Below are 56272 nucleotides of genomic sequence, written 5' to 3'. Positions count from 1 at the left end.
AAAAATTCTAAATCGTTTAATGCTCCTCAATTTATGAACAAATGGGCATTGAAGTTAGCAACTGCTAATTCATTAGAACGTTATTTAATTGGTAATGGTCTGTTTGAAAATACGGAGAGCATTCCGAAACATTATATCGCAAAAGTACGCAGCAGCTTTACTTCGCCTAGAATTTTAAATACAACTCTTCAGCTCAACCGTTTTCTATCGAAAGACTATCCGGGTGATTTCACCAAAGTACCAAGGTATAATCTTCATATTATTTGGGGAGATCAAGATAGACGCTATTCTGCTCCATTACATCTTGGTAAGGTTGATGTTGTTCCATATGGTCATCATTTTCCTCTTAACCATCCAAGGGAAACGGCTTCCTATATACTATGAAATTAATATGATATTTTCAAAATGGACCGGTCGGCATTTAAATTAGAGGAGTTGTCTAGTATGCTCATTTCAGTTCAACATATTCGGCACGCTACATCAATTCTAACCATAATTTTGTCAGCCCAGAGACCAAGCTTCCGTGCAATCTGCTGGGTTCTTGAGAGTAATACCCGTCAATAATTCTTTTGAGTGGGAAGGTATTCAGATGAAAAGAATTGCGGGGCAGTATGCTCCGGGGCTTTCTGGCAAGTTACTCGGGCCGGTTTCCGGTTTTATCTTGAATACAATGGAAGAAGGTTCTATTTATATCATTGGTGACTGTATTTATACGCCTGCTATTGAAGCGGTTTTTCGTAAGTACAGTCCGGATATTGCTATTTTGAATACAGGCGAGGCGGAGATGATATGGGGAACCGTTATCACCATGGCACGTGAAGATATCGCTCGCATAGCCCGATTGTCACCGAGGACCAAGCTTCTGGCTGTACATCTGAATACCATCAACCACTGTAAATTGAGCCGAAACCAGCTTACCAAGTTTCTGAAGGAACAACACCTGGAGGGTTCCGTTTGGGTTCCTGAATACGGCGAGGTCGTTTCTTTTTGAATCTCCTTTCCTTTTTGAGCATATACGCCGCGAGGTGAGAAGGTCAACGATATGTATAAGGGTAAGGATCATGTAGATGTAATACTAAAGATTAAGACGGAAGAAAAGCAAGATCCACAACCTCTCGCGGTTGTGGATTTACATGGTGGGGGCGAGGGGTGGACATGCAGAGCCACAATTCGGCGGGGGTTGCTGTTTTCATCTTGGTCCTCTGATACCCACATATCGTTCTCGTGCCACAACCTCAGGACGGGAAGTGTCAAAAAAACAATACTCGCGATGTGGATCTTCCTTGTGCAGTTCACTGTACCGCATCAACGCTTTGGTAGAATCCTCGTAGGAATCGATCACGGACATCTCTTCAATAAAACGATGGCCTTCCTTAGAATAAGCCTTGGTCGCCTCAAGAACGACACATTCATTAGGAAAACGCTCCTGAACTTCATCCCATCGCATCTTGGACACCTCCGGTTAAAGAATTACTGTGTAAGCGTTCAATTGCATAAGATGACTCTTCGCTAGCTTTTCTGATATGAGGATTGTTAGAACGCATTCCCCATATTTCAAGATGTCTTCGAATGGAGACCTGTTGTCAATTACATGCACAAATCGTCACTCCCCTATAGGCTTCTGCATATGATGGAGAAAATGAAGAATCTATAATGGAGGTCACGACGATGAGCTTGCAAATGCAGGGGCAACAAGAGCAAACACTGTTTCGAATGGATCCGACTACTAGGCATAACTTAAATTCCTTTCAAGACCATGTAACAAATATATGTAAAAGCCATGTTAATGCACTTGTTCGGGTGGAGACAGCAGATGGCGATGTTTTTGAAGGGATACTTATCCAATGCGAAAGGGGAATTGTATACTTAAGACTATCAAGCAATGTGACTAGTCGAGGCTTTTTTCCTGGTTTCCAGAATGATGTAGTTCTACCCCTAGTGCTGTTCAATTTACTCGCCATTTCATTAATATAGGCCTGATCAAGCCTAATCCTCTAATTAAGGAGTGAAATCTTATGGCATTTACACCGCCTCAAGGACCACAAGGAATACAGCAGCCACCATCCTCCCCTCCTCCACAATTTACACCACAGCAACCCGCTGCTACAGCGTTCGCCATCGACCCCGGAGCTATTGCCGGTTGTTTATTCCGCAACACATATGTGTGGCTGAGAAACGGGAACGCGTTCTGGTTCTTCCCAACCTTTGTAGGGCGTACATCCGTTGCAGGTTTTAGATGGACCGGCCGAATGTGGGTGTTTACTGGAGTCGATCTAAGAAGCATTGTGTCATTTACATGTTTTTAGAGAAGAAAATAGCAGCCCAACACCTTACCGGTGCTGGGCTCTTGTTTTCTAAAAAAAGAAAAGCGGGTTTAAGGCTTTGTCAAGCTTCCAACTTCCGACTTCCAGCCAAGCTGATCTTATTCAGCATAAGCGACATCCTCTCATGGTACATGTTTTGGCTATATCGTATCGTAAACACGTGTTCACCAATATATCATCACAAGCTCTATATCCACCCTTAACAAATATTAGGTTCCAGATTAGTGAAAACTATATTATTATTAAATTGGGGTGGGATACTTCATCTTTTTGTGAACGCGCGTCTATTGTCCTGCCCTCATCCACTTTCTAGGAGGAATGGTCATGCAATACGGCTACTTTGACGAGAAGAACAAGGAGTATCTCATTACGAAGCCGAACACGCCTGCCCCTTGGGCCAACTACCTCGGCTCGCCGGAGTACGGCGCCATCATCTCGGGCAACGCAGGAGGGTACAGCTTTGTAAAGTCTGGCGCGAACGGACGGCATATCCGCTATCATTTCAATTCCAAAGATGAGCCGGGGCGCTATATTTATGTGCGGGACTTGGAGAACGGGGATTATTGGTCAGGCTCCTGGCAGCCGGTAGGCAAGGACTTGGATCAATACAAATCCGTATGCCATCATGGAACCGGATACACGAATATCGTTGCGGATTATGACAGTATTCGGACGGAAACCTTGTATTATGTGCCGCTGAACAAAACCTATGAGGTATGGCGCCTGAAGGTCCGCAATGATGGCTCCAAGGCCCGGAAGCTGGCACTCTTCGGATTTGTCGAATTCACCAACGATAACAATTACGAACAGGATACCGTTAACCTTCAATACACTTTGTTCATTTCGCGGACCTATTACAACAACAATAAGATTCTGCAAGTGATCAACGAAAACACACCTGAGGAGCAAAGCTGGAGATTCTTCGGCGCTGCAGGTGCGGAGGTAACCGCCTACGATGGCGACCGGGATACATTTCTCGGCGATTACCGCAGTTACGGCAATCCGTCCTCCGTGGAAAAGGGCCAATGTGCCAATTCGCTGAACTATAACACCAATGCCTGCGGTGCCCTGCAGATCAACGTGGATTTGCAGCCGGGAGAAGAGAAGGAAATTGTATATCTCCTCGGACAGTATGACGAGAAAGGTGCCTCCGAAATTCTTAGCCATTATAAAGATTTGTCCGTTGTGGACAAGGAGCTTGAAGAGCTGAAGACATTCTGGCACAGCAAGCTCAACCGTTTTCAGGTCCAGACGCCAAGCGAAAATCTCAACAACATGATCAACACCTGGAACGCATACCAATGCTTCATTACCTTCATCTGGTCCCGTGCCGCCTCCTTTCAATACTGCGGCCTGCGTAATGGACTAGGCTATCGGGATACCGTACAGGATATTCAAGGCATCATTCATCTTGATCATGAGATGGCACTTGAGCGTCTGCGGCTGATGATTTCGGCTCAGGTCTCCAACGGCGGCGGTCTGCCACTCGTAAAATTCAACCATAACCCCGGACATGAGGGTACGCCCGACGATCCAGATTACGTGCGTGAGACCGGTCATCCTCATTATCGTGCCGACGATGCCTTATGGCTATTCCCGACCGTCATCAAGTATTTGAATGAAAGCGGTAACTGGGACTTCACGGATGAAGTGATTCCCTATTCAGATCAAGGCGAAGCCACGGTTTACGAGCATTTGCGCCAAGCCCTTCAATTCAGCCTGGATCGAATGGGTGCCCACGGTATGCCTGTTGGTCTTCATGCTGACTGGAACGATTGTCTGCGTCTTGGAGCTAAGGGAGAGTCGCTATTCGTCGCCTTCCAGCTCTACATGGCCTTTAAAGTATTCATTGAAATCGCACAGAACAAGAACAAGCCTGGCGATGTAGAGTGGGCGCAAGGTCTTCTTGATGAGTTGGACGGAAACATTCAGAAGCATGCTTGGGAGAATGACCAATTTGTCCGCGGCTTTACAGAGGATAACTATACGATCGGCTCCTGGGAGAACGATGAGGCAAAAATCTGGCTGAACCCGCAAAGCTGGTCCGTACTAAGCGGTGCCGCCCGCCCGGATCAGGCGAAGCTCGCCATGGACAAAGTGTACGAGAATCTGCGGACCGATTACGGCACCATGTTATTTTATCCACCGTTCCGGAAGTACGGTTTACCTGTAGCGCTAATGGCCTTGTTCAATGCCTCCACCAAAGAGAACGCCGGCATCTTCAGCCAGCCGCAGGGATGGCTTATTCTGGCGGAGGCCACAATAGGCAACGGTAACCGCGCGTTCGAATACTTCCTGAATTGCAGCCCGGCCAGCATGAACGATAAGGCAGAAATCCGCAAGCTAGAGCCTTACGTGCACGGCCAGTTCGTTGAGTCCAAGGACAGCCCGTATCAAGGCCGTGCACATGTCCACTGGCTCACCGGCACCGCCTCGACGGTGATGGTCTCCTTAGTGGAAGGCATCATGGGTGTTCAGCCGCAAATCGACGGACTTCGTATCAACCCGTGCGTTCCTTCTGACTGGAAGGAGTTCTCCATGACGCGCGAATTCCGCGGCAAGAAGCTGAATATCCAGGTGGACAATAAGCACGGCGTAGAAAAAGGAGTCTCCCATATCATCATTAACGGCAAAGAAATTCAAGGCAATCTGATCCCCGTTGGCATAATGGGAGAAGAGAATGATGTGCGGGTTATAATGGGGTAAGTATATTAATACAATCTTCTTGATAAACCACCACAGAAAAGAGCACCCCTTCCTGTTCCTAGGGTGCTTTTTTCTGATTCCTCGCTTCGCCTCGTCTTCGATTGGGGTATATATCCAACCCATTGGTGGAATGGGCCGATTTTAACCTCAGAGACCTAAATATTATCTTTCTTCAGAATGTTCTTTCAAAATATGAGCGATCAGCTCTAATGAATGCAATCCTTTTGCAATATCCACTATAAATTCCACTGCATATTCACGTTTCATTCGTAGATGGTACCCGCTCAACATTAAGAATGACTTTGTAACCAGATAGGCTGTGCGCTTATTGCCATTGTGAAAGCAATGGTTCTTTACCAAAGATTCTAGTAGAGCTGCGGCCTTATCAAATAAATTTGGATAAGCATCCTCTCCAAAAACACTTTGCTGTGGCCTATGTACCGCAGATTCCAGCAGACCGTGATCTTTAACACCCGCTTGATCTGCGTCGTTCATTCTTTTCATCAAGAAATAGTGTGCTGAAATTACCTCTTCTTTGGTAAGAAAATTAATCATATCATCGATCCCTTAAGTCCTCAAGAATACCCGAATCTTCTACAAATACATCAAAGAACACTTCAAGAACTTCTGGTCTTACATGATCGGGAAGTTGGACCTGCCGGGCTTTTTTTATCACCACTTCACCGCGATCATTTTCAACAAATTCGATTTCATCCCCTTGCGAAACATTCAGCTTAGCAGCCAAGTTTTTTGGCAAGCTTACTCCCAAGCTATTGCCCATTCGTCCTATTTTACGGATATAACGGTTCACATTCGATTTATCATTCATCACTTTGACCACACCATTCATTTGATCTCTTCCTCCTATAGTATGATCTATACACAAGAAGTTATAACATAACAACAATTATAACGTATGTACATTTTATCAACTTTCTCTACAAATTTAAAGCTAGTACAAGACCAAAGATTATAGTTGAGCCCCTTCCCCATTCATTAAACACATGCATACTTTGTTGGAAAATTTATCTCCCATATATTTAGCTAAGATGATTCTCTCTTCGATCGTTATCTGGTTATGATCCAAAAATTCCAGAAACATTATATATTCCTTCATTTCAATTTTGGGGAGTGGGTATCCCTTTTGTAATCTGAATAGTTTCTGGAGTTTATTCCAAATTTTTTGTGCACCTTTCTGTTCAAAACTTATTTTTTCCTCTTCTTCCATCCGCCTTGCCAATTGTTGGTGATATTTTTTTATGGCTTCATTTTTACCACGAGCAATCATCATTTTGAGACTAAGCGGCTTCACACGCTCAATAATTTCGTAATGATACCAGAATGGCTCATCAAAAAGTTCATAATCCGTGACCGTTTGTATGATGTCATTCTTTTCTACTCCTCCGATATCATATCCATTCTCCAACAACTGCTGAAAAAGCAGGTCGTCATCTATTTCAGACAGAACCTCAATATAACATTCAAAAACAAATTCTCTGATCATATCTTCGTACTTTTCCTCAAAACTATTATGTAAAAAACCGATACCACTTGTATAGCTAGCTGTAGATTGACCTGTGCACTCATCAAAAAAGTCTTCAACACTATAATAATCATCAATTGAAAATGATTCATTTGTCCGAATCAGCATGCCCGAACAATCCCATGGAGGATCGTATCTGTGAGTGATTGTATATTTAGGTGCAAACATGAAGTCATATGCCAACTCTTCTGCTAAATTAGTCAATAATACTGTAAACTTTGCATCAACCCTGTTCCTTATTTGTTCCGAGATACTTTCCACTGAATGTTTCAATACTCTATCCCCCCCCAACAAAAAAAACCATGCTTAATAAAAAGTTAGGCACGGTTCTTCCGTAGAAAAAGTATATCAATTTGTTAAATGGTACCATATTCACAATGTTAAATCTAGTTCCTCACTTTCGCGACATCTAGGGTTCAGGAGTCGATGTGTTTGATTTAACAGAAATTGCACATGAGCAAACCTTCCCGGCTCCATTAGTGCCGGCAAAAACCGTTATTACAGATTCAGGTTTAGTCATGACTTATAAGCTCAGTGCGATTTCCGGCTAGATCATAAGTAATCTCAAATTTTTGCCCAGTAGCATCTTCACGTATCCGCTTGCCATCTTTTATATAATAAATGGAGGCTCCAGCCTTTTTGGCCTCCGCGACTGCATGCTGATTGGCCTTTTTTAATAACCGTTGCAATTCTTCCCTTTGGGGCAGCAGTTGTAATTCTTACGGTTAAATAATTCGTCTGTATAAGCTACTCGAGGTCTTCTTCATCCATGTGTCCTAAATAGTCACCATACAAATCCATCATATCAAATGCAAAACCCCAGCCAATACCCTGACTGCTCCGCACCAATTGGTTGCATCGGTCTACAAACTTGTCTTCTAATTGATTGTCTACAATATGCTCTAAAGCTTGTTCATATATGCTCGCTATAGTATGGTAGAATTTTTGATCAATGTCTCCATATGAAAGTGTGAAGTCCACTCCACATTCCACTGTAAAAACCATTAATTCTGCAATTTGCTCATTGTTGTTCGAAACATTGCTAAAGTCCTTTATTGCTTTCTTCATAATCGGATAGCGTAAAATCTCCCCCTTATGGCCGAATTCCTTCTCTATAATTTTCTTGTATTTGCCTAATACCTCCTCTTGATCAGGAAATAACACTGAAAAATAATGCTCCTGAATGATCGGGTATGTCTTCGTCAAATTTAAGATTTCAACCTCAAGTTCTTCCCTTGTAAGATTCTTCAAATGCTTTTTAATGGTTGAGTTTTTTAATTTCAGCATTATGATCTCCTTAATCCGGTTATAATTCCCAATATTATTACTCTGTAGCTTACAAGGTATAATATAAATAAAACGCGAGGACCAATCAATGGACAATATAGAGGACAAATATAATGCGGCTTTGGCGCATATTGAAGAACTCAAGCAGGAAATCACCCGATTGAGAAGTCTTCTGGGACTTTTTGATGACGAGAATATAACAAGTACGAATGATCAAATAACGTCTTATTCCAACCCGTTGGTAAGAGTCAGTAAAGTGACAGTCATTGGGCAAACCAATATTCATCAGTACTCAACTGTAGAGGACAAGCTCGCTCTGTATAAAAGTTATTTTCGCGGCAGAGAAGATGTTTACCCGATACGTTGGAGCAATAAGCAAGGCAAATCCGGATACTCACCCGCTTGCGCCAATGAGTGGACATCCATCTGTGAGAAACCCAAAGTGAAATGCTCGGTATGCAAACATCAGAGCTTCTTGCCTCTCACAAATGAAGTGCTCTCAGCCCATTTGGATGCTCGGCAGGACAGAACCATTGGCATATACCCGATGCTGCCAGATGAAACCTGCTGGTTTCTGGCAATGGATTTTGACAAACATGATTGGAAGCAGGACGTTGCTGCCGTAATGCAGCTATGTAAAAGCCATGAAATACCTGCACTGTTAGAGCGCTCACGCTCCGGCAATGGGGGGCACATCTGGATTTTCTTCAGTCAAAATATCGAGGCGATTACAGCCAGAAGATTTGGAATGACTTTGCTGAGTTTGACCATGAACAAGAGATATCAGATCGGCATGGAATCCTATGACCGTCTGTTTCCCAATCAGGACACGCTGCCCAAAGGCGGATTCGGCAACCTTATTGCTCTACCACTTCAAGGCGGGCCACGTAAACAGGGAAACAGTCTCTTTATTGATGAACACTTCGAGCCCTATTCTGACCAATGGAGTATTTTATCAGGACTTGGCAAGATGACCGAAGACGAGGTACAGAAATTCATATACAAGCACGGGGAATATAGACTGTTCAACAATGATGCACTGATAGCAGCATCTGGCGATGAGGAGGTCGGATTAGCAGAGTCACAGGAGAACCACATTCAGGAGGAGCCATTATTGATGGAACCTTTACCTGCTGAAATACAGATTCTACATTCAGGTTGTCTTTATATTCCTAAGTCTGAACTTCCTTCAAGTGCAGTTTATGCTCTGATTAAATTGGCGTCGTTCTCCAATCCCGATTTTTAAAAGGCACAAGCTATGCGGCTCTCCACCTACGGTAAACCCCGGGTCATCTCATGTGCAGAGGATCTGGAGAGTTGCGTAGTTCTTCCAAGGGGATGCTTGCAAGAGTTGTTATCCTTTTTCGAGCATAATCATGTAAAAGTATCACTTGATGACCAACGTTCGCCTGGAACTTCAATAGAGGCAGAGTTCACTGGTACACTGACCACTCTTCAGGATACAGCAGCCAGAGCGGTTCTAAACCGGGACATAGGCGTACTCTCGGCGGCAACCGCATTCGGTAAAACCGTCGTAGCCGCCAGCATTATCGCTTCAAGAAAGACAAATACCCTTATTCTGGTGCACCGCCGGGAGCTTATGGAACAATGGCAGGAACGCTTGCAAACCTTTCTCGAAGTTCCTAAACATTCGATCGGTATGATCGGCGGCGGAAAAAACAAAAGAACCGGTATCATCGATATTGCTGTCATCCAGAGCCTCAACTATAAAGGGAATGTCAAACCTTTTGTAAGTGAATACGGCCAAGTCATTGTGGATGAATGTCATCACGTATCAGCCTACAGCTTTGAACAGGTTCTTCGTGAAGTCAAAGCTAAGTATGTATTTGGCTTAACTGCCACACCCAAACGACAGGACGGACAAGAAGCAATTGTACGATTCCAGCTTGGACCAGTGCTATTAAAGGTGGATGCCAAAGCTTTAAGCAGCTCCAGAGGATTTTCACTAAGGGTTGTTCCCCGTTATACCCATTTTCAGATCAAGCCAGGAGAACAGGTTTCCGGTATTCAGGAAATATACCAGCAACTTGTGGACAACGAAGAGCGTAACACACTTATTTTTGACGATTTGCTTGCCTGCCTGGATGAAGGTCGCTCTCCGCTGTTGTTGGTTGAACGAACCGCCCATGCCGAATATTTTGCAGAGAGATTACATTCATTTGCCAAAAACGTGATTGTGCTCAGCGGCAGAATGGGAAAAAAACAGAGAGAGGCTCTACGCACGCAAATCGCATCTATTCCGGATGATCAAGAACGGGTAGTTATCGCTACTGGAAAGCTGATAGGCGAAGGCTTCGACGACGCTAGACTGGATACCTTATTCCTTGTTCATCCCATCTCCTGGTCAGGCACCTTGCAGCAATACGCAGGCAGATTGCACCGAAGTCATGCGAACAAAGAAGAGGTGAAAATATATGATTATATCGACCTTCAGGTCCCTATGTTGATGGCGATGTATAAGAAGAGAGTGAAGGGTTATCGGAAGATGGGGTATAAGGGGGCGGAGTTGTAGTAAAGCGTATGTAAATTGCTATGGATGTGTTGAACCCCTTTCCCTAAAAGGGTTTTAAATATTGCTGGGAAAGAGATTTAAGAAACTAAGGCATGGACTTGCAGAGTCACAATAGGGGTCAAGTATCAGCTTGACCCCACAATAGCATCCAGCAGTTCCCTGATCTTCCGCTCCTCCGCGCTTTCGTGGGTTGCGAATCTTTTTAGCTTCATTCCGTATTTTTCAAAAATACCGTCTTTCATCTCATCCCGCTTAAGTTGCTCCGGTTTATTCTCGTGAAACTGAAACCCGTCCACTTCAATGGCAAGCGCCGCTGTCTTATCCAGCTTATGATAAATGACAAAATCCACAGAAGCACTATTCTGGAGATATCTCCGCTCATGGTCCTCTAACTTATCTGTATTCGCAAACAGGTTCTTAAGCAGGACCTGATTACCGAGCGTAAATCCGCTATAAGCCGATTCCTGCAAAAGTTCCGTAAGTAAGGCCTGCATGATATTTTCCGATTTGTATTTAGATACGTTAAATCCCCTAACCCTCTCTCTAAATGCATGAAGCCTATCCGAATATTCCTTGTACAACAAATCAAATATAGATACAATTTCACTCTCCACCACATTGTCATCCAATGTGCTGTACTCCATGTAACGCGCGAGGTCGCCAATTTCATTGCCATATTTCCGGAATAAGGCATGATCCGTTACCAGAATGAACTTCTTCTGTGCACGGGAGACCGCCACATTAACCTTGCAGGGATCATTCACAAATTTCATGCCTATTTTGCCGGAACGGGTCTGGTCCAGCACTGTAGTCATAATCATAATGGGCTTCTCCCGGCCTTGATATTTATGTATCGTATCACTCTCAATATCGTCATTAAACTGTCCTGCCGCTTTCTCCACCTGCTTGCGGTAAGGCGTAACGATGCCAATATCCGATTGACCCGCTGCCGCTTCTTCCCAGCCTGCAAGAATCTCCCCTTCAATGACATCCAGCTCCCGCTGATTGAACTTCCCTTTCTTTTCTCCCTTAGTCACTTCCCGCAGGTGATTGCCCGGCGCAGTTCTGTAGATCAGCAGTGGCACATCCGTATCCTCTTCAGCTGTAAAAGAGATTAAATCCCCGTCATAATACTTCTGATTGCAGAACCGAATGATTTGGGGATGACAGCGGTAGTGCTCTTTAAGCATCACCTTGGGAATATCATCACCGTAGAGGGCAAGCATGGACGACAGCAAATTATGCTGAAAATAATTATAAGCTTCGTCGATGCCAATTGATGCAGCACTTCCAACCACCTGCTCAATCTGCATACTCACAATTTGCGGCAGCTGCTTGGTGTCGCCAACAATAATCGCCCGCTTACAGCAGGATAGCGCAAGTGCACCTGTCACCAGATCCACTTGTGAAGACTCGTCAATAATGACATAGTCAAACAGAACATTGGCCGGGACACAGTTGCGCAAAGAATGAGTTGTGCTCAGTACTATTGGATAATAATCAATGAACGATTTGAAGTTTTTGCTCTGCTTATAATCTTTCGCATTACATTCCACCCGGGGAAGGTCACCATACTTCTCATACAACCTATGCCGGAAAAGCTGCTCCGAACACTGCTGGTGCTCCTTCAGTAAAGGCTGATACGACGCAGACTGCAGCTCTTGTTCAATCTGGTCAATACGACCCGATAGCCCTTCAATCCGCAGAATATAGAACCTCCGCTGAACATTCAGAATTACATCTGCCCCCTGTTCCTTCAAGTATTTAAGCTCAGTGAACCCATGTTTGACAAAAAGCTTGAACTTGTACAAAAGGCTATTCTCTTTACCTTTCCTCACCGCAAGGTGGCTGTCCTTCATGAATTCCAGCATCCGCTCAGGTGTCTCACGATAGAACGACAGCTTCTCCAAAGGCTCAACATTCTGCTTGGCGTAATAGTTCTCAAAATGCTTTTGCTCCAGCACATAGGCCGACAGCTGTTGCTTCAAGCGCGCCTTCTCCACGTCCAGCTCCATCAGCCGGGTAATACGGCCATCCAGCTCCTGTACCTTGGACAGCAGCTCCACTTCAGGCAGCTCACTCTCCCAGCCGGAGACCTCGGCAACAGGCAAGTTCGCAAAAAAGCTTTCCTTATTCTCTTTATTCCCAAGCGCCGCAACCAAAAAAGGATAACCCTCTGCCTCCAGCTTGTCGCGCACATTCTGCACCGCAGCATTGTTGCCTGAGACCACAGCCACCTTCTTCTGCTGCATCACAGCCAGGTTGGCCAATATATTGAGAATGGTCTGGGTTTTGCCTGTACCTGGTGGCCCTTCAATGATACTGATCTTACTGCGCAAAGCTTGATCCAGCGCCGTCTTCTGGCTCAGGTTGTACCTGAACGGGAAAATAGGTTTGGATTCGGCAGAAATATCTGCACTCACCGGGGAGCCATTCACATAATGGCTCAATACACTTTCCGGGTGTACAAAGCTGAGCTTAGCGAACTCCCGCTTCAGAAAAGCCTCCATCTCCGGCTGCTCTTCTCCGCTCTCAATAAGCCCGGAAATGGCACGCCAATACTCCATGACCTTCAGCGCATCAGAGGTCTTCACTCCGCTGCTCTCGATTCGGACATGCTCCGCTCCATACACCCGATTGGTTCCATCCTTAAAATACACACGAATTCGAGGCCCGAAATCCAGCACTCGCTTAACATTGCTCAGAGGGTTATCCCGATGGAAGACCGCTTGTTCTTTAGTGATTACTGTAATAACAGGGTTGTTGAGGATCATTACATCACTTGCATAGTAATGGTAGGGATTAGAAGAACTGCGATAAGTCACCTGTATATTTGCGCCCAACTGTTCATATGATGTGATTTCCGAGGTGCGGTCTTTGTTTTTAACAACAATCAGATATCTCTCTTCGTCCATGGCTATTCCTTTTGCGTTTAAGTATTTGGAATTAATATGTAGGGAATTCGGTGGATTGTAAGGATATTCCTGCATTGGGAGTGTAATTGGTTGGATAGACAGGCGAAAAAGACACCTTGATTGGTGTCTTGAGGGGAAAGCTTATGTAAAAATGCTATTTCGGAAACCCTTAAAGATCTGAGCTTCGCTACTCTTAATCATCGACTAGAACTTCAATCATCATCGCCGCCCCGGCCTTGAACCCACATACAAACGCAGCCGTCATCTCCATTCCCTGAGCCTGAGAATACAGCTCCAATAATGACTCCAGTTCCTCAAACTCCCCAACGGACAGTTTCCGCTTCCAAGTTTCTAGGGACTCAGTGATTTGCCTGTTTATCGGGCGATAATTAGGGTCCTTGGAGATAATGTCCTCATTAGGGAACAAGTCCCCGTGGTAGAGGGATTCAAGAATGCTTGGCATGGGGGGCCTCCTTTATTAGCTACATAAATATAAATGATATAAGCCAGCGTAGCATATTTGCAAAATATATGTGGTACGCTAAGGCGTAATGGTTGACTTAAAAAAGACACCTTATAAGGTGTCTTTAATTCTCCATATGGAGCTGAGGGGAGTCGAACCCTTGTCCGAAGATAGTGGCACAAAAGTTTCTATGAGAGGAGTTACAGTTTTGATGTCACCCGAGTATCGCCCCGTAACCGGCTATACGTTGGGTCAGCCTGATTATCTTCTTCTGCTGACCCCAGGCGGAGACCAGACAGCGGAGACCTTACGTGTAGCCCCCCCACTATAGTTGAGTCCCTTGCTCGTTCCTTAAGCACATGCATACTTTGTTGGAAAATTTATCTCCCATATATTTAGCTAAGATGATCCTTTCTTCGATCGTTATCCGGTTATGATCCAAAAATTCCAGAAACATTCTATAGTCCTTCATTTCAATTTTCGGGAGTGGATATCCCTCTTGCAATCTGAATAGTTTCTGGAGTTTATTCCAAAGTTTTTGTGCACCTTTCTGTTCATAACTTATTTTTTCCTCTTCTTCCAACCTCCTTAGCAATTGACGGTGATGTTTTTTTATGGCTTCATTTTTACCACGAGCAATCATCATTTTGAGACTAAGCGGCTTCACACGCTCAATAATTTCGAAATGATACCAGAATGGTTCTTCAAAAAGTTCATAATCCCTGATCGTTTGTATGATGTTATTCTTTTCTACTCCCGCGACATCATACCCATTTTCCAACAACTGCTGAAAAAGCAGGTCGTCATCTATTTCAGACAGCACCTCAATTTAACATTCAAAAACAAATTCTCTGATTATATCCTCGTACTTTTCCTCAAAACTATTATGTAAAAAACCAATACCACTTGTATAGCTAGCTGTAGATTGACCTGTACACTCATCAAAAAAGTCTTCAACACTATAATAATCATCAATTGAAATTGATTCATTTGCCCGAATCAGCATGCCCTAACAATCCCATGGAGGATCGTAGCTGTGAGTGATTTTATATTTAGGTGCAAACATGAAGTCATATGCCAACTCTTCTGCTAAATTAGCCAATAATACTGGAAACTTTGCATCAACCCTGTTCCTTATTTGTTCCGAGATACTTTCCACTGAATGTTTCAATACTCTATCCCCCTAACAAAAAAACCATGCTTGATAAAAAGTTAGGCACGGTTCTTCCGTAGAAAAAAATATATTCATTTAATAGATAATACCATGTTTACTACCATATTCACACTGTAAAATCCAGTTCCTGCACTTACATGATACCTTAAGTAGATTAGTATGACTGTCGATAAAATTAATCATGCCCCCTTAACAGCCGCTTCCAACCTTACTTAGTAAGAATCACATTTAAACATCATAGAAACCACCTCAAAGAATTGCCAAAAACAAAAAATAAGGACCTGGATAAGCCATCCAGAATCCTTGTTTTTTATTGTGAACTTTCAAAACTAAACCACACGACATATTAAAGTACTATAGATTTGATTTCACTTTGACTAAGACCCGTTGCCTTAGCGATAGCTGCATAATCCATCCCCATTTCCAGCAAATTCCGAGCAACTTGTAGCTTACCCTCAATAATCCCGGCAGACTTTGCCCCTTCAACCATAGATGCCTCATCATGCAGGTACTTCTGTCTAGCTTCATACAATCGTCTAGCGTCTGAATCCTGACTCAAAAATTGCAGGGTATCCATCGCCTTCTCCAAACCTGGCTCATTCATTTTCAGCACCTCCCATTGTGATGTATCGGCACCCTTTAGAAACAAAAGCCAATTGATCAATCCGCCTTCTAACGGCACGTTGCGTTCGTCCAGCTTGGGTAGCTCTAAGAAATGCACCTCAATATCATCAATTAAAGATATTCCTGTCCGGTCTTCCCGCAGGTGAAACACATTATGATATTGCTCATTCTTCAAGAACGCATAGTTCAAAATGTTGATCGTTACGCATTTCTTCAACTCTGGATACTTGTCGCCTTCGCTTAGTTGACTCGCATATCGTTTGCTCCAATAAAAGAGTGTTCTCTTCTCTATGTCGTACTTATTGAAAAGCTGCATCTCAATATCAATCAGCTTGCCTTCAGAAGTCTTGGCATACACATCAAAGATGGATTGTTTGTCGAGCGGATCATCTTTATCCGTATAAGGATTCATCAGGATGATCTCGGTCAGCGGCGGCTCGCCAGCTTCGGTGAAAATGCGGTTAAGAAATGCCAACAGCACATCCTTATTGTTCTCGCTGCCAAATATCCGTTTGAATACAAAATCTACACGTGGGTCCAGCAAATCCATCGACATCAGCTCCATTCATTATTATTATATCATTTATCAAGGGTTCTGAACCTTGCAAAGATACATAAAACCGCTCAGATTGAATCTAGTTGTCGTTTGAAATACTGCAGTGAAACTCACTGTATTCATTAACAGTAAGCCCCAGAAACCGCGTCATAGCAAGCTTATTTACCGCCATGAATAGTCCAAAACATCCGCTGAAATGAAAAAAGACACCGGATAAGGTGTCTTCTACTTTACTCCATATGGAGCCGAAGTTACACTGTTGAAAACCCTGCAAGCTACATATAGAAGATAAAAGAGCCGCCCAGGTCATTCCTGTGGCGGTCCTTCAATGTTTTGCTCAAATGTCGAATAATCATGACTTAATCTGTGCCTTAAGATCATCAACTACTCCGCTAGACAGAGTGTTTTCAAATTCTACGATATTAATCAACAACTCCTTCAATTCAGCTCCCAAATCTTTTCCTTCATATAAGTTCCGATCCACTTTCCACACAATAAACATGCAGGCGGATTTGATATCTGCCGCCTGAGATAGATCCCCTAGATCAATAACTCGCACCTGCCGGCACCTCCGATGTTATGAATTACGTAGCAGTATTATAGCATAGATTTATAAACGGGAACATACGTTTGTCTTTTTAAAGAGTTTCCGCTTCGCCACAAGGTAAAATTTTCCTGCACCTCCTTAATAGAATGCAAAAAGGCCGTTACATTTCAAGGGAATCATGATCACATAAAACCAAGCATGCCGTTCACTTCCTAACGACATACAAAGATTTTTTTTTAATTGTGATTATGGATTCAACCTTGAACTGTAACGGCCATGACTCTTACGAGAAATAATACCGTCTTCAATTGCTACACAGTTCCTTGTTGCTTAGAATGCCTCTTTCGGCGCATGCCCAGAGGTAAAATGAATAATTAAAGGTATGCTGTTATTCTATGTGAGAAGTGGACTTGCTGTCAAGGATGAATGAAATTTTCCTGAGCAGCAAAAGAGCCGTCCAGGTTATCCCTGCGGCGGCTCTTCTACATACTCAATCAATTCAGATATATCTTTCAAACCCAAAGCAATCATAATCTTGTTGAGATTTTCAGGAGACCATGCTTTTGATTTGTTGTCAGCCATATCTGTGATGGTAGGATATCGAATCCCTGTCATTTTAGAAAGTTGGTTTGCATTTAGCCTTTTTTCATAAAGTAGCCTGTCCAGTTTGAGCTTTAGCATATACTCACCTCACCTATAATATACCCAATTTTCGTAAGACAATCAACGAAATTCGAATAATTTATATACGAAAATCGTTGACAATTGTACGATTTTCGTATATAATAATAAATGTAGAGAGGAGGTGAACACATTGGATAAATCGAGACACGAAAGGCGGAAAGAGGAACGAGCTGAAACAGTCAAGACGGTGACGGCAATCATCGGCTTGATAAACTCAATCCTCACCCTCATCTACTTGCTGAGTAGGTAAGTTATCCCGAAACCTTGGCCCCGAAAGGGGCTAAGGCGTAGGGGGATGAAATACAAGGGCCGCCTTTCCTCTCAATTATATCATACTGACAAGGAGCGATGAAACGTGACCGTTAAACAAAAAATCACCTCGGTTATGACCTATGCCGCCCTAACAATAAGCATTGCGAACATTATTATACTTCTGGTGAAGTGGTAATGCTGCCCGTACACGTAAGGCTGGCTGAGCTGTACCATCTGCACAAAGCAGGCAAGCTCACAATCGAGCACGGCCCGGAGTTGCTCCAATGCCTGCAGGTTAATGCCCGGTACTGCTGGGACACCCTAAAGCTGCGGCAGCTCTCCAACATGGCCACAGTGACACAAGACACGGAGTGGTTGAATGACCTACGTATTCGCGAAGAAGCCCTTCGCCTGACAGGGAGGGCGCCAACATTATGAAATGGGAAAAGTTGCGGCCGGGGAAACCGGTAATGATAATGAAGGGCTATCATGCAGGAAAGACTGGCAAGGTGTTGGCCGTTGGTACGTTTGAAGGTGGACCGGAACGGATTGGGGCGCTGGTGGATATCGGAGAACCACTGCTAGTAATCGTTGAGCCTGAATCCTTAGAACCAGCACCGGAGGAGCCGCTGCCGCCAGGATGGGAAGAGTTTGAAATATGATTTTAATTTGGCCCCCGCTGGCATAATTAGTGGGGGCTTTATCCATTCTACTAATATCTGCAAAATTTTATAGTAAATATTACCTATATTTGATAAACTATCTCCATCAAACAAATATGGAGGTACATATGAATAAAAAGAGGTTGATTACCGCCGCAATTGCCAGTTTGGTCCTAGTATCTACGTTTTCCGCCGGCGCATACGCTGCGACAAAAATCAAATTGATTGTAAATGGAAAAGCTACGTCCGCTGATATTCAAGAGATTAAAGGCGCTCCTTACGTATCATTGAAAGACGTGGGTAATCTATTAGGGGCAAATGTAAAATATGACAGCAAAACAAAAACAGCCACTATTACCAGCAAAGGAAACGCAAGTACTGATACCGTACAATCAAGCCGTACCAAACCGGCTGCAATCGGATCAACACTTCCCTTTAAGGTTGATAGCGCCTTAGAAAAATATACAGGGCAAGTTTCTATCACTCAAATAATCCGGGGAGATGAAGCTTGGAAGTTAATTACTGAAGCAAATACTTTTAATCGTCCGGCAAAGGATGGGTATGAGTATTTACTTGCAAAAGCATCTGTTCAAATCACAGCCAACAATAAAAATGCAGACGCAGCTATAGATATCTACAGCGGCAGCTTCACTCTTGTTTCCAGCTCTGGAACAGATTATGACCGATTCACTGTAGTTACTCCCGATCCATCTATTGATGCAAAAATTTATGCAGGCTCATCTGCTGAGGGATGGGTGGCGTTCCAGGTCAAAAAGGATGATCCTTCACCTGTCATAAGTTTTGCTCGAAAATATGACGGTTCTGGTGGTGTCTGGTTCAAAACAAACTAAAAAAACAGCCCTGCTGACCATTAACGGCCGGCAGGGCTTTTATATTCCCAAACGTTTGGAAATTTACTTATTTCCTTTGGAAAGAGCTGTCAGCCCCAGCCGGTGCAGCACCGTGAATATCCGGGCCTCTGTTTTTGTGGCCTTGTCTGGCGTGTCAATTACCGGGTGCCCATTAATCACAGACGACGTGTCGTGCAGCGCCTGAATGGCATCCAAGGACCAGGCTGGCGGTGTGGTGTCCGTCAACTCCAGCACTGCGGTTCTCAGCTCATTGATCTCTGTGGCTTGCTGTAATGCCTGATCCTTTAGTGTATCCCTGCTGTTCGTCAATGCTTTAACTGCGGCCTCTAATGTATCAATCCGTTTCTTATCCTCTGCAGACAATTCGTCCGCCTCCTCTTGAAATTTATTAATAACGGCATATGCCGCTTGTACCTGATCTGCTGTTGGCTGCTGGCCTGCTCGCAGATCGGCCGTGCTCAGTCCAAACGTCATATCCAAGTGCGGATAATCCTTAAAACTGGACCAATCTCCGCCCCAGCCAAAGCCCAGGGCCTTGGCCTCCTGGACAACCTCCACCCAGTCCGCCACCCTATCGCCGTCACCGTCCCGCTTCATATCCCAAGAAACGCTGGAGCCGTCTGGCAGCAGCAGTGCGAAATCAATCGCCAGGCCGAAATTGTGATAACTGTATCCGCCCTTGGCATTGGTGACTTTGGCCCCCGGCTTGCTCCGGCCCTGCTCATACAGTGCGTTCTGTTCAGCGAAAGTTCGTAGCCCCTGGGTAATGACAATCAGAACTCCCCGAGCGTAACAGCGCTCAATCAGCGCCGTGGCCGCTGCTCGTACAACTGGATGCATACCGGGGAGGCGCGCGGCGGATTTAGCTTTTACTTGCTCCAATGTGAGCGCCATTATTCGTCACCGCTCTTTTTGATCGCCTGTTTGACCAGTTGATTACCGTAGACCGCTACAGCACCGCACAGAACGCCCTGCAGGATGCTATCTGCCGTAAAGCCCTGCATAATGCATACAACGATGATTGCGACCACTGTAACAGCGTAAATGATCGTCCAGTCCGGTACTCGCGGCGTCTGCTTCAAAACGTATCCGATTACCCAACATACGGCCACCACGATCAGCAGCTCTGACCGGATGAAATTAGCAATTGTATTCCATTCCACTACACATCACTCCTTCTATTTTCTTCAAAGCGATCAAGCCGCTTGTGATATTGTTTTGATGATTCTTCGAGACGTGTCACTCGCTCCGACAGTGCATCAAATCGCCGCGCTTGGTCTTTAAGCTCGAACCGCACATCATCAATACCATGTTTGATGTACTCGACATCCGTTCGCAGTGCGGCGCCGCTGCCGGCATCTCGTGCGATATCCTGCTTGAACGCCCTTGTGCCGCCTACCCAACCCAGCACTATCCCGCTAATTGCTGCCAATATTGTTATCATCGTCTTAACGTCCATTCGCTTCCCCCGTTCCCCTCAATGTAAATAGCCCCGAAGGAGTCCCCCGGGCAAAATAAAAACGCCTCTATGGGCGCCAACAGTTTAAGTCAAGAATGAAGCTGATTAAATATAAAGCCCTGTTCCAGAAAAGATAAAACTTCCTGCCTGTGTACCACTACCCAGCAAAAATAAATAAGCTTCAAGTATAATGGGGCCGGATACATCAAAGGAACCTCCCAAGGAGACTGTCTCTCCTCCTCCATACGGAGCACTTATTTGGGCCGTTCTATTTGCAACATCTATCCTAACTCCGCCTATAAATCTGTTTGAGTTTCCAGGATAGTTAAAAATATCAAATAACTGTACTCTTAGGCCATTTCTATCCTTGACATAAATATACCCTCTAGAACCATCATACGTGGTAAACGCACCGTCTCCCAGTAATATCCCGTAGGTAACCCCAGCTGGAAACCTGAACCATTCAACATAGTACCCAGACAGGAAACTGGTAGCTATGTTAGCTGTGAACACATTATCCATAGTACCTACCATGTCCGCGATCTGTACATTTCTACGTATGTTATTAGGCTTAAGGTTAGGCACTGCTGCCGTAACCCACGTTGACCCGTTATAATATCCTGCGGGCGGCTGAATAAAAAACCTATCTCCGGCCCATATAGTCGCAGCCGTACCCGGCATGTGAGTGTTTCTTGCTGAGTTGTTAGGTATTGCACCCGGCACACCAAAGATATTATTGTTTTCAAGAATGCGGTCCGAACGAAATTCCGGGTCCGCTGCCTGTAGTTGTGCCGTTGTCACCCTTAACTCACCAGCACCCGCGCCTCCTTTGCGGTAGCCCTCTCTTGGATAGACAGCAAGGTCTCCGTTAGACCATTGAGCCGCGCCTAGCGCGGGATCACTGCTTGAAGTGATATGGGGCATCGTTCCTGTAAACTCTCCGTTATCGTTAGTAAAGGTTTGGGGCGCTAGTACATGCGCTGGCTGTGCTGATCCGTTACCTCCAGCGCTATCGGCTAAAAAATCCGTACCAACCTTGCGGAAAGAGTAAGGTTTGCCCGCCAGCAGTCTACCCGCAGCATAAGCGTTACCCCTCTGATCTTTCAGAGGCACAGTACCCAACCCATTAACATTGAGCGTTGGATTTGCAAGATTGGTATTCTGAGGAACTATAGTAACCCAAAAACCCTCATAGTAACCTGTAGGCGGAGGTGACAACGCCATAGTATAATCTTTGTTACCTACGGCAGGGCCAAATCCCGGCTGCCGGATGTAATTCTGATTCACTTCAGTTAACGATGCTTCCAAAGCGAGAATGCCCTCTTCAATATTATTCATTACCGCCGCCGATATCGGAGTACCTGCCTTGATAATGGTTCCTTCTTTGGGAACAAGGGTCACACTACCGTCAGCGTTCGTTTGTAACGTATACGTCCTTGGGGTCTCTACCTCGCGGTTTTCCCACGTTGTCCGTTCATAGGCCATGCTTTGCCCTCCTTAACTATAATGCAGCCACAAGAGATTCAGATTGTTTTCCCACCTATTAGCATCCTTGGCGGCGAATGGCGAGTCAGCAGTCCATGGAAGGGTGCGAGACACCCATCCTGTCGGTGTATAGTTTTGACGTAAGGCCTCCAGATTGCTTTCCACTCTCAAAAAATCTCCCTTGGTGGGGATTGACTCTTTTGTCCGGTCTGTCACCACGGACTGGATTGTTACCGATATGCCTTGAGATACCATCAAATCCCTCACGGCTTTACAGTTATTTTCCACTCGATTTAGATCGGCGAAATTGTAATAGCTCGCTGTGGTCCAATCTAGCTTAGGTGTAATCCAAGCCAATTCTCCCATCCTCCTTCCCTAATATTTTTGCAAGATAACTTTTGCAGAAACATAATCAGAGGTTCCCAATCCCCCGTACATGCCATAGGGAGTCATGGTGACGTTTACCCCTAATTGCCGCCTGTTACCATCGGCTAGAGTACCAATAACCGCTACAACCATCGTGTTCTCTTTTGTCCAGGAGGAATCGGGAAAATTCAAGTTGAAGTCAGTCGTTCCTGCTATCAAATCGACATCAACCACAACTTTCTCTGTCAAGGGAGCGTCATTGATAGTGATGCCAGATGATGGATTGATCTTCAGCCTATTTTTCTTAACCTTTTGAATGCTGGTTCTGACACTTGTGTAATATCCGAACTCCAGATTGATCTGCAGCCCCGCTGAAGTCCAGGTATGGGTTTTGTTACGGAGCATTTCATCATAGTACACCGTAACTCCTACCAGGTCGGTTATGATCATGTTATCTTTATTCCAAGAAGAATCAGGAAATGGAATCAGCAGTGTCGTTGCCCCAGCAGGGGAATACGTGTGTGTTACGGTATCCAGTACATCCCAAGATGTTAACTCCATAATGCCATCCTGATCTACGGAGAACAGATCATGCCAGTTTTCAACATAGGGCCGCATATACCCACCTAGCTTCTTAACCACGAATTTCATAGGATCCATCATGGCTCTATTTGAACCCAAATTAACAGTTTCACCCTGGTCATAAAAATTGACTGGAGAAACAAGCCCATAATAGTATCCGTCCAGTTGATCCTCATCTTTGTTCCATAGTCCGTGCTGCGTGTTCCAAAGGGTCCCGTTGTAAGCAAATTTGTATTCTGTTACTGGCCGATTTGGAACACTACTGCCGCCACTGAATAGGCCAAGGGACACCCGTTTAAAAGGAGATGTACCGGACCCATCAATTTCGAAACCAGCTCCACCAATGGTCATACCGCCGTAAGCATCAAGCATAAAGTGGTTATTCCAACCCAACATGATACCGAATTCACGCCATGAACCGTCAGGCTGTAACGCCCCTATATCCTCTCCGGTTTGATCTCTTGCGGGATCACCTTCCGCATAGGCCTTTTTTCCATTCGCCTTCCAGAGGTTAACGCCCTGGTTGATAAAGTCTCCGATGTTCTCCTCCCCCGGATAAGTACCGCCACCTTGCCACTGCCAACCAAAGCTAAAATTATTCACGTCTGTACGCTTAAACCGTTTAGTATCATAATCATACCAAGCGTTAACCAGTAGCCAGACTTCCGTGTATGGCACGCCACCCCTTACCCCTTCAATAACAGTGAAGTTATAGGGGGTTTTTTGATGAGTAGAATTCTTCGGGAACAGGGATAGTACTCCTTCTGCTGCTACCCCCTTCCGCGTTGTCGCATTGGTGGACGATTGCGACACGCTCCAATTCAAATTGCTCATCATACCCCGCCTTTCGTCTCTGACTTGCCTCCCAAATACCCGCTGAAGACATACTCTTGCTTCGTAATACGTGACTGCTTTTTATTGCCGAAACTATCCTCCACCAGAACAATATCCCCGCACTCCAGCGCAGGATTTTGTCTCCAAGAGATAGAGTAAACGGCCCGCGCCCTGAACTCAGTTGCCAGCCAGTTCCCTACCTCCAAAGCTTGCTCTGCTGTATTGATCAAAGGATTATCTACCGTTAATGTTGAGCCTGTTTTAAGGGACGGATCAGATAAGTTGTATACCGTATTGTGGGTCGCTAATGTTATTCCTGACACCGCTACGGCGACATCTCCAGCAGCTATCAGCGATATCTCAATGCCTAAATCATAACTATTCAGGACGCTGAAGGACGTTGCTCCGATTACGGTCAGCTCCGCCGTGCTCGCCTTAATAGGTTTCTGATACGCAAAAAATACCGTTTCAGCGGAGCTGATCTTGACCGTAGTGGATAATACCTGCTCATGGGTATCTGAGATGTACGTAGAAACAGTTACGGCCAGAGTCTTTACCGGATCATCCAGTTTGATTTGAGGCTGGTTATACGCATTGTCAAAATTAATACTCTTCATCAGATAATCGCCATCAATCAAAATATAAGTGCCGGTTCCGGTAACCATATCCGGCTCCCCGGCGTAGCTCAGAAAAGTGGTCCGTTCATCCAATTCAGCAAACCGTTTTATCATGGGAATGCCTAATGTCCGGTCCTGATACACAGCAGCTTTTCCGGCTATGCCTATGCACTGCAGCGCTTTTCGCGAGTCTATGATCGTTTTAAATCCTTGAGTGGATATGTCTTGCAGCTCAGGGTCGATGGAATAGGACGTTATGCCGGCCTTGATAAATATATCCTTCGCCAGATCATATAGGTTGGTGTTGGCGATACTGATATAATCAATCGCATCCAAAGTATCAAGGAAATCTCTGGCCGTGAATGTGGTTGTTAGCTTATTCTCATCACTTTGCCAGTCTGTTAGATAATATTTGTTGAAGGATACATATTCAAAGGTTCCTGGACGCGTCTCCAGTCCCACGGAAAGGCTTACTTCTTGGCCCTTTTCCAAGTACTTATAATACCCTTGAGGGTTTAGGAGGTTGAATCCTTTGTCTGAGTTATCAACCACGAACTTAATCTCATTCGATGGCAGCGTGTCACCCACGACGTTCATTTCCTCCAGCAGATTGACACTCATGAGCTTGTCGCCATCATAGGTCTGGATCACCCCAAAATCTACCTCAGTGATCCGCGCTCTACGATAGGGCTTGTTCCACCGGCGAGTGTTGACAAATACGTAAGTGTAGCCGCTGATCGGCGTTGCATATACAAAATACGGAGAGGCGTTGCCTGTGATCTCTTGGTACGCCAGCGTATTCCAGCCCGCATCATAGACCGCAAAAACAAAATCCGTGGCGTATTCACCTGTACCCGGATCAAAAGTTACGGTTATTCCGATACTGTCTTGAGGCGTAGTCAACGTAAGGCTTAAATTTTGCGTTGAATCAAAGGAACCACTTGCGTCACATAAGACCCCACTCCACCAACCCAGCTCACTGAACGGGTTTTCAGTCGGCAAAGGAGCAATATAAAAGCTGCCATCCAGCAAAAAGTAATCAGGTTCAAAGGTAGCGTAGCGCTTCGACATGCGGCGCACCTTATTGGTTACCTGGTCTTTGCGACTGGCAGAGGCCTCTGAAGAGGTCGTTACTGCTCCGACCGCCTCATAGGCCTCATTATTGAGTAGCTGCAATTCAACTAGCGCTGTTGTCTTTCTGGAGGGAGCATACACGGCCTCTTTATACAAATTGGATACATTAATCAATGGTCGCTCCCCCTAACGTTCAATAATACTAAAGCCCACCTCTCTGTACTGCACGATCCCATTTGTATAATTCATTGCAGGGGCCTTGCGGTCCCCGCAGTAAAAAGTCCCTGTGCGGGAACCATCCTGCGGGTCTTGGTAGGTTACTGAAAAAAACACATCGGACACCAAATTAAGGATCAAGGAAAACTGCGCTTGAGTGAGCATCTTCCACGACAGGTCAATCTTGCGTTTCGTTGCTATACGCTCAAGCAGCAGCAATCCGTTTACATTCCGCTCGCCCTTCGACAAATCCTGAATGGATACATCATATTGTGTCGGGCTGGGGAGCGGAGTACCGTTGATAGAAATCATATATCAGCCCTCCTATGAAGTCGTGGTTCGGATGAGCGCCGTGCCTGTCCGCTGCTGCTCTTTAGCCAGATATGGGGCCAACAGCCGAGCCAGTACTGTACCATCCATTTGCATTACGATTTCTTGATTATCCTGCATACTACTGCTTTGACCACCCGTGTTGCCCATCGCCATTGCAGCCATGACCGCATTCCCCAAGGCTGAAGCCAGCGTGTCCACGAAAGCCGTATTCTCTAGCGGAACGATTGCTTCCTTACCCCGCTCACCGATTTGAGCCAGGGTAGGCGAAGATACAATACCCCCGCGGGCCAGCTTAGGGATTTTAGGAATGTTAATACCGAATGAGGTATACCCAGTGAGTTGTTCAACCCAATCGGGCATATCTATCTTGATGGAATTCAGACCACCTATCAGGGCGTTGATTCCGTCAATAATCCAGTTCAGAGGTATTCTTACAATGTCGTACAAGGAATCAAAAATACCCTTGAAGATTGTTTTAACTCCTGTCCAGGCTTTACTCCAGTTACCTGTAAACACCCCTGTAATAAAATCAATCACTCCGTCAAAGATAGTCAAGAGGTCGTCGATCAAACTACCTATAGTGTCAACTGCGTATTTCACGTTTTCCCAAACAATCTGGAACCCCTTGACAAATGCTGGAGCTAATAAGTCTATTAGAAAGTTAATCAAAGGTTGTATGAAGTCTTTCCAGATTTCCGTGGCAGAAGCGACCATCTTTAACACCAAATCAGCAACCCTTTCCACGATGCCTTTAATAGTGTTCTCCCAGATATCTTTCAGCATTTTAAGGAAAGGCTCAATGATAGGTTTCAGTACCTCAGTCCACAGACGATTGAATATCTTCTTTGCACCGTCAAGGAATGCGCTTAATCCATCCATTATTGCTGTCCCGTGTTCGTCCCATGCTGCTTTCAGTGCCGCCAGCACATCAAGAACTATCTGCTTGATAAGATCGAATGTGGGTTTAAAGATAGTGTTGTAAATATCCACAATCAGATCAACCAGCCAGTTAAAGGCCTTTGCCGTTTCTTTGAAAGCCCAGACCAGTATGTCGGTGAAGATAGGAACCAGAGTATCAGTGATTGCCGCCGCGATAGGAAGAATCCAATCGTTCAGGACGTAATCGACTGTAGGGGCCAGAATATCATCAACCAGTTTGCTAACGGCATTTCCAATGGTAGGCATTACCTCAAGAACTACATCTCGGAGCCGTGTAAAGTTTGGAAGAAGAGTATTCTGCCATAGATCATTCACAATAGAGACCGCATTTGATAAAGTATCTGTAAAGATGTTAATAGCATGTACAATCACATCCGTGAAAATTGGGACGAATGTTTCATTGATAGACTTTGCAATCGGAAGTGAGAAGTCATTCAGGAAGAAATCCACTGCTGGAAGAATAGATTCCTGTATTAGGCTATCCAGGGAAGCCGCTATTTGCGGCATGGACTCCAGCATTGCGCTCTTGACACGTTCAAGACTTGGAAGCCAAGTGGTGTTCCACAATTCGTACATGACGCTGGAAGTGTTTGCAAAAGTGCTGTCCAATAATTGGAAAGCCCCCACCAGAGCATTAGCAATCACCGGAGCAAACGACTGGGTAAACCCAACAACAAGTGTTGGGATAAAGTCTCCCAAAGCATAAGCGGCCATAGGTATCAGAACATTGTCCTTCAGGTCTTTGAAAGTTTCCCCAATGCTCTGTACCGAACTACTGATAGGTCCTAACATGTCCGCGAACGGCTGAAGCGCAGGACGCATCCCTGCCCAACCCGCTGCAATGTAGGACCAAGCATCTTCGAAACTGGTCTTGATGCCCTCGATTAGGGCTTGTACCTTCTGGTTGATTGGATCTACGTTGACATCCGGTGTACCTAGATCCAGGTCTCCAAAGCCAGCTCCCAAGCCTGCCCCTAGTCCGCCTAGCCCTCCCGCTGCATCCCCAGCATCGTCCAAAGCGCTTGCCGCGCTGTATGCCAATATATTGAGTTGGTCAAACCCGGCCAGGCTGCCCTTGACGTCCTTGCCCGCCTTCTTGCTCTTTTTCCCTGCGGAATCGGCTGCTGCACCCATATCACCCAAAGAGCCGCCAGCGCCTGCCGCAGCATCGCCTATACCACTGATGGCTCCCGCTGCTGCGGACGATCCGCCCGCCGCATCTCCGAAAATTAATTCGGTAAATGCCTTGAAATAGGCTGCCGCTACCTGCAACTTTGCAATGAGCCAGTTAAGCCCGCGCAGCACCGGCGTCAAGATGTTAATAAACCCGGCTCCCATCGTCCCTTGGAATATCTTCCACTGTTCACCCATAACCTTGACCTGATTAGCCCAAGAGTTAGAAGTACGGGCAAAGTCGCCCTGTGCGTCTGCTGTGACCTGCATCAAGTAGTTATACCTGAGCATGGTCTGTTCCGCCTGGTTCATGCTGTTCCAGGCTTTCGTGATGCCCTGGGACAGCGCGTAGGCTTCCATGTTTGCAACAGACATATTGATACCAAGCGCCTTTAGAGGCTCCGTCTCTCCGGTCATTCCGGAAAAGATTTTCTCATACGCCAGGTCATTACTCAGGTTGTAAAAGGAAGCTGTATCTGCGGCCAGCTCTGTCAGGTTCTTGGACATGCTCTCCATCTGAGCGCCAGCCAAGCCGGATGACTTGAGCATTGCCCCCATCGTGGAAGCATATTTTTTACCTGCCAGCTCGGACAGACCGAAATCAGTAATCAGGCCCGTTGACCAGTTATTAATATCTTGAGACATAGATCCAAATGTGACATCCACCACGTTTTGGACTTCCTGCAGGTCCGATGCTAGGCCGATTGCTTCGCGGCCAAAATCCACCAGTCCTTTAACAGCAAAAGCCCCGGCGATAATCCCGCCAAGGCTCTTAAATGCACCGCCCACTAAATTAGTTGCCGTTCCCGATATGCCGTTGAGCTGGCGTTGGAAGGCTCCGTAATTTAGCTCAAGGTCTAAGTCTATTCTCCCTGCACTACTACCCGCCATTTATGCGCCACCTCCGAACATGCGAGCAAACTCTGCTTCTAAACCTTTCAGTGATTGATCCAAACTCTCGGGATCACTCATTTTCACAGCAGCACATCGTTGACGCCATTCATTGTGTATACGCCTTTGATCCACACTGAAGCCTTTAATAACCTTTCGGTCCTTTTCGGCGCGGATCGTCACAATGCTGCCCAACGGCGTATCTGGCATAAGACCAGCCACCAGGGTGCAAAACTCTGACCAAGGCATATCCCCATGCTGTCGTATTCGGATACCGTACTGCTTCGCCAGGCTGGCCTCAATCAACGCCCAATCTTCCCGCAGGTCATACCAGTTCTCCCGCGCGGACTCATCAGAGTTGAAATCGTTTGGTAGCCTCTTCATAGGTTAAATCCTGCATGACGGCCATCAGACCGGACACAAGCACCTTGATATTGGCAATACCCATTTTCTTGACGCCGATTTCTTCGAAAGCTTCCTCGCCCAACGTTCCTTCTATTGCCGCAAGGAGTGATTTCACGCTGCCGCTCTCCGCGATTTCCTCAAAACGCATGACAGCCTCTACGGATTTCTCGACTTCATAGACCTTACCGCCGATCTTAATCTGACCTTTTTCCTCGGCTGCGAACTTATCTGAAATATTGATTACTTTTGACATGGTTTACGCTCCCCCTGGTGTGAATGTTGGTTTGCCGTCTGATAATAGCTCAAATTCTAACGCGTCAATATTCGTAGAGTCGCCACCTGCTGGAGCCGTCAGGTTGATAACACAATCCATAGTCAGCTTGGCACCACTCGGCAACGTCCATTCAAATTTCGTTTCCACATCCTGGCCGGTACCGATCATCAAGCCGGCGATGTAATCATTCCCTGGGTCTCCATAGTGCCGTTTACCCGTAAAACTGATTGTCATGCCCTTACCGGTTACGGCCCGGCGCGTCCAGCCTCCCTGGTCCATCGGAGACCATTCCTCTGTATTACCGTCAATAGATATGGAGAAGTTCTCCAAATCCTTGATTTCGACCATCTGGGCGGAGGTTGAAGCCCGACCCATAGAGCCGACCTTAAAAACGTTATTGTGAACTGGGAAAACACCTGTCGTGCTTGCAAAGTGCTGCAAATCTAGCTTTTCCATAGTCTAGCCCCTTTCGTAATAAATCGTTGTTTCTATTACATACTCAAATATTCCGGCATCGTCTGTCCCAACACTGACAGGCTCAGGCAGCCGCATCTGGAAGCTAATCACCCGCTTATCCGCAATCACCGCAGACTGCCCAAATAGCGCAGCATAGACCTCCTGGGCCTTACGCTCCGCTGTGTCTGCGTTCTTGGTCCAGTGCACAAGGATGGACACTGCCTTGACCGCATAACTGGTATTATCCAGCCCGCCAATGGCAAGCACTGGTGTACCGTTATTGATGTTATACAAGCTAATGGATTCTTGTGGCTTGCCGTCCATCTTGCCGATATACCAGTTCTGGCAACTCACCTGCGTCTTCAGCCAATCGCGTACCTCGGATAGTAACATCATCGGATAAATCCCCCTGCCAACTTCTTCAGCAGCGTCTTGAACGCCTGCGTAACGCCCCGGGTCTTCTTACCTTCAGCCCACGCCCGCAGCCATTCCCCTTGAGCGTGCCGGTTCTTATCCTTCCGGAAAGTGTATTCCGGATGCCAATAGAGCCGGCGGGCGTATGGCGTATCATAGGTGATTGTTACCTTGCCCCGTTTGGACTTGCTGGTGTCAATGGTCGCGCTGCGCTCCAGCTCCCCGGTCTGCTTCGGGACCACTTCAGAGGCCATGATATCGGACAAGATGCTCTCCTTGGCCCCTTGAATGGTCAGTTCCAGCGCCCGGGCAGGCGCTCCGCTCAGTCGCTGCATGGCCCTGGGGTCCATAGTGGTCTTGACTTTGACCATTTACATCAACTCCAATTCCGTAGAAAACACACTGCCGTCTGGATTCTGCGGCCTGGACGCGCTGAATATACTCCGCTCAGACTCGCCGATTCGCACCAGGCCCTCAATCAGCTCCCCGGGAAGAATATCACCCTGGATGATCACCTTGCCGGACAGTGTGACCAGGCGGCGCTCCTTGTCCAACTTTTGCCGCATCTTTTCATCATGACAGCAAAGCCCGCTGAAGATTAAGTCTTCGACGGGCTCCCCGTTTTCACTCGTATGTGTCCTAAAGACTTCAACGGGCGTTTTAAGTATCCATTTCGGAAATGGCAGCTTCCCGCGCATCAGCACAGTCTCCTACTCGTCAGCCCTGTGGCGGCTAGGAGGCTGGTGACGGACTCCGTGGTCTGGATACCTCCTGCTCCCTCAACGCTCTTGAACGACAGCGACACGCTGCCAGCAGAGTAACCAGAGAGTGGAAAGGTTAGGTAATCACCATAGGCGGCGAAGAAGTCTGCCTGCTGGCATACCGCCTTGACCACCTTCAGCCGCTGGAAGACCGTCAGCCCCGCCAGGCCGCCCGCCGCAATCCGGTTATAGGTCAATGAGTCAATTTGATCACTGGCCCGCTCCAGGGCGGCAGGCAGTTCCTCTGCGGGTATACTGCCATCACCGTATTGCTCATAATCTGCTGCGGTCACGTAAGCCATGGGATCACCTACTTGTCTGCCTTGGTAGTCTTCTTGGTATCGGCGGCAGGCGGCACAGTATCATCTTCCGAATCGGTTGCAGGAGCACCTGCGACAGGCTCTTCTGCTTCCTCCACTGTATACCCAGAACGCTCGAACCATTTCAAACGTTCCGGATCATCACACTCACCAACGCCATTAACAAAAGATACACCGGCGGACATACCGGTGTACTGTTCATTAGGTGCTTTAATCTTGGCCATGATTAGCCCTCCTTTAAGAAACTTTAATTTTACGCATTACGCCAGCTGCCTTGGTCGCCTTCAGAGCGACGGCACCAACCATTTCCACTTCACCTTTCTTCACAGCTCCGGCCGTATCGTAATCAGGCAGCCATTGACGTACAGGTGGCTGACCGGCCATAGAAACACCGTGGAAAGCATCCAGTCCGAACCGCACTGCATAGAGGCTCGTCAGGCCAGCGTCAGCGCCAGTAAGGATCGGCACAACAGGAGCATTGCTACCGGATTTCTCACCCAGATCAACCAGTGGAGTTACGCCATACTTCTCAACCTGCTGCCCGAACTCGTTCAGGCTGGTACTGTACATCCCAGCTCGGCGCGCGCAGGCCCGGATTTTGGCGATCAGCTTCAAATTGCCCATGATTGCGGAAGGCGTGCCGTCCAGACCCATCAGGAATTCATCCAACTGGTCAAGGAACACCTTATAGTTGCTATCAATCGCGGAGGAAGTGGAAAGGTCAATCGCAGCCGTAGGAATCAGTTCTGTGCTGGAGCCGGTCAACGCCTTCTCAAGACCGTCAAATGCATTCGCATTCACTGCGCTATCCCCGTTAATCACGTTGTCGTTAAACAGCGCCTGAGCGGACTTGATCTTCTGCTGCATTTGGAACGTGACCTCGTTGATGATACCGCCCATCCCAGCGATAACGCGGTCAATTTCGAACGATCCACCAAAGATTTTCAGATCGACGTTCTGCTTTTGCTTGGTGGCTTCCTGCGCTACATATTCGGAATTGATAGCGCGGAACGCAGCCGTTGCCTGAGTCAGTGTACGAAGATAACCATAGGTCATGGTTGCCCCGCCGCCTACCGGTGTCACAACATCATCGAATGTGATGTTATCCAGGATGAAGTTGTTCTTACGAAATTCGTCAATAACCAGCTGCGAAAGTGCGTCTGGCGCTTGAAGTTTTGCCTGTGCGAGAGTTACTGCCATTTGTCATACACTCCTTATTGTTTGGATTGAAAATGTGATGCTACGGCATCGGCAAGCGTCAGATTCTGCCCGCCCTGTGCGCCGCCTTGTTGCCCGCCTCCGGCTCCGAAACGGAAGCCGCCTTGCTGTCCACCCTGACCACCTTGCCCGCCTTGAGCGCCGCCCTGGCCTTCTTGTCCACCGCCTTCAGGCTTGAACAGGTAAGCGTCAGAGGTCTTCAGCGCCGTCAGTTGTTCATCCAGACCCACCAGCTTGCCATCATCGGTCATAACCAACTTTGTCTTATCCAGCAGGCCAGTGACGTGCTTCTCGTTATGCACCTTACCAGTGATTGCAGCAGTGATGGCGTTATCCACCTTGATTTGCTTCAGATTAGCCTCATACTGCTCTGTGGCCGCCTTATTATCGGTCTTGAGCTGATCAATCTGCTTCTTCAGATCTTCTGACAGGCCGGCCGCCTTGCTCAAATCCTCAATCTGCTTATCGCGATCAGCGACATCCTTCTCAGCTTGCTGCTTGGCAGCGGAAACATCGTTATACTGCGACTTCGGAACAAAATGCTTCGGCAGCTCCTTGTTCACATCACCGATCATCGCTTCAATTGCTGCATCATCCAGCCCTGCAGCTTTCAAAAGTGCTTTCAACCAATCCATTAATATCACCCTCCATAGATTTATATAGCTGCTCTCCAGCTAGGGGAGTGAACTGTTATGCTCCAGTTCCTGAGCAAATAGGCCACGGCAGTCTCAACCGTGGCCTAGCTTGGCGGTATTCGTATTTTTTCCCGGCTGTAATCTCGCCGCAGCTCGGGGTTGGCCTTTAGGTGAGTGCGGAGCGCACCCTGCCACTGCTTCACCTTGGCCTCTGCTCTGGCCTGGTTCGCCGGGTCTATGCTGCCCGCTGCACGGCGCTTATACATACGCACCTGGCGCTCCATGTACCTTTGCCTCTGCTCCTGCTTGTAGCTGGCAAGTGCTGCGGTATTGTCTACCGGCTCCGGCATCCGGCTCATGCCTGGAATAAACGTGGTCATGTTATGCCGACAGTTCGGGTGAAACAACCCGTTTGCCATAGCCGTACTAAGAAGCGGATACGGACCGTCAGAAGCCTTACCGCCGCTGTACACATCATCAATGTACACCTTGCCCTGCCAGGGCAGACACAGCTCTGAGCAGTTACTATGTGCCGATACCGCGACAAAAGGATTACCCATCTGCTGCCGCTTGGCTCCCTCTCCGGCAAACACAGCTCGCTGGGAAGAGGTCCGCAGGTACATCTCAGCGTAAGAGGCAATATTGACACGGCGGCCGTCCCTATAGGTGATGCAGTCCAATCCCTTGTCAAGAAAATCCCCGGTTGCCTTGTCAATTGCTTGGTCCAGTGATAGTGCCCCGCTGTTGAAATAGACTTGACTCTTGAAAATGGTCTGCCGGAACACATCGTCAGTCTGCCGCAGAATCGCCTGGTTAGCCGCTCTCAGCTCCTCCTGAGCAGCAGAGGCCAGCGCATTGATACGGTGTTCGTTAGCCTTAAAGAAATTGCTGTCATCAATGGCGTCCTGTTTGGTAGGGATCACCTTGTTCCACAGCTTCTTGAACAGGCCGCCTACCCTGGACACCCCGCGTCTGAACGATCCCTTGATTTCCTGTTCCACGGTTTCGTCAATCTCCGGTACCGCCTTATTGACGATCCGGGACGCCTCCACACGGTATTGCTTCAGATCTTCCAGCTTGCGCTGCTGCCACTGTTCCCACTCGAAGCCCTCTTTCTTCTCCTCATTCTCATGCCGGGTCAGATTCCGCTTCATGCTGGCTATCAGGTCAATTTCCATCTGGGCATAAATACCGCGAAGATCATAGGCTTTCTTACTCATTCAGCACCGCCAGGATCTTCCTCTTTAGGATCACCAGGAGGCTTATCACGGTTAACACCTGGCTCATCTACTTCCAGTAAGCCCTGTTCCTCCTTAAGCCGCCGAACCTCTTCAGCCTTTTCTTCCTTGGTCCAGGTGTCGCCGTACATTTCTTCTACAGCGCGTTCGATTGACATGATCTGAAAGGTACGGGCTTTACCTACAATCTCAACGACACTACCGAAGTCTGGCGCTGCGTACTCTCCGAATTTGATACTAACCTCATATTCCCCGGCTGCCCGCTGCTGCAGCAAATCACAAACCTGAAGCGCCAGCTCCACCAGTTGCGGAATGACCTCATTCAACCGTTCAACGATCTTTCCCCGGGTGTACAGTGTGGCCTTCTCCTTCTCTCTCTGAGCCTCGGCATTGTCGGTCTTCTTCAAGTCAATGCCCAATGTGGCCGGGCTCATGATGCCCTGCAAGCACATGTCCAGCGCAGAAGAATAAGAGCCTAGATAGGCTTCATACTGGATTTGAGCCTGCACTGATTGAATCTGGCCTTTGGCATCTTCACTTAACGCTGACCGTAGCTTTATAAAGCGATTATCGAAGGAATTTGGCTGCATCGGAATTCCGCTATTGGGGTCACGCGGCACCATATCCTCCGGGATATAGTCCTTGACCCGTCCGGCCCGTATGGCATCCCACCATTGACTTACCGCTTCATCCAGCGCATCGAAGCTGTCACCCTTGCCGTCGAACAGCGATTTGCCGCGTCCTGGCCAAGTGGAGGATTTAAAGAAGCGGAGCGGGACAGCCAGCATAAAGTCTCCGTCATACTCAATGTCCTGATAGCCCGCCAGTTCCGGAACAGCGGACAGCGGCACTTCCTTTCCCTTCTCATCAGTCAACGTATAGCGGATGTAGCCCGGCCCATACGTCTCAATAAGCCGGTATGAATTGTCCTTGAGGGTGTACCAACTGCTGAAGATGATTTCCTTCAGTCGGCCGCGCTCCCGCTTGTACTCGACGCCATCCCCGGCAAAGAACTCGATAAGCGGGTATTTGCTGACTTTGTTGTCATAGCTGAGCTTGAACGCTCCGTCACCCTCTACCAGCGCTTTAACGATGGCCTCCGGTAGCAGCTCTGAGAAGTTGTTATCCTCAGCTATCTCTTCCCATACATCCGTTTCTCCCTGCTTCTCAAGCGTGATGCTGTCCATGTCCGCGACTACGATATCAGCCAGCCGATCCGCCATGAGCGCTGGCAGTCCGCTGTGCATCTTCCGGATAGACATACCTTGTGATGGAGTTGCCGCCCAGAACCGCGTTTTGCCTGTTGTGTCGCCAACGCTGGACATTTGATGGTAAAACTGGTCAAGCTCTGAAGGATCTCCACGATACCATAGCCTATTGCGCAGCACTGAAGCGCTGTAGCTATACGGTTCACGGATTGTGATAATTTGCGATTCCTGAGCCGGGACAATCTTCAGCATTTTCATAACCATATTCTTAAACCACCCCATTTCTATACCTCCAGTCTCTTCTTGAACGGCTGCACGGCATATTCGCTGCTGTCCAGGCAGTCCACGGGGTAGCTGCCATCATCAGTCCGTACCCATTCACCCTTAACGCGTTCCTCTTCGTTCCAAGTCGCGTTTTCCAGCGCCTCTTGCCATGGCTTCAGGTGACTCATGACCTTGTAGCGACCCTGATTGATCAGGATATTGGTCAGCCGTATGCGGTCCACAATGCCCTCTTTCTTGTACGCTGCGTTCACTGTGATGAAGATTTTACGGCGCTGCAGTTCATTGTGGAGCGCCTGCCGAAACAGCTTATCTGCGGACTCTGCGAAGATATGAGCGCACGCAAAAAAAGCGGGATACGTTTTACCCCACTCCTCAATCTTATCGACAATTTCTTTGGCGTACCTATCATGCGTGTAGCCGTTTGACTTGCCTTGCTTATGGTAATAGCCATCCAGCAGCACAACGTCCTTATAGCGGGCGCTGAATCCTGTCAGCGTGGCGACTGTGGCGTCAGTTCCACCGATATCAATCCCAACTGAAAACTCAATCCATTTGAAATCATTAACCTGTTCGCGGGTGACAATGACGTCCTTGACCGTGTAGCCGGTGTACACCCGGCCAGTGGCTGCCGTGCGCATCCCTTTGATATCAGCCTTGTACCACAAACTGTCCTTGTCATACGTGGCAAGAACGGCTCTTAGCTGCTCGTCTATGATCGAGAGATTATCAAAGACAGTGAAGTGTGCGTAATTGTACCTCGGATTGCGGCCTGCCTTCTTCTCCTGGTCCTGATAATCCAGGAAGTCGCGGTAGAACCAATGTGCCGGTGGCTTTGGGTTAAGATCGAAAAACAACTGCCTGAAGCTGCTGGCCAGAGTACGGTCAATTGCTTCCTGCACAAAGCTCTGATGGCACTCGTTAACCTCAGTGATATACACGGTACCGTAGGAGTTACCCTTGATCCGCGCCGCGTCATTGGCCTTCCCGCCGCCTGCGATAATAACAACCTTCTCGCCGGTCTTGGTTTGGATATAGAGCGCATCGCGGTTCTGATATTCGCCTTCCCGGCAGCGGCCAGCAAAGAGCCATTTCAGTCCGAATCCATTGGAGTCTATGGCGTTCATCTTGGCAGCGGCCAAAGAAACACCAGCGACCAAATGCAGCTTATCCGGGTGGACCTCCAAGCACATAGCGTAGGCGATCAGGTTAATGATGTTCTTTCCTGCCCGCTTACCGCCCTCAGCCACGTTCAACCAACTGTCTCGGCACGCCGCAATATAGTTACTCTGCTTGGACGTCAACGGTGCATACGGGATTAGAGCCGCCTCACTCATCGTCAATCACCCGCTCAGGAACTGGATTGTTAATCAGATCCGCAAGAGCGGTAATCTGGTTATTGAAGTCCTTGGGGTTAGTATTCGGAACCTTGGCCTTCAGAACTGCAATACGGGCTTTCTGTTCCTCTGTAGCCAGATCCGTCTTCAGGAGCTCATCATACTGCCTAATCATACCCTGTAGTGTCGTCATGGCCCGGCTCTGTGCTGTGAGGAAGGATGCTTGTTTATCCCAAGCCTGTTGGACTTCCCAGCGCTGTTCATAAACACTATCCCCGTTCTTCTCGCCGACTAATGTCGTGGTCATGTCCTGCTGATCCTTAACATACATGATCTGCTGAGCCCGGATGATGGCCATGTACTGGATCATGATATTGTCCCACAGAATATCCAGTGGGGCGCGTGTCTGGAGCTCCTGCATGATGGCTAGCGACTCCGCAGGCAGGTACTTGCTGAACAGCCCGTGCTTCTCGGCGTTCTTATTACGCTTCGGTGCCGCCCCGCCTTTATTGCCTACGGCGTTCTGATTGCCTGGTGGTGCACCTCCACGGTTAGGGTGCACCCTATCCGTAGCGGGTGCACCCTTTTCGCGGTTCCAGCCGTGGCGCTTCTTCCATGACTTCACAGTGTTCAGAGAGACGCCGTATTTTTCAGCAATTTCTTTATATTTCATGCCGGACATATAATCCTGTTCGGCCAGTATGGAAGTTTCAGCCATGCTGCATTTTCACCACCTCCGGCGTTGTGTTTGTTTCGAATTATAATTTGTCATGGACTGGTAGCTGAAAAAGTTGTAAAATATATACTATTTACAAGGAGGAAGGTCTGTGTTACATCAGAAAAGTATGAATCCTATTCTGGAACAGGAATTACCACCGCCCAATGAACCTCCAGAAGAAGCACCTCCACAAGAACCAATTCCTATTACAGAAGATTTACCAGTTGCTAGTCTAAAAAAGAGATTTTACGAATCGACACATTGTGATTTATATTTAAATCCCAAAACTAGAAAAATAACTTGGACCGTCAAAGGTGATGCACCACAAGAATTAATAATTATCTTAAGCGAAATTACTTATCTTCAAAATGTTACAATAGCTGAAGTAAAGAGGTCTTTAAGAATAGGTTGCTTAAAAGTACTGCAAGATGCATTAGTTACATCACTACTCTTAATACAAAATAATATTCAGACAGATTACCACTTGGAATATGCAAAGAAATATGTTGAAGAGAAAAAGAATGATCCCAAGATAATTTTATACAATGGTCCCTTCTATGAGATATCTATAGATATAGAGCAAGAAGAAATTCATCTTTGGACAGATGGCGATTTATCAAGTGCTCAAATAATATCTAAGAATGAGTTTAATAGAATTAATAACATTATTCAGATTTACTTAAAAGGAGAACAAAAAAAGCTGGCTAATAGACAACTCGCTTCATCACTTTGTGCTGCTTTTGAGTCAAAAAGCTCTGATGATGCAATAAAATACTTATCTAATGTTGAAGGTTTTGTTTATTCTAGGGCGTCTGTTTCAGCAAAAATTAAGCATTTCAGCACTACTAGCTTAATAACCTTTGTATTTCTTATTGTTGCTTATTTTTTTTACCCTAGAATACATGATCAGAATATGCAATATATTGGTTTGGGGGCTCTATCAGGAATTATGGGCGCCTTCATTTCAATTACACAAAGAAGTGATCGGATTACAGTTGATTTTTCGATCCCAGCAAAACTTTTTATTGTTCAAAGTTTGACAAAACTTGTAATGGGCTTGATTTTTGGTATTATAACCGTTTTTTTCATTAAATCTAGTATCTTTTCGTTAATTCCGCAGGATAATTTTTATGCGTTAACAATTATTTCTATTGTTGCAGGCTTTAGCGAGAGATTCATTCCTGATTTATTAGATAAAGTTTCTAAAAATTCAAGTGAAGATGTTTAAGAAAAACCTTAAAAGAGCCCCCATTGCGGAGGGCTCTTAATTTTAGTCATACGTATAGCACTGTAGGTTGTGCGACATGTTGTGCGACAGTACGTGCGACAAAACTCACAAAAATTCCTTGGTAATCTTATTTCTAGCCCGATCTACGTACATACGTACGGTGTTTTTGGACAATTCCAGCTTACCCGATATCTCCAGAAGCGTCAAGCCCTGCGCCATATGCAGTAGGAAGCAAGTCCGCTCTCTATCACTCAGCGCCAACAGCGCATCTACCAGCCGCAGCCGCTCGGCCTCGGTAATCTCCTTTGCCGATAGCTTGATATAAATCTCACGCTGCCGGTACACGTCTGTTCGCTCTGCCCCTCTGCGGCTCCCTGGCCGCCTACCGCGCCGCATCCAGGTTAGCGCGTATCTCATGTCTGCCAGCATGCCAGAAACGGTTTCAGCCTCTTCTGCGGCTACCGGGTCCTTCAGGTCCAACGTGTCCCGGTACCGCTCCAGGGTATGGGTCTCTGAGGCATACTGACTGATCAGGGTTTCGATCCAAGTTGCTTTGATAATACTCATGCGCTCGCCTCCAATCTTGCTTTAAGTGCTGTAAGCAGCCGGTCCTGTGTGGTCGCCTTGGCTTCCAGGGCAGCCATGACTTCCTCGTCCATACCACCCTGTACTACCAGGTGATGCAGAATGACCTTCTGTTTCTGGCCCTGTCGGTGTAAACGTCCATTTGCCTGCTGGTACAGCTCAAGGCTCCACGTCAAGCCGAACCACACGACATGGTTCCCTCCGTCCTGCAGGTTAAGCCCGTATGCCGCGCTGGCTGGATGCGCCAGCAGAATGTCCACCTTGCCAGCGTTCCAGTCCAGTTGATCCTGTGGTGTCTTCAGTTCCCGTATTCGCAAGTTCGATTTCTCTAGCGCCTTCAGAATCCGCTCTTTGTCATGCTGGAAGTTGTAAAACACAAGTGCCGGCTTGCCATTTAGCTGTTCGACCAGCTCCAGGAAAGCCTCAATCTTGCAGTCGTGCAGCTCCATGATACGCCGATCCTCATCGTACACCGCACCATTACACATCTGAAGTAGCTTGCCCGTCAGCACTGCTGCGCTGGTCGCCGTGATCTCGGTATCTTCAAGCTCAAGCAGCAGATTCTTTTCCATTCGCTTGTACTGCGCTGCCGCCTTATCATCCAGTACCACTGGTATGACATTCGTGATGCAGTCGGGAAGATCCAGATAATCTTCAGCCTTCATGCTGATACACAAATCAGCAATCTTGCGATGAATGATCTCATCGGCTCCCGGCTTAGCCATGTAACCGTGTCCGTTATAGTTCCGCTCAAAGTACACTGTTCGGTAACCTGTTATATTCTTCTCCAACCGGGCGCCCTGGTCCAACAGGAACACCTGGGCCCACAAGTCCAAAAGCCCATTCGGGGCCGGTGTGCCCGTCAGCCCCACAATACGTTTGATATGTGGCCGTACCCAAGTCAGCGCTTTGAAGCGCTGGGCTTGATGGCTTTTGAAGCTGCTCAGCTCGTCTAGCACTACCATGTCAAACGGCCAGGCGTTCCGGTAATACTCCACCAGCCATTTGACGTTATCACGGTTAATCACCCAAACGTCGCCCGGTGTGTTTAGCGCCTTGATGCGCTTCTGAACACTCCCCAGAACTGGGATAATCCGCAGGTGCCTCAAGTGCTCCCATTTGGCAGCCTCGTTACTCCATGTGGCTTCTGCCACCTTCTTGGGCGCAACCACTAGGGTGCGGCGGATGGCGAATCGGTTATATTTCAGGTCATTGACTACGGTTAGTGTAATTACCGTTTTCCCCAGGCCAAGGTCCAGGAAGAGCCCCAGCGCCTCCTCTATGATCATCCGCGAAATGCAGTACCGTTGATAGTTATGTGGGTTAAAGACACTACGCTGCTGCACCGCCGGACTCATGCTCTGGCCTCCTGTAGAAAGGCATCCACTCCAGCTTTGCTGTCGATCACCCACACAGTGCAGCCCAATGTATCAAGCTTACGATGCTGCACTACCTGCAGCGGCGAAGGCTTTCCGCCGGGCGCCTTAAGTTCTACGAAGTGCACACGGTTAAACGGCAAGATTACTATCCTGTCTGGCACACCAGCGTTCCCCGGGCTGGTCCACTTGTAGGCGATGCCGCCAGCCGCTTTAACCTGCTCCCGTAAATATTTCTCAATGTCGCGCTCCCTCACTTGACAAACCTCCTCATTCTGTGTTACGCGTGCGCGCCTCATGCGTGCGTAACTTTCTAGTAATTAGGCGTATTAGGCGTTATACGTATATGCCTAATATCTATAATTCTTTAATTTCTTATTTATATAGTTTTAAGTGTCAACAGTGACAACAAAGTATATATAATATAGATTATATAAGGGTTTTAGCGGTTGACGGTTACGTTGACATTGCCGTTGACACCTAAAAATCTGTCACGCCGTAATTGTTGACGCTTCGTGAGTTGTCAACACTGGGCTGTCAACCGTCAACAGCCGATTTCCGTCTGAACCCACGTTGAAATTCATATGGTCCGAAACGCCCGCGATAGTCTTCCCACCCAGGCATTGACGCTAGAATGCCGTTGATCTCCCGGGCGTCCGTCTGCTTCATAAACTTAATGTCCGACTTGAAGCATTCACACCATACCTCAGCGGCACACACCCGATCCCGGGGCCCCGCCTGCCCTTCGTGGGGTCTCCCAAATTCGCCGCCCCAGTACATTAGCCTTGTGGCCACATCGCGCTTTTGCCAGTCTTCTGGTACCGGACGTTCCACGAAAGCCTGAATAATCCCTTCCTTTACACTACTTTCCCGGTGCTCATCCTGCTGCTGCTTCGACAGCTCCTCGGCCTCTCCGGATAAATACAAAGGCTCTCCTAGCTGCCAGCGGACAAAAGCCTCTGCATAAATCTGGTCCACCTCCCCGGCTAAGTCCCGGAACACGCTTTTCACTGGCTGCAGAAGCCCTACATCCACAGGCCAGAAACGCCGGTTACCCGTCCGGTCCCGTAGAAACTCACTGTCATTGGTGGTCCCGAAGAACACACACCGCCGTGGATAGGGCATTGTCCGCTTTCCGTAGGCTTCGCGGTAGATATCCTCTGTACGGCTCAGGAACTGCTTGACGCTGTTCGTTTCTGCCTTGCTCATCCCCGTCAGCTCGCCCACTTCGTTGATCCAGATGCCCTGAATCATTTCGCAAGCCTCTTTCCCTTCGAAGGTGGTTAAGCTGTCGGAATACCAGCTCTTCCCCAGCAACCGCAAGAAGGTTGATTTACCTAATCCCTGCGGCCCCGCCAAGATCGGCATATAATCGTATTTGACTCCCGGCACCATAGCTCTGGCCACAGCAGCCGTCAAGGACTTACGGGACACCGCCCGGGTGTATACGTTATCCTCTGCGCCCAGGTAATCCCGCAGCAGCGTGTCCAGACGCGGCACGCCATCCCATTTCAAGCCTTCCAGATACCTCTGCACATCATTGAAACGGCGCTTATGCGTGATCAGGGCCAGGGCGTGATTGATCTTCGCTTCTACGGCAATGCCATACACCTTTTCGGTATAGTGGTAGATTCCCGCGTCATCGGATGATGCCCACGGCCGCCGCTCCTCCCTGGCATCCCACGGTAGACTCCCGAGCACCAGCCCCCGATTGGCGAACTCATCAAAGGCAATCTTATCCCTCAGTGCCGGGTCATACTCCAGCACGATCAGTAAATTGTCCACCGTCTTCAGATACATGCCATTGCTATTAATCTCTAGCCGCTGCATCCAGTTCAAATCCTCTGGAGCTACCGGCAGCGCAGGCCCTGCCCCGTTGAACTCTGTGACGGCCTTTTCGTACCTCTCCTGCTTCAAAAGCCCCGCAACGGGCTCCAGCTCCAGCGCGAAAGCAGTCATGGCCGAATAGGAAGGAAGCTTATTCGTCGGCGTCCCCGCCTTGGCCTCATCGTCCTGAGCGCCGAACCGGTGCAACCGCACCAGGTCAAAGCTGTTGACCAGGCGGCCACTCGTCGGGTCCGTGGCATGATGGCTGTACAAGAACTGGCCATCGTCGTACACTACGGCCCCGCCCACCGTGGAGCCACCGGCAAAGGTCAAACGCCCGCTGCCATCGTCCGTCTCCAGGTAGGCCCCCGGCAGAAACGCAGCAATGGCCTGATGGATATCGTAGGTCCGGCAGAACGCGCCGACGATACCGGATTTACTCGAAGGGTCCCCCTGCTTGGCGGCCAGGCGGACATGTGCCTCACTGGCACCGGGCACCTGTGGCCACTCCGTCACATTGCGCCAATCCCGGTACATGGCCAGCAGGCCATCGGCAGACACAAACGGCTTATCGCCATAGGTGTAAACATATTGGCTGTCTGCGCTGCAGCTTGGCCAATACATCAGCCGTGAAGCTTCGAACGTAGTCGGGTCGCAGAGCTCAAGACCAAGGATCTGACCCAGCTTCCTAGCAAGTGGCTCATATTCATCGGCTGTTACGGTCCGATCCGCTGGCACTAGCGCCCGGAGTCGGGGCTTAGCCTCTTCATGCTTTCGGGTGCTGTACACAGCATAGGCACAGCCCAGAGCCTCCAGCCGACGTAGCACGTCTGCCGTACCACCTGCTGGAATACTGTCCAGGTCAAGCGTCAGCACGTCACGGCTGATAACTGCATTGGCCTTACGCCGTCCACCGTCCAGCGTACCAGCTACAAAGCCGCCCACGTCTTTTAGGTCATCCTGCTGACTCTTGGGCAGCGCCAGGTACTGCGCCAGCGTCTCCGTGCCGCGCGTAGCGACCCGCAGCCGCTCGACCAGCTCAGACCACATTAGAGTCTGAGCGGGCCAGTGTGTAGCGCGGCGGCTGCCAGCCGCTGATATGGTAATTGATCTGTTATAATTCACAGGGCATACCGCCTTTGGTCGTTAATCAAGTTGGATAATAGGTAAATCAGATAAGTGCATCCGCTGGTAGTCTGGAATCTGAGTAAGCTCAATTTCTCCCTTGCTGCGACTGAAAGGATCATCATGAAAAATAATCAAGTAGGGGTTAAACGGATTTCTTATCCGCACGTCTACGCGGCGACCTTTTAGCTTACGGAGCATTTTGCTCAGCAGATCATAATCCAGAGTGATCTCTCTGCCGTCCAAATGGACAACCACCGGGGAACCCTTCACATCATTTGGATAGGCAGCAATTGCTTTTGTTTTGAATGTGTAACGCACCTGCTTGTCGATCTTCTGCCGTTCTTTCTTCAATAATTCATTCGCCCGCTTCCGCGCGGCTTGGCTCTGTGCCTTTTCTTCTATAGTAAGCGGCCGCATAGCATTCAACCTCGTTTCTGAAATATCAGTGCATTAATGTCGCCGCGCTGCTGCCGCAGAGTCTGTACGCCTCGCCGCCCACGTTCCTGATGCGAAATCAGTGGCTCTGATGCCGCCCGCTCCCAATCCCAGCCGCTTTCCACGCGCTTTCGGAACGTATTGCGGGAAATACCGTTTGCGGCAGCCTGGTCGATCAGCGATTGAGGATACACACGTTTCGCTGGATTACATTCGCGCATCTTAGCCGCCCTCTGCGCTTGAGACAGCATAGGCTGAGTAGCCGCACGCTCTGGGCTCCAGCCTTTACTTACGCGGTTGTAGAAAATACGCTCAGGGATACCGTTCTGCTTCGCAACAGGTAGCCATTTCTTGCGGGAATACTGCCGTTTCGGCGGCAGCGTAATAGCTAACTCTTTTGACCACCCAAGGGCCCACACTCGCTTTTCTAACGTTCCGCGCTTAATCCCATTGGTCTCGGCGCGGGCATAGTCATCGGGTGAAATGTAGAAGTCGTACCCCATTTGCGTTGTCGCCTCCTTGGCGGCGGCGCTGGCAGAAGAACAAACACTTCGCCAAGCACCTCGCCGCTCTCATTGGTGATAATGTCCCAAGGAACATCTTGAAAGAATGGGTCAATCCTCATCCGGATCAGCTTCTTCTTTGACAGGCCATGCATCCAAGTATTGTTTAGCATCTTCCCAGATGGCCTGATAGATTTTTTCCTTGATCTCTTCTTCAGTCAGGCCGACAAGTTCAGCATCGGCGAGTTCAGTGTCTCCCTCGTCCGATCCCAGGCTTATGTTATAGTGAATGATCACGTTAATTCGCCTCCAGTTTTTGTTTATAGCTACTGCGGTAGAAATCCACAAAACCGTCCTTTTTGAGCTTTGCATACTTCACCCGGCAGACATGTTCCGTCTTACCGAGGGAGAAGGATAGAGTCCGAACATCATCCACACCGTAGAAAGTGCACAGGTACTCCAAATCCTCCTGACTGAAGGGCTTGCCGTGGTTCGGGTGGAAATCTGGGTGATACTCCATCCTGCCGCTACTGTCATATGTGATGCCATCCAAGACATCATCCGGATGCGGGGGCATCGCCCCACGTTCAAATCGCTGACCCATATACTCACCTCATTAGGAAATTAGGTGTTTCCTTAATCATCCAAATGAATTATGATAAATACTAGATTTATCCCCCCCGGAAGGGTCACCGACCTCTGTGCGCCTAATAAGCGCCTAAGGTGATTTCGCCGTTAGCGTCACCTGTACTTCAGGATAAGGGGGCATCATTCTAATGAAATTTAAACTTTCATTTGAAGTAACGCCAGATTTCGTTTGGAAGCTTACTAAGCTATCAACCGCGTTGCTGGTGTGGTACGAAATCCTCCGTTAGGAGGATTTTTTGCTGTTTAATCCTTCATATAAAAGTCGGTAACGAATCCCGCGCCCTTTAGTGGAAGCCCCGGTGCCCAAGCTACTGGCTCACTCATAAGTGCAAGCACCTTATCCAGATCCTCCGGCCGATCCGATTCGATGCCAAGCTCGTCATGCACATGGAGCACAGTGTCATAACCGGCCTGCTCGGCTCTGACCAGCGTTACGGCTAAGCAGTCCCGGGCAATAGCTTGAACAATGTTTTCAACAAGCTTGCCCCCGTATGTGGATATCAGCGTCCACTTGCCTGTCTTCTGATCCGGTCCCATGTAGTGGAGCGCCTGCTTACCAAAGTCATTCTGCGCCAGGCGCGGCTCTACGTAATAGAGCTTGCGGCCACTTGGGAGCTGAACCGTAAAGAAATCCAGCTTATTGCCATGATGGCTCTCCCTGGCAAAGATAATCCCTCGAACGCCTACCGGCATTCCGGTTTCCATAACCTCAATGGCTGCACGTTCAAAAGCGAACCACAGATCACAGATACGCCGATTGGCGTTGCGCCACCGGGTTACAATCTCCGGCAGCTCATCCTCTGTAAGCCCCATAACCAGGGCCCCCATTTGAATCAGTGCACCTACAGCTCCCTGATACCCCAGCGCCAACTCTGACACTTTCCCTTTCTGCCGCAGTTCCTTATCTACTTCTTCAAGTGGCACGCCGAACATGGCAGATGCCGATGCCTCGTAAATCTTACCGTGAGTGGCGAACACATCCAGCCGCCACTGTTCTCCGGCCAGCCAGGCAATGACCCGGGCCTCGATTGCGCTAAAGTCAGCCACCAGCAGCTTCTTGCCTTCTGGAGCCACAAACGCCGTCCGAATCAGCTGGGAGAGGGTATCCGGCACATTGCCGTACATGAACTTGAGCATATTGATATTCCGATCAGCAACCAGCTGCCGCGCAAAAGCCAATGTTTCCATCTTGTTCTTCGGCAGGTTATGCACCTGTACCAATCGGCCCGCCCAGCGCCCTGTGCGATTGGCCCCGTAGAACTGCAGGAGTCCACACACCCGACCATCCTCACAAGCTACTGTCTTCATGGCCGCGTACTTTTTGGTGCTGGTCTTGGACAGCTCCCGGCGGATCTCCAGAACCCGCTTGGCCTTGCCTTCCTCCACGGTATCAATCAGTCCGGATACAGTATCCTTTTTCAGATCCTCAACCTCTTCCCCGATCTCCTCGGTCAGCCATTTCTTGAGCTGGGAAACGGACTTCGGATTATCCAACCCGGAAAGCTGTACGGCCTCTTTGGTCAGTTCTGCAGTAATCTGCTGATCTATGGCCAGCGCTCCCTCTACCAGATGAAGGTCGCAGGCAATGCCACGGGCGTTAATCCGCTGATCCAGCTGCCACAGCTGCCATTCCATTTCTGGGACAGGGAACACCGATAGCCGGCGAAGGATCTCCATTTCAGCCACAACGTCATTCACGCAATACTCTTTAAATAGTTGCCATTTCTCAGGCTCGTGGTGCGGCAGCGTTCGGGTACGAAAGCCGTTAGACTTCGCCGGCTTTTTTATCGGTACGCAGAATGTTCGAATCAGCGAACCGCCTACGCCCATTTTTTTCTTATCCTGTGGCAACCCAAGCGCTTCTCCTGCTTTCCCCAGCCCTGCCGGATACCCGCAGTACAGACCGTGAATCTGTGTGCAGCGCCACTGCTCGACTGGTGACGGCCAGAATTTATTGAGGCTGTACCACTCAAAAGCGGCGTTGTATGCGTGTTTAATGACGTTTGGATCACTTAATGCTGTGATAACTTGCTGTGGAATTTGCTCACCCTGGGCCATATCCACGATCTGAACTGGACCACTATTGAAAGAGTAAGCAAACAGGAGGATTTGAAAAGCAGGGGATTGCACATATCTGTACAATCCCGCTTTCTTGATGTCTATATCACTGTAGGTTTCAATGTCGATACTGAGGTGGTGAATTAAATCCCCCATACGCCGCCACCTGGCAGAGGTCTACCTGTGATGGGGTCAATCTGTTGTGCCGGCGGCTGCTGACCGTATCCGGGCTGTGCAGAGGGTTGGCCGTAGCCTTGCTGTGGCTGTTGTGGCGCTTGACCATAGCCCTGCTGCGGAGCCTGACCGTAACCCGGTTGTGCCGGTGGCTGTTGACCATAGCCCTGTTGTGGTTGCGCCGGAGGTTGTTGGCCGTATCCCTGCTGTGCTGGAGGCTGTTGACCATAGCCCTGCTGCGGCGGAATCTGATCCCAGCCTTGCGGGGCTGGAGCCGGGGTATAGCCAACGCCGCCGCCATTCCCGCCAAATGCCTGTTCTGCGCTGATCCGTCCGGCCAGAGGCTCACCGTCCGCGACCTTTTGAACCGGACCAAGTCCTGCACCTACCCCGCGATTGCCACTATTGTCAAAAGGGTAGAAATTAATGTTCACCCGGGCATACACGCCGGAATAGATATCACTTTGATTGACAATCGGGTTCAGGTTAATATCCACCACTGCCTGCTGCTGCTTGCTGCTAGCGGTCAGAACCCAATGACCTTTAGCTTCAGGTCCAAACGGCTCCCCGTTTTGCCGCAGTCCATCGCCATCCCATACCGGGAGCTTTGGCTGTGGAGGACGTGCGCCCTTCCAAACGCTGGTCACTCCTTTTTCAAGCGCAGCATTAACCGCAGCATTGATCCGCTGCATCGTCGCGTAGTCACTCTTAGGAATAAGAATTGTTGTGCTGTATTTAGGTTCCTGGCCGGGCTTATTCGCGTGTGGCTGGAAAAGGTGAACAAAGCTGAGTCTGACCTGTCCTGTGGTTACTGCGGTTGTATCGACTTGATTCATGTTGTGTATCCTCCTGTGATTTGGATTATGATTGCTCCGGCGGCGTACTGAATACGTCTTCAGGTTTAATAAAGATATAAGCAGGCCGCTTGTCATCTGTTGGTGCCAGTGTCGGGGCGCCTGGACGCTTCACCACATGGCCCGCATCTTCCAGCAACTCCTTGTAGACCTTTTTGGTTATTGCCGTCTCGACTTGCGGTGGCGTCAACGGTTTGCGCTCATACAGCACAGCCTCGTCAATGCCTTGCTCTTTGAGATAGGCAAAAGCTTTATCTAGATCGGCATACTCTCGGCTGCCGCGCCCCTCAACAGCCTTCCAGCCCGGCAGCTCCGTACCTTTAAGTACTTCGGCCAAAGCCAGAGCCTTAATAGCGTTGTACCAGCTAACAATACCCTCACCGCGCCGCAAAGCGTCTGCGACCTCTTCCCAACTGATTAGCGGCGGCTTCTTTGGTACGATAGTTTCAAGAGATAGCAGGCTCTCCACCCGGGCGCGGCACTTCTCTTTCGCCCTGCAGAAGCCGCAGTGCGACCCAGGAACATATTCGCCCTGGCCATTAAACGCCTGCAAGGCAATTGGCTTGATGCTCTCCCCCCAGGCCAGCAGATCCGCTGCAGACAGCGACCACTCGGACGGCTGGTCCCATACCTTCGGCTGCACGATGGCCAGATGCACGGTATCAATCGGGAATAACAGCGAGAAGGCTTTAAGCGCACCAAGTGCGTAAAGCTTCATCTGCGGGTTATCCTCCGCCGGCACAGGCACGCCTTGACCGTTTTTATAATCGATCACGTGGAGTTGGCGGCTACCAACAATAATGCAGTCAGATGTGCCGAAGCCCTCCGGCGCATAGTCGCTATAATCCACTTTGCGCTCAATGGCCACAAATGGCGGCGAAGGGAACGAATGAACGATCTTCTGTACATAATCCAGATAGGCATTTGTGTGGTCCTCCATAACCGGCTCATACAGTGCGTTGGCCTTGAACTTCTTCAATGCCGCGTTATACGTACGGGCAGGCATTTTGTCCGTGAAAGCTTTCCGCAGCTTTAGCTCACTGATCTCATGGGCCAGGGTGCCGCGTTTGGCGGCCTCACTCTCGGTATCCGGAAGCGTCTCTTCCAGGCGGGCACTCGGCGGGCAGTGCAGCCAGCGGTGTGACGCGCTGGCCGACAGTAGGGCATGAGCCCGTTCTGCATGTGCAATCTCCGCCGCCATTAGATCTTGGCCCCTAAAGACCGCAAGAATGTGGCGAAGTCGCCGTAAAATTTCGGATCAAGGGTAGTTAGTGAGTTGGCCCCGTGCTGCTGCAGCCATCCAATCAGTTGGCCAGAATGCCCGGCATCCATTACTGGCTGAGTGGCTACGCCAAGTTGATCAAGCGTGTACGTGGGTGTAGAAGTCGGTACCGCACCGCCAGGAGCTTGTTGCTGGCCATAAGCCTGCTGCGCTGGAGGCTGCTGAACATACCCCTGCTGAGGTTGCTGCGGTGCCTGCCACTGTTGCGGCTGGCCATAACTCACGAAATCCTGCGTTGAAGGTTGTTGCGGCTGAACAGGCGGAGCTTGAACTGTTGGAGCCTGAACGACAGGGTTTGTCGCTTCAGGGGCTGCGGAACCAGACATTAAGGAATGAAGGGACATAAATTCTTGGTGGGCTTGCTTGGCGTTATCACCAGTGATGTTAATTTGTACGGGCATAATGATCCTCCTAATTAGTTAGAATAATTGCTTTCAATCGTTGACCAATCCCTAGCGACGGCTCGCAACGTGTCCTTTGCTGTTTCTTCCCGCTCCCGAGCTTCCTGCAGCAGATCCAGATCACACAGATCCGTTACCGCATCCCTGATCAGTCCGTCAATCACGTCCGGCCGCAGTGCGTCCAACTCCCAGCACTCATGCCCAAACTCTGCAATATAGCCAGTTGCCCGGCTGTCGGTCAGCTTGGTTGGGTTGGGCGGCGGGGCATATTCTTCGATTTGGTCATAGTTCAAGGCAATTCGCTGGAATTCTATCATCACCCCGAACAGCTCCAGCCTATCGCAGATATCCCGGCTCATATCCTTACCGCTTGGGTCATGGTCGCCTAAATGGATAATGTGAACATCCTTTTGCCCAGCGAAGGCCTCCAGGCGTTGAGCAGCTGCCCACATTTCGGACTGAGACACATATCCTCGGCAAGAGAAATAAGGAATATCAAGTTCCTCGCAAACCTGGCCCACAATGCCGACCAAGGCGTCTTTCTCCACCCAAACCTCCACATAGTTGTCTTGGTCTGCCCACTTGTCAAAAGCGAAGGAATGAGCAGCCGAGTAGATGATGGAACCAGGGGAACTCCAGTGACTATTTTTCCTAAGGTTCCGGGTCCGGTCCTCAATAGCCGTCCAGTCAATCAGGCCGGACATTCGGCCATCTGAAATGAGGTTTCCGAGATTCTTGTAGCTTCGTTCATTGTTGGGGATGATATCCCGTGAAACGAGCTGGTAATATACCTGCCGCAGAGTCAGGGAATAGCCCATTTCTTGATATTCGTGAATGATGGCATTAACCTGTTCGATAAGTCGAAGACTTTCAGGCCGAAACTTGATTTCCCGATAACAGATTTTTGACATTGCTTCTCCTCTCAGTCAGTGTTACACTGACCTCATCATAGTTTGACTTGCAATGACCTGACGGCTCCTACCCCGTTGGGTCATTTTCATGTTGTTCAGCATCACCCCTTTCAAGGTTATCGTCTGCCTTGATCACCACAGCGCCGATCCCCTCACACAGACAGTTATTGCCGCAGTACAGGTCTTTGCCGTGTTTCACAACACGCTGACCAAACATGATTTCTCCCTGACAATTAGGGTTCGCGCAGTAGTCAATGACTTCAAGCGGATTCGTTACTTTGCTCATTTGCCCGCCTCCATTTCGGCAATTTCCTTATCCAGCCACCACAGCGCTGCCTCCGGCTCATCGACGATCAGCCTGCCGTTAAGTAGCTGCCACCGTCTCCGCCGAAGCTCCAGCCGGCACCATACGTGATCAGCTGATACGGCTTGCTGGTTAATGATCATGGGGTAGATCCTTTCTCGGCGGCTTCCGTTTCCTGTTTCAGAATCTCGTTCACGACGATCCGCGCCCACATGTTCGTCAGTCGCTGCGGCTCTGGGTGCGACACAAACTCCACAGTTGCATTAATCCTAGCCTTCATGGACGGCCTCTCTTTCCATGCCGAGCATATCGGCAATAAGCGGCTTTTGCTTTTCTCCAGGACGGGTTCCTTTTAAGATTTCAGAAACGTAGGTGACCGAAACGCCAAGCTCTTGTGCTACATCCTTCATCTTGATGTTTTTCTGAAACATTACCTTGCGTGCCTCTGCACCAAAATCACTGTAATGCAGCATATTTTTGACCTCCTTCGTTAAAAAATGTAAAAAATAAGCTTAATTGTTGACTCAAGACCGAAAATATTCTATTATCGGTAAGAAGGCACAATCAAATAAACGTCGTTGGGGAACGATTTTAAAAGTGGGATACTATCCCTCTGGTTTTTTGTTGCCTTTTTTGCCATCAATTAAGCTGTTGATGTAATAATAACCGAATATTTAGATTCGGTCAATAATCAAAAACTAAAATTTAGATTTTTTTATCTTTGAAGGGAGTTTCTCAACGTGGCAATAGTCGAAAATATAAAGTTTCTATGTAATCAACAAGGTATTACAATACCTAAACTAGGGATCGAGCTAGGGTTTGGAAACGGGGCTATTTACAATTGGGATAAAAGTTCACCGTCAATAGATAAAGTCGTTAAAATAGCAGATTACTTTGAGACAACTACCGATTTTGTGATTTTCGGGTTTGATAGGGAGATATCACAGCTGATAAGAGACTTAGCAGAAACCTCAGACGGAAGGCTCCACTTTACTGGAGACATAACAAAGGCATTAGGCCATAAATTTGAGCCGTTAAAGAATGAATATTATGACGTACCCTTAGATGTTATCAACCCCTATGAACTGTTAGCTCTCATAAGAGAGGTTCCATTAACAACAGCCTTTAAAAATGATCTACTTAAGGTTCTCAATGAGGTGAAAACGGATTTCGATAATCATAACTCGCAAGCACACGTGGCTGAGGGACCTCTGCTTGAAGAAGATTGGACAGAAAAAGAGCTTGAGGAGATTGAACGGTTTAAGGAATTCTTGCGAATGAAAAGAAGCTAACACGTAGATACTGGAAAGCTGCGTCAAAGGAGGATACATATGTCGGCAACCAACAAATTAATTCGTGCCGTGGCATATCCACGTTATAGTTCTGATAATCAACGGCAAGAATCTATAACAGCCCAAATGCGGGCTATTAAAGCCTACTGTCAGCAAAAAGGATACGTTCTGGTGAATACATACCCGGATGAAGAGAAAACGGGAACAACCGATAGACGCCCAAATTTTCAGAAGATGATTAAGGATTCACAAAAAAGACTATTCGATGTCGTCATCGTCCATAAACTGGAACGTTTCGCACGAAACCGATATGATTCGGCGCACTATAAGCGCATATTGAAACGAAACGGAGTCCGAGTAGAGTCTGTTCTGGAACAATTGGATAGCTCCCCTGAATCGGTTATCCTGGAGTCTGTGCTAGAAGGCATGGCTGAATATTACTCCCTCAATCTTGCTCGAGAAGTTCGCAAGGGACTGCGTGAGAATGCAGAAGTGGGCGCCCATACTGGCGGCCGGCCACCTTATGGATTGAAGGTAAACCCTGAATCTCGCTTATTGGAGATAGACGAAAAAACCTACAAGGCCGTACAAATATATTTTGATGGCATCGACGCTGATCTCCCAAACGATCAGATCGCGACGATCTTGAATGATAAGGGGTACCGGACCCTTAACGGTAGAAAATTCACAAGTAGCAGCTTTGCTACTTGGGGACAAAACCGTAAATATAAAGGGGACTACACTTACGATGTTTCGGCCCCGAAGGATGAAGACGGAAAACGAAATACCAACAACAAAAAGCCACAGGAAGATCAAGTACTGAAAGAGGGAACCATTCCAGCTATCATATCATCGGAGCAATGGGATAGGGTGAGTCAAAAGCTTCAAGAGCGAAAACGAAAACCAGGAAGGATGAAGGCCAAGGTGAATTATTTACTGACTGGAAAAATCGTTTGTGGAAACTGCGGGGCGCTTTATGCAGGGAACTCTTATACCAACAAAAAGAGCAGCGATGGCACGGTGCTGACTTATTATAAGTGTCAGAATAAATGCGGAAATACCAGCATACGGAAAGATGATATTGAAGACTTGGTATTACGTCGATTGCTTGATAATTGTTTCTCGGAGGAAAGCGTCCGTGATATTGTGGAACGGGTACAAGAATTATATCAGAAGGAGAAACAACAAAGCCTCGACGAAGTAGAGCCGATCAAGCGCGAGCTGGCCGAACTGAAAGGCAAGCTGAATAACTGGGTCGAAGCATTAGGCGCTGGTGTTAAATCTGTCATCGACAACATCAAGCAAGCAGAGCAGCGGATAGAGGTGCTTGAATATGAATTGCAGCGAGCCGATCTGCTGCGAACAATGACCATTTTGGATGAAGACTATATTCGCAAAGTAATTGAAATGAAAAAGAACCTGCTGCTCTCCGACGATGAAGACGGAAAGAAACAAGTTCTTCAGGAATACGTTGACCGTGTAATAATCCAGCCATCCAAAGACATAAACAACTTTGATGTTAAGATCACGTACAGGGTTTTTACCAATGGAGCCGAGGGGAGTCGAACCCCTGTCCGAAGATAACGGCACATAAGTTTCTACGAGTGTAGTTACAGTTTTGATGTCACCCGAGTATCGCCCCGTAACCGGCTATACGTTGGGTCAGCCTGATTGTCTTCTTCTGCTGACCCCAGGCGGAGACCAGACAGCGTATCCCACTACTTGTTAGCCCCTATCCCTGTCACATGGGCGATGCAGGGTAGAAGCACGCACACAGGCTATTAAGCTGCGAAAGCGTAGTTGTTTTGTTGTTTGCCGTTTAATAGGCTTTAGCGTTGATGAAGCGGACGCGTCCCCACTACTCGCTGCTCATGCTCGAACTACCCCCGTCGAATCCAAAAACGGCCCCTCATTAGAAAAGGGCGCTTCGGATCAAGCGGATCTTCCAGCAAGAGAGATCCAGGCAGCCTCTGTCTTAGATGACTGTCACGAAGCAAAAATCTTACTTACACAGTATAGCACATTTATCAACACTTTAACACGTGGGTTAAAGGAATTGAAGGGTAGATCTGGAACGGCAGGAAGAGCCGGGATACGGCTTATCTGGCGATCTTTTGTTTCTCGCGGAGCGCACGCTGGATATCGCGTTGAGCGTCTTTTTTGGCGGCGGTGTCGCGCTTGTCGTACTGCTTCTTCCCTTTACCCAGGCCGATCAGCAGCTTCGCGTACCCGTTGCGCACATACACCTTCAGCGGCACAATCGAGTAGCCTTCCTGCTTGGACTGTCCGAGCAGCTTGTGGATCTGCACCTTATGCATCAGCAGCTTGCGTGTACGTGTCGGGTCCGAGGGATTGTTGCGGTTCCCCTGTTCAAAAGGGCTGATATGCATGTTGTGCACATGAATCTCGCCGTTCCGAATGGTGGCAAAAGCGTCGCCAATGTTAGCGCGACCATTACGCAGCGACTTAATTTCCGTACCGGTCAGCACCAAGCCAGCTTCATAAGTGTCCTCGATAAAGTAATCATGGGAAGCTTTTTTGTTCTGGGCGAGCACTTTCCCGTCTGCTTTTTTACCCATGAGAGTCACTCCTTGAATCGAATTTCCCGTTTGAACAGAGTCAAACGTCAGATCTATATTGTATCAAAAGCGAGCGCGGGTACGCAAGGAAGGATGCTTCTCCCCAGGGCAATCGCTTACGGATTTCTTTAAACCCTTGCCTTCAAAATTTCAGGAATAAATAACTAATGTGGAATTTCTCAGACTGTTGAGAAACCCAATATTTCAATACGACACCGCATTCATTTGATTTGGTATAATATAGGTAATTTTGTAGGAAAGTGCGGTGTCTCATGTTAAACGAAAAGGATCAAGGGAATAGCGGGAAATA

Annotated in this window: 65 protein-coding genes and 1 other RNA gene (1 of these 66 cut by a window edge); 12 read left to right on the top strand and 54 right to left on the bottom strand. The window is 48.1% G+C overall.

Features of this window, described 5'->3' with window-relative positions; all coding sequences use genetic code 11:
• Both AC0LWN_RS23560 and AC0LWN_RS23555 read left to right on the top strand, forming a co-directional pair.
• On the top strand, window positions 1–384 hold the 3' portion of the coding sequence (locus AC0LWN_RS23560) for an alpha/beta fold hydrolase (RefSeq protein ID WP_474669656.1). It extends 1452 nt beyond the left edge of the window; the window shows 384 of its 1836 coding nt (coding positions 1453–1836); the start codon falls outside the window, past its left edge; the stop codon is at window positions 382–384.
• A 205-nt stretch (window positions 385–589) separates the two neighbouring features.
• Window positions 590–991: an MBL fold metallo-hydrolase gene (locus tag AC0LWN_RS23555; RefSeq protein ID WP_474669654.1), complete on the top strand. Its 402-nt coding sequence runs from the start codon at window positions 590–592 to the stop codon at window positions 989–991.
• A 198-nt stretch (window positions 992–1189) separates the two neighbouring features.
• Here the strand turns inward: AC0LWN_RS23555 and AC0LWN_RS23550 are convergent, their stop codons facing one another.
• Complete coding sequence (locus AC0LWN_RS23550; protein ID WP_474669652.1) at window positions 1190–1447, bottom strand: hypothetical protein; 258 nt, start codon at window positions 1445–1447, stop codon at window positions 1190–1192.
• 1201 nt (window positions 1448–2648) lie between these two features.
• On the opposite strand from AC0LWN_RS23550, the gene AC0LWN_RS23545 reads away from it, so the two are divergent.
• Window positions 2649–5030, top strand: a complete 2382-nt coding sequence (locus AC0LWN_RS23545) for a glycoside hydrolase family 94 protein (protein WP_474669650.1) — start codon at window positions 2649–2651, stop codon at window positions 5028–5030.
• 162 nt (window positions 5031–5192) lie between these two features.
• Here AC0LWN_RS23545 and AC0LWN_RS23540 read toward each other — a convergent pair whose 3' ends face one another.
• The 3 genes from AC0LWN_RS23540 to AC0LWN_RS23530 form a co-directional block, all read right to left on the bottom strand.
• Complete coding sequence (locus tag AC0LWN_RS23540; RefSeq protein ID WP_474669648.1) at window positions 5193–5585, bottom strand: type II toxin-antitoxin system death-on-curing family toxin; 393 nt, start codon at window positions 5583–5585, stop codon at window positions 5193–5195.
• Between the two features lies 1 nt (window position 5586).
• Window positions 5587–5880, bottom strand: coding sequence for an AbrB/MazE/SpoVT family DNA-binding domain-containing protein (locus AC0LWN_RS23535; protein ID WP_474669646.1), 294 nt, complete (start codon window positions 5878–5880; stop codon window positions 5587–5589).
• A 120-nt stretch (window positions 5881–6000) separates the two neighbouring features.
• The gene (locus AC0LWN_RS23530; RefSeq protein WP_474669644.1) at window positions 6001–6846 is read right to left on the bottom strand and encodes a hypothetical protein; all 846 of its coding nucleotides are present in this window, start codon (window positions 6844–6846) and stop codon (window positions 6001–6003) included.
• Window positions 6847–7001: 155 nt separating this feature from the next.
• On the opposite strand from AC0LWN_RS23530, the gene AC0LWN_RS23525 reads away from it, so the two are divergent.
• Window positions 7002–7124 (top strand): hypothetical protein, encoded by a 123-nt coding sequence (locus AC0LWN_RS23525; RefSeq protein WP_474669642.1) that lies wholly within the window; start codon window positions 7002–7004, stop codon window positions 7122–7124.
• Between the two features lie 196 nt (window positions 7125–7320).
• Here AC0LWN_RS23525 and AC0LWN_RS23520 read toward each other — a convergent pair whose 3' ends face one another.
• Entirely contained in the window at window positions 7321–7860 is a 540-nt protein-coding gene (locus tag AC0LWN_RS23520; RefSeq protein ID WP_474669640.1) for a DUF6155 family protein, read from the bottom strand.
• Between the two features lie 88 nt (window positions 7861–7948).
• Between AC0LWN_RS23520 and AC0LWN_RS23515 the strand changes: the two genes are divergently transcribed.
• Window positions 7949–9106: a TOTE conflict system archaeo-eukaryotic primase domain-containing protein gene (locus AC0LWN_RS23515; protein WP_474669638.1), complete on the top strand. Its 1158-nt coding sequence runs from the start codon at window positions 7949–7951 to the stop codon at window positions 9104–9106.
• 96 nt (window positions 9107–9202) lie between these two features.
• Window positions 9203–10393: a DEAD/DEAH box helicase family protein gene (locus AC0LWN_RS23510; RefSeq protein ID WP_474669636.1), complete on the top strand. Its 1191-nt coding sequence runs from the start codon at window positions 9203–9205 to the stop codon at window positions 10391–10393.
• Between the two features lie 125 nt (window positions 10394–10518).
• Here the strand turns inward: AC0LWN_RS23510 and AC0LWN_RS23505 are convergent, their stop codons facing one another.
• The 7 genes from AC0LWN_RS23505 to AC0LWN_RS23475 form a co-directional block, all read right to left on the bottom strand.
• Window positions 10519–13308: an AAA domain-containing protein gene (locus AC0LWN_RS23505; RefSeq protein ID WP_474669634.1), complete on the bottom strand. Its 2790-nt coding sequence runs from the start codon at window positions 13306–13308 to the stop codon at window positions 10519–10521.
• A 193-nt stretch (window positions 13309–13501) separates the two neighbouring features.
• Window positions 13502–13771, bottom strand: a complete 270-nt coding sequence (locus AC0LWN_RS23500) for a DUF6809 family protein (protein ID WP_474669632.1) — start codon at window positions 13769–13771, stop codon at window positions 13502–13504.
• 325 nt (window positions 13772–14096) lie between these two features.
• Window positions 14097–14594, bottom strand: a complete 498-nt coding sequence (locus AC0LWN_RS23495) for a hypothetical protein (RefSeq protein ID WP_474669630.1) — start codon at window positions 14592–14594, stop codon at window positions 14097–14099.
• 6 nt (window positions 14595–14600) lie between these two features.
• Entirely contained in the window at window positions 14601–14777 is a 177-nt protein-coding gene (locus tag AC0LWN_RS23490) for a hypothetical protein (RefSeq protein WP_474669628.1), read from the bottom strand.
• Between the two features lie 514 nt (window positions 14778–15291).
• On the bottom strand, window positions 15292–16134 hold the full coding sequence (locus AC0LWN_RS23485) for an Rpn family recombination-promoting nuclease/putative transposase (RefSeq protein WP_474669626.1): 843 nt from the start codon (window positions 16132–16134) through the stop codon (window positions 15292–15294).
• 343 nt (window positions 16135–16477) lie between these two features.
• Entirely contained in the window at window positions 16478–16684 is a 207-nt protein-coding gene (locus tag AC0LWN_RS23480) for a hypothetical protein (RefSeq protein WP_474669624.1), read from the bottom strand.
• Window positions 16685–17134: 450 nt separating this feature from the next.
• The gene (locus AC0LWN_RS23475) at window positions 17135–17353 is read right to left on the bottom strand and encodes a helix-turn-helix domain-containing protein (RefSeq protein ID WP_474669622.1); all 219 of its coding nucleotides are present in this window, start codon (window positions 17351–17353) and stop codon (window positions 17135–17137) included.
• Window positions 17354–17803: 450 nt separating this feature from the next.
• Between AC0LWN_RS23475 and AC0LWN_RS23470 the strand changes: the two genes are divergently transcribed.
• From AC0LWN_RS23470 to AC0LWN_RS23460, 3 genes are all read left to right on the top strand, one after another.
• On the top strand, window positions 17804–18046 hold the full coding sequence (locus AC0LWN_RS23470) for a DUF7667 family protein (RefSeq protein WP_474669620.1): 243 nt from the start codon (window positions 17804–17806) through the stop codon (window positions 18044–18046).
• Window positions 18043–18270 (top strand): hypothetical protein, encoded by a 228-nt coding sequence (locus tag AC0LWN_RS23465; RefSeq protein ID WP_474669618.1) that lies wholly within the window; start codon window positions 18043–18045, stop codon window positions 18268–18270. Before AC0LWN_RS23470 ends, AC0LWN_RS23465 begins: the two co-directional genes overlap by 4 nt.
• A 128-nt stretch (window positions 18271–18398) precedes the next feature.
• Window positions 18399–19121 carry a DUF4352 domain-containing protein gene (locus tag AC0LWN_RS23460; protein WP_474669616.1) on the top strand — a complete coding sequence of 241 codons (723 nt, stop codon included), beginning with the start codon at window positions 18399–18401 and terminating at the stop codon, window positions 19119–19121.
• 63 nt (window positions 19122–19184) lie between these two features.
• Here AC0LWN_RS23460 and AC0LWN_RS23455 read toward each other — a convergent pair whose 3' ends face one another.
• The 23 genes from AC0LWN_RS23455 to terS form a co-directional block, all read right to left on the bottom strand.
• Complete coding sequence (locus AC0LWN_RS23455; protein ID WP_474669614.1) at window positions 19185–20036, bottom strand: M15 family metallopeptidase; 852 nt, start codon at window positions 20034–20036, stop codon at window positions 19185–19187.
• The gene (locus AC0LWN_RS23450) at window positions 20036–20305 is read right to left on the bottom strand and encodes a phage holin family protein (protein ID WP_474669612.1); all 270 of its coding nucleotides are present in this window, start codon (window positions 20303–20305) and stop codon (window positions 20036–20038) included. Before AC0LWN_RS23450 ends, AC0LWN_RS23455 begins: the two co-directional genes overlap by 1 nt.
• On the bottom strand, window positions 20305–20601 hold the full coding sequence (locus AC0LWN_RS23445; RefSeq protein ID WP_474669610.1) for a hypothetical protein: 297 nt from the start codon (window positions 20599–20601) through the stop codon (window positions 20305–20307). The genes AC0LWN_RS23450 and AC0LWN_RS23445 overlap by 1 nt, the downstream gene beginning before the upstream one ends.
• Window positions 20602–20706: 105 nt before the next feature.
• Entirely contained in the window at window positions 20707–22086 is a 1380-nt protein-coding gene (locus tag AC0LWN_RS23440) for a hypothetical protein (protein ID WP_474669608.1), read from the bottom strand.
• 12 nt (window positions 22087–22098) lie between these two features.
• Window positions 22099–22443: a hypothetical protein gene (locus AC0LWN_RS23435; RefSeq protein WP_474669606.1), complete on the bottom strand. Its 345-nt coding sequence runs from the start codon at window positions 22441–22443 to the stop codon at window positions 22099–22101.
• An 18-nt stretch (window positions 22444–22461) separates the two neighbouring features.
• Complete coding sequence (locus tag AC0LWN_RS23430; RefSeq protein ID WP_474669604.1) at window positions 22462–23868, bottom strand: hypothetical protein; 1407 nt, start codon at window positions 23866–23868, stop codon at window positions 22462–22464.
• A complete protein-coding gene (locus tag AC0LWN_RS23425; protein WP_474669602.1) occupies window positions 23868–25733 on the bottom strand; it encodes a hypothetical protein in 1866 nt (621 codons plus the stop codon). The genes AC0LWN_RS23430 and AC0LWN_RS23425 overlap by 1 nt, the downstream gene beginning before the upstream one ends.
• 12 nt (window positions 25734–25745) lie before the next feature.
• Window positions 25746–26087 carry a DUF6711 family protein gene (locus AC0LWN_RS23420; protein WP_474669600.1) on the bottom strand — a complete coding sequence of 114 codons (342 nt, stop codon included), beginning with the start codon at window positions 26085–26087 and terminating at the stop codon, window positions 25746–25748.
• A gap of 12 nt (window positions 26088–26099) precedes the next feature.
• Window positions 26100–29111 carry a phage tail protein gene (locus tag AC0LWN_RS23415; protein ID WP_474669598.1) on the bottom strand — a complete coding sequence of 1004 codons (3012 nt, stop codon included), beginning with the start codon at window positions 29109–29111 and terminating at the stop codon, window positions 26100–26102.
• Complete coding sequence (locus AC0LWN_RS23410) at window positions 29112–29495, bottom strand: Gp15 family bacteriophage protein (protein WP_474669596.1); 384 nt, start codon at window positions 29493–29495, stop codon at window positions 29112–29114.
• Window positions 29464–29769 carry a hypothetical protein gene (locus AC0LWN_RS23405; protein WP_474669594.1) on the bottom strand — a complete coding sequence of 102 codons (306 nt, stop codon included), beginning with the start codon at window positions 29767–29769 and terminating at the stop codon, window positions 29464–29466. Before AC0LWN_RS23405 ends, AC0LWN_RS23410 begins: the two co-directional genes overlap by 32 nt.
• Before the next feature lie 3 nt (window positions 29770–29772).
• Entirely contained in the window at window positions 29773–30246 is a 474-nt protein-coding gene (locus tag AC0LWN_RS23400; RefSeq protein WP_474669592.1) for a phage tail tube protein, read from the bottom strand.
• Window positions 30247–30249: 3 nt separating this feature from the next.
• Window positions 30250–30642: a phage tail terminator protein gene (locus tag AC0LWN_RS23395; RefSeq protein ID WP_474669590.1), complete on the bottom strand. Its 393-nt coding sequence runs from the start codon at window positions 30640–30642 to the stop codon at window positions 30250–30252.
• The gene (locus AC0LWN_RS23390; RefSeq protein WP_474669588.1) at window positions 30639–31031 is read right to left on the bottom strand and encodes a hypothetical protein; all 393 of its coding nucleotides are present in this window, start codon (window positions 31029–31031) and stop codon (window positions 30639–30641) included. The genes AC0LWN_RS23395 and AC0LWN_RS23390 overlap by 4 nt, the downstream gene beginning before the upstream one ends.
• Complete coding sequence (locus AC0LWN_RS23385) at window positions 31032–31226, bottom strand: hypothetical protein (RefSeq protein ID WP_474669586.1); 195 nt, start codon at window positions 31224–31226, stop codon at window positions 31032–31034.
• 131 nt (window positions 31227–31357) lie between these two features.
• Complete coding sequence (locus AC0LWN_RS23380) at window positions 31358–31723, bottom strand: head-tail connector protein (RefSeq protein ID WP_474669584.1); 366 nt, start codon at window positions 31721–31723, stop codon at window positions 31358–31360.
• Between the two features lie 8 nt (window positions 31724–31731).
• Window positions 31732–31965, bottom strand: a complete 234-nt coding sequence (locus AC0LWN_RS23375; protein ID WP_474669582.1) for a hypothetical protein — start codon at window positions 31963–31965, stop codon at window positions 31732–31734.
• Between the two features lie 13 nt (window positions 31966–31978).
• Entirely contained in the window at window positions 31979–32941 is a 963-nt protein-coding gene (locus AC0LWN_RS23370; RefSeq protein ID WP_474669580.1) for a major capsid protein, read from the bottom strand.
• A gap of 14 nt (window positions 32942–32955) precedes the next feature.
• Window positions 32956–33594 (bottom strand): phage scaffolding protein, encoded by a 639-nt coding sequence (locus AC0LWN_RS23365; RefSeq protein ID WP_474669578.1) that lies wholly within the window; start codon window positions 33592–33594, stop codon window positions 32956–32958.
• Between the two features lie 104 nt (window positions 33595–33698).
• Complete coding sequence (locus AC0LWN_RS23360; protein WP_474669576.1) at window positions 33699–34814, bottom strand: phage minor capsid protein; 1116 nt, start codon at window positions 34812–34814, stop codon at window positions 33699–33701.
• On the bottom strand, window positions 34811–36322 hold the full coding sequence (locus AC0LWN_RS23355; RefSeq protein ID WP_474669574.1) for a capsid protein: 1512 nt from the start codon (window positions 36320–36322) through the stop codon (window positions 34811–34813). Before AC0LWN_RS23355 ends, AC0LWN_RS23360 begins: the two co-directional genes overlap by 4 nt.
• 2 nt (window positions 36323–36324) lie before the next feature.
• Window positions 36325–37659 carry a phage terminase large subunit gene (locus AC0LWN_RS23350; RefSeq protein WP_474669572.1) on the bottom strand — a complete coding sequence of 445 codons (1335 nt, stop codon included), beginning with the start codon at window positions 37657–37659 and terminating at the stop codon, window positions 36325–36327.
• Window positions 37652–38377, bottom strand: a complete 726-nt coding sequence (gene terS, locus AC0LWN_RS23345; protein ID WP_474669570.1) for a phage terminase small subunit — start codon at window positions 38375–38377, stop codon at window positions 37652–37654. The genes AC0LWN_RS23350 and terS overlap by 8 nt, the downstream gene beginning before the upstream one ends.
• Window positions 38378–38486: 109 nt before the next feature.
• Between terS and AC0LWN_RS23340 the strand changes: the two genes are divergently transcribed.
• On the top strand, window positions 38487–39605 hold the full coding sequence (locus tag AC0LWN_RS23340) for a hypothetical protein (RefSeq protein ID WP_474669568.1): 1119 nt from the start codon (window positions 38487–38489) through the stop codon (window positions 39603–39605).
• A 105-nt stretch (window positions 39606–39710) separates the two neighbouring features.
• Here AC0LWN_RS23340 and AC0LWN_RS23335 read toward each other — a convergent pair whose 3' ends face one another.
• The 17 genes from AC0LWN_RS23335 to AC0LWN_RS23255 all read right to left on the bottom strand — a co-directional run bounded on the left by AC0LWN_RS23335 (window position 39711) and on the right by AC0LWN_RS23255 (window position 52564).
• Complete coding sequence (locus AC0LWN_RS23335) at window positions 39711–40172, bottom strand: sigma-70 family RNA polymerase sigma factor (RefSeq protein WP_474669566.1); 462 nt, start codon at window positions 40170–40172, stop codon at window positions 39711–39713.
• Complete coding sequence (locus AC0LWN_RS23330; protein WP_474669564.1) at window positions 40169–41548, bottom strand: SNF2-related protein; 1380 nt, start codon at window positions 41546–41548, stop codon at window positions 40169–40171. The genes AC0LWN_RS23335 and AC0LWN_RS23330 overlap by 4 nt, the downstream gene beginning before the upstream one ends.
• Entirely contained in the window at window positions 41545–41823 is a 279-nt protein-coding gene (locus AC0LWN_RS23325; RefSeq protein WP_474669562.1) for a PDDEXK family nuclease, read from the bottom strand. Before AC0LWN_RS23325 ends, AC0LWN_RS23330 begins: the two co-directional genes overlap by 4 nt.
• A 280-nt stretch (window positions 41824–42103) precedes the next feature.
• The gene (locus tag AC0LWN_RS23320) at window positions 42104–44518 is read right to left on the bottom strand and encodes a virulence-associated E family protein (RefSeq protein ID WP_474669560.1); all 2415 of its coding nucleotides are present in this window, start codon (window positions 44516–44518) and stop codon (window positions 42104–42106) included.
• 21 nt (window positions 44519–44539) lie between these two features.
• Entirely contained in the window at window positions 44540–44872 is a 333-nt protein-coding gene (locus AC0LWN_RS23315; protein ID WP_474669558.1) for a hypothetical protein, read from the bottom strand.
• Between the two features lie 71 nt (window positions 44873–44943).
• Window positions 44944–45459, bottom strand: a complete 516-nt coding sequence (locus AC0LWN_RS23310) for a hypothetical protein (protein WP_474669556.1) — start codon at window positions 45457–45459, stop codon at window positions 44944–44946.
• Between the two features lie 111 nt (window positions 45460–45570).
• Window positions 45571–45756 carry a hypothetical protein gene (locus AC0LWN_RS23305; protein ID WP_474669554.1) on the bottom strand — a complete coding sequence of 62 codons (186 nt, stop codon included), beginning with the start codon at window positions 45754–45756 and terminating at the stop codon, window positions 45571–45573.
• 1 nt (window position 45757) lies between these two features.
• Window positions 45758–46063 carry a DNA-entry nuclease gene (locus tag AC0LWN_RS23300; RefSeq protein ID WP_474669552.1) on the bottom strand — a complete coding sequence of 102 codons (306 nt, stop codon included), beginning with the start codon at window positions 46061–46063 and terminating at the stop codon, window positions 45758–45760.
• A gap of 287 nt (window positions 46064–46350) precedes the next feature.
• Window positions 46351–48321, bottom strand: coding sequence for a DNA polymerase (locus AC0LWN_RS23295; RefSeq protein WP_474669550.1), 1971 nt, complete (start codon window positions 48319–48321; stop codon window positions 46351–46353).
• Entirely contained in the window at window positions 48309–49175 is an 867-nt protein-coding gene (locus AC0LWN_RS23290; RefSeq protein ID WP_474669548.1) for a DUF2815 family protein, read from the bottom strand. The genes AC0LWN_RS23295 and AC0LWN_RS23290 overlap by 13 nt, the downstream gene beginning before the upstream one ends.
• 25 nt (window positions 49176–49200) lie before the next feature.
• Window positions 49201–50394, bottom strand: coding sequence for a DUF2800 domain-containing protein (locus AC0LWN_RS23285; RefSeq protein ID WP_474669546.1), 1194 nt, complete (start codon window positions 50392–50394; stop codon window positions 49201–49203).
• Window positions 50394–50876, bottom strand: coding sequence for a hypothetical protein (locus tag AC0LWN_RS23280; protein ID WP_474669544.1), 483 nt, complete (start codon window positions 50874–50876; stop codon window positions 50394–50396). Before AC0LWN_RS23280 ends, AC0LWN_RS23285 begins: the two co-directional genes overlap by 1 nt.
• A gap of 14 nt (window positions 50877–50890) precedes the next feature.
• Entirely contained in the window at window positions 50891–51787 is an 897-nt protein-coding gene (locus AC0LWN_RS23275; protein WP_474669542.1) for a hypothetical protein, read from the bottom strand.
• A gap of 67 nt (window positions 51788–51854) precedes the next feature.
• Window positions 51855–52073 carry a hypothetical protein gene (locus AC0LWN_RS23270; protein ID WP_474669540.1) on the bottom strand — a complete coding sequence of 73 codons (219 nt, stop codon included), beginning with the start codon at window positions 52071–52073 and terminating at the stop codon, window positions 51855–51857.
• Window positions 52070–52234: a hypothetical protein gene (locus AC0LWN_RS23265; RefSeq protein ID WP_474669538.1), complete on the bottom strand. Its 165-nt coding sequence runs from the start codon at window positions 52232–52234 to the stop codon at window positions 52070–52072. The genes AC0LWN_RS23270 and AC0LWN_RS23265 overlap by 4 nt, the downstream gene beginning before the upstream one ends.
• Window positions 52231–52371 carry a hypothetical protein gene (locus AC0LWN_RS23260; protein ID WP_474669536.1) on the bottom strand — a complete coding sequence of 47 codons (141 nt, stop codon included), beginning with the start codon at window positions 52369–52371 and terminating at the stop codon, window positions 52231–52233. The genes AC0LWN_RS23265 and AC0LWN_RS23260 overlap by 4 nt, the downstream gene beginning before the upstream one ends.
• Entirely contained in the window at window positions 52361–52564 is a 204-nt protein-coding gene (locus AC0LWN_RS23255; RefSeq protein WP_474669534.1) for a helix-turn-helix domain-containing protein, read from the bottom strand. Before AC0LWN_RS23255 ends, AC0LWN_RS23260 begins: the two co-directional genes overlap by 11 nt.
• Window positions 52565–52831: 267 nt before the next feature.
• Here AC0LWN_RS23255 and AC0LWN_RS23250 point away from each other — a divergent pair, with 267 nt between their 5' ends.
• Together AC0LWN_RS23250 and AC0LWN_RS23245 are read left to right on the top strand one after the other, a co-directional pair.
• Window positions 52832–53383, top strand: a complete 552-nt coding sequence (locus tag AC0LWN_RS23250; RefSeq protein ID WP_474669532.1) for a helix-turn-helix domain-containing protein — start codon at window positions 52832–52834, stop codon at window positions 53381–53383.
• 39 nt (window positions 53384–53422) lie between these two features.
• Window positions 53423–54967 carry a recombinase family protein gene (locus AC0LWN_RS23245; protein WP_474669530.1) on the top strand — a complete coding sequence of 515 codons (1545 nt, stop codon included), beginning with the start codon at window positions 53423–53425 and terminating at the stop codon, window positions 54965–54967.
• Here AC0LWN_RS23245 and ssrA read toward each other — a convergent pair.
• Together ssrA and smpB are read right to left on the bottom strand one after the other, a co-directional pair.
• Window positions 54928–55292, bottom strand: a transfer-messenger RNA (tmRNA) gene (ssrA, locus tag AC0LWN_RS23240). The two genes, AC0LWN_RS23245 and ssrA, sit on opposite strands and share 40 nt — an antisense overlap.
• Window positions 55293–55482: 190 nt before the next feature.
• On the bottom strand, window positions 55483–55962 hold the full coding sequence (gene smpB, locus AC0LWN_RS23235; protein WP_458967115.1) for an SsrA-binding protein SmpB: 480 nt from the start codon (window positions 55960–55962) through the stop codon (window positions 55483–55485).
• Window positions 55963–56272: the final 310 nt, after the last annotated feature.

The organism is Paenibacillus sp. sgz302115, from assembly GCF_056120445.1.
This window is presented reverse-complemented; position numbering and strand designations above follow the sequence as displayed.

What these genes read in the sequence shown, in the direction of transcription:
- AC0LWN_RS23555 (WP_474669654.1), top strand. Translation starts at nt 590, where the DNA reads ATGAAAAGAATTGCGGGGCAGTATGCTCCGGGGCTTTCTGGCAAGTTA.
- AC0LWN_RS23550 (WP_474669652.1), bottom strand. Translation starts at nt 1,447, where the DNA reads ATGCGATGGGATGAAGTTCAGGAGCGTTTTCCTAATGAATGTGTCGTT.
- AC0LWN_RS23545 (WP_474669650.1), top strand. Translation starts at nt 2,649, where the DNA reads ATGCAATACGGCTACTTTGACGAGAAGAACAAGGAGTATCTCATTACG.
- AC0LWN_RS23540 (WP_474669648.1), bottom strand. Translation starts at nt 5,585, where the DNA reads ATGATTAATTTTCTTACCAAAGAAGAGGTAATTTCAGCACACTATTTC.
- AC0LWN_RS23535 (WP_474669646.1), bottom strand. Translation starts at nt 5,880, where the DNA reads ATGAATGGTGTGGTCAAAGTGATGAATGATAAATCGAATGTGAACCGT.
- AC0LWN_RS23520 (WP_474669640.1), bottom strand. Translation starts at nt 7,860, where the DNA reads ATGCTGAAATTAAAAAACTCAACCATTAAAAAGCATTTGAAGAATCTT.
- AC0LWN_RS23515 (WP_474669638.1), top strand. Translation starts at nt 7,949, where the DNA reads ATGGACAATATAGAGGACAAATATAATGCGGCTTTGGCGCATATTGAA.
- AC0LWN_RS23505 (WP_474669634.1), bottom strand. Translation starts at nt 13,308, where the DNA reads ATGGACGAAGAGAGATATCTGATTGTTGTTAAAAACAAAGACCGCACC.
- AC0LWN_RS23500 (WP_474669632.1), bottom strand. Translation starts at nt 13,771, where the DNA reads ATGCCAAGCATTCTTGAATCCCTCTACCACGGGGACTTGTTCCCTAAT.
- AC0LWN_RS23490 (WP_474669628.1), bottom strand. Translation starts at nt 14,777, where the DNA reads ATGCTGATTCGGGCAAATGAATCAATTTCAATTGATGATTATTATAGT.
- AC0LWN_RS23485 (WP_474669626.1), bottom strand. Translation starts at nt 16,134, where the DNA reads ATGGAGCTGATGTCGATGGATTTGCTGGACCCACGTGTAGATTTTGTA.
- AC0LWN_RS23475 (WP_474669622.1), bottom strand. Translation starts at nt 17,353, where the DNA reads ATGCTAAAGCTCAAACTGGACAGGCTACTTTATGAAAAAAGGCTAAAT.
- AC0LWN_RS23470 (WP_474669620.1), top strand. Translation starts at nt 17,804, where the DNA reads ATGCTGCCCGTACACGTAAGGCTGGCTGAGCTGTACCATCTGCACAAA.
- AC0LWN_RS23465 (WP_474669618.1), top strand. Translation starts at nt 18,043, where the DNA reads ATGAAATGGGAAAAGTTGCGGCCGGGGAAACCGGTAATGATAATGAAG.
- AC0LWN_RS23460 (WP_474669616.1), top strand. Translation starts at nt 18,399, where the DNA reads ATGAATAAAAAGAGGTTGATTACCGCCGCAATTGCCAGTTTGGTCCTA.
- AC0LWN_RS23455 (WP_474669614.1), bottom strand. Translation starts at nt 20,036, where the DNA reads ATGGCGCTCACATTGGAGCAAGTAAAAGCTAAATCCGCCGCGCGCCTC.
- AC0LWN_RS23445 (WP_474669610.1), bottom strand. Translation starts at nt 20,601, where the DNA reads ATGGACGTTAAGACGATGATAACAATATTGGCAGCAATTAGCGGGATA.
- AC0LWN_RS23440 (WP_474669608.1), bottom strand. Translation starts at nt 22,086, where the DNA reads ATGGCCTATGAACGGACAACGTGGGAAAACCGCGAGGTAGAGACCCCA.
- AC0LWN_RS23430 (WP_474669604.1), bottom strand. Translation starts at nt 23,868, where the DNA reads ATGAGCAATTTGAATTGGAGCGTGTCGCAATCGTCCACCAATGCGACA.
- AC0LWN_RS23420 (WP_474669600.1), bottom strand. Translation starts at nt 26,087, where the DNA reads ATGATTTCTATCAACGGTACTCCGCTCCCCAGCCCGACACAATATGAT.
- AC0LWN_RS23415 (WP_474669598.1), bottom strand. Translation starts at nt 29,111, where the DNA reads ATGGCGGGTAGTAGTGCAGGGAGAATAGACTTAGACCTTGAGCTAAAT.
- AC0LWN_RS23410 (WP_474669596.1), bottom strand. Translation starts at nt 29,495, where the DNA reads ATGAAGAGGCTACCAAACGATTTCAACTCTGATGAGTCCGCGCGGGAG.
- AC0LWN_RS23405 (WP_474669594.1), bottom strand. Translation starts at nt 29,769, where the DNA reads ATGTCAAAAGTAATCAATATTTCAGATAAGTTCGCAGCCGAGGAAAAA.
- AC0LWN_RS23400 (WP_474669592.1), bottom strand. Translation starts at nt 30,246, where the DNA reads ATGGAAAAGCTAGATTTGCAGCACTTTGCAAGCACGACAGGTGTTTTC.
- AC0LWN_RS23395 (WP_474669590.1), bottom strand. Translation starts at nt 30,642, where the DNA reads ATGATGTTACTATCCGAGGTACGCGATTGGCTGAAGACGCAGGTGAGT.
- AC0LWN_RS23390 (WP_474669588.1), bottom strand. Translation starts at nt 31,031, where the DNA reads ATGGTCAAAGTCAAGACCACTATGGACCCCAGGGCCATGCAGCGACTG.
- AC0LWN_RS23385 (WP_474669586.1), bottom strand. Translation starts at nt 31,226, where the DNA reads ATGCGGCAAAAGTTGGACAAGGAGCGCCGCCTGGTCACACTGTCCGGC.
- AC0LWN_RS23380 (WP_474669584.1), bottom strand. Translation starts at nt 31,723, where the DNA reads ATGGCTTACGTGACCGCAGCAGATTATGAGCAATACGGTGATGGCAGT.
- AC0LWN_RS23375 (WP_474669582.1), bottom strand. Translation starts at nt 31,965, where the DNA reads ATGGCCAAGATTAAAGCACCTAATGAACAGTACACCGGTATGTCCGCC.
- AC0LWN_RS23370 (WP_474669580.1), bottom strand. Translation starts at nt 32,941, where the DNA reads ATGGCAGTAACTCTCGCACAGGCAAAACTTCAAGCGCCAGACGCACTT.
- AC0LWN_RS23365 (WP_474669578.1), bottom strand. Translation starts at nt 33,594, where the DNA reads ATGGATTGGTTGAAAGCACTTTTGAAAGCTGCAGGGCTGGATGATGCA.
- AC0LWN_RS23360 (WP_474669576.1), bottom strand. Translation starts at nt 34,814, where the DNA reads ATGAGTAAGAAAGCCTATGATCTTCGCGGTATTTATGCCCAGATGGAA.
- AC0LWN_RS23355 (WP_474669574.1), bottom strand. Translation starts at nt 36,322, where the DNA reads ATGGGGTGGTTTAAGAATATGGTTATGAAAATGCTGAAGATTGTCCCG.
- AC0LWN_RS23350 (WP_474669572.1), bottom strand. Translation starts at nt 37,659, where the DNA reads ATGAGTGAGGCGGCTCTAATCCCGTATGCACCGTTGACGTCCAAGCAG.
- terS (WP_474669570.1), bottom strand. Translation starts at nt 38,377, where the DNA reads ATGGCTGAAACTTCCATACTGGCCGAACAGGATTATATGTCCGGCATG.
- AC0LWN_RS23335 (WP_474669566.1), bottom strand. Translation starts at nt 40,172, where the DNA reads ATGAGTATTATCAAAGCAACTTGGATCGAAACCCTGATCAGTCAGTAT.
- AC0LWN_RS23330 (WP_474669564.1), bottom strand. Translation starts at nt 41,548, where the DNA reads ATGAGTCCGGCGGTGCAGCAGCGTAGTGTCTTTAACCCACATAACTAT.
- AC0LWN_RS23310 (WP_474669556.1), bottom strand. Translation starts at nt 45,459, where the DNA reads ATGGGGTACGACTTCTACATTTCACCCGATGACTATGCCCGCGCCGAG.
- AC0LWN_RS23300 (WP_474669552.1), bottom strand. Translation starts at nt 46,063, where the DNA reads ATGGGTCAGCGATTTGAACGTGGGGCGATGCCCCCGCATCCGGATGAT.
- AC0LWN_RS23295 (WP_474669550.1), bottom strand. Translation starts at nt 48,321, where the DNA reads ATGGGGGATTTAATTCACCACCTCAGTATCGACATTGAAACCTACAGT.
- AC0LWN_RS23290 (WP_474669548.1), bottom strand. Translation starts at nt 49,175, where the DNA reads ATGAATCAAGTCGATACAACCGCAGTAACCACAGGACAGGTCAGACTC.
- AC0LWN_RS23285 (WP_474669546.1), bottom strand. Translation starts at nt 50,394, where the DNA reads ATGGCGGCGGAGATTGCACATGCAGAACGGGCTCATGCCCTACTGTCG.
- AC0LWN_RS23280 (WP_474669544.1), bottom strand. Translation starts at nt 50,876, where the DNA reads ATGCCCGTACAAATTAACATCACTGGTGATAACGCCAAGCAAGCCCAC.
- AC0LWN_RS23275 (WP_474669542.1), bottom strand. Translation starts at nt 51,787, where the DNA reads ATGTCAAAAATCTGTTATCGGGAAATCAAGTTTCGGCCTGAAAGTCTT.
- AC0LWN_RS23270 (WP_474669540.1), bottom strand. Translation starts at nt 52,073, where the DNA reads ATGAGCAAAGTAACGAATCCGCTTGAAGTCATTGACTACTGCGCGAAC.
- AC0LWN_RS23265 (WP_474669538.1), bottom strand. Translation starts at nt 52,234, where the DNA reads ATGATCATTAACCAGCAAGCCGTATCAGCTGATCACGTATGGTGCCGG.
- AC0LWN_RS23260 (WP_474669536.1), bottom strand. Translation starts at nt 52,371, where the DNA reads ATGAAGGCTAGGATTAATGCAACTGTGGAGTTTGTGTCGCACCCAGAG.
- AC0LWN_RS23255 (WP_474669534.1), bottom strand. Translation starts at nt 52,564, where the DNA reads ATGCTGCATTACAGTGATTTTGGTGCAGAGGCACGCAAGGTAATGTTT.
- AC0LWN_RS23245 (WP_474669530.1), top strand. Translation starts at nt 53,423, where the DNA reads ATGTCGGCAACCAACAAATTAATTCGTGCCGTGGCATATCCACGTTAT.
- smpB (WP_458967115.1), bottom strand. Translation starts at nt 55,962, where the DNA reads ATGGGTAAAAAAGCAGACGGGAAAGTGCTCGCCCAGAACAAAAAAGCT.